At 42.7% G+C, this 57671-nt stretch carries 52 protein-coding genes and 1 tRNA gene (1 of these 53 running past the window's edge); 12 read left to right on the top strand and 41 right to left on the bottom strand.

What is annotated here, in order from left to right; translation table 11 throughout:
- Positions 1-1144: the 5' end (the start) of a phosphoenolpyruvate synthase gene (ppsA, locus tag Q4561_RS17385; protein WP_303462420.1), read on the bottom strand. 1229 nt of this gene lie to the left of the window's left edge; 1144 of the gene's 2373 nt are visible here — the first part of the coding sequence; it begins with the start codon at positions 1142-1144; the stop codon falls past the left edge of the window.
- 271 nt (positions 1145-1415) lie between these two features.
- Here ppsA and Q4561_RS17380 point away from each other — a divergent pair, with 271 nt between their 5' ends.
- Entirely contained in the window at positions 1416-2228 is an 813-nt protein-coding gene (locus Q4561_RS17380; RefSeq protein ID WP_303462418.1) for a pyruvate, water dikinase regulatory protein, read from the top strand.
- Between the two features lie 181 nt (positions 2229-2409).
- Here the strand turns inward: Q4561_RS17380 and Q4561_RS17375 are convergent, their stop codons facing one another.
- The 13 genes from Q4561_RS17375 to Q4561_RS17315 all read right to left on the bottom strand — a co-directional run bounded on the left by Q4561_RS17375 (position 2410) and on the right by Q4561_RS17315 (position 10928).
- The gene (locus tag Q4561_RS17375) at positions 2410-3441 is read right to left on the bottom strand and encodes a DUF2157 domain-containing protein (protein ID WP_303462416.1); all 1032 of its coding nucleotides are present in this window, start codon (positions 3439-3441) and stop codon (positions 2410-2412) included.
- 21 nt (positions 3442-3462) lie between these two features.
- On the bottom strand, positions 3463-4287 hold the full coding sequence (rhlP, locus tag Q4561_RS17370; protein ID WP_303462414.1) for a rhombotarget lipoprotein: 825 nt from the start codon (positions 4285-4287) through the stop codon (positions 3463-3465).
- A 185-nt stretch (positions 4288-4472) separates the two neighbouring features.
- Positions 4473-4859, bottom strand: a complete 387-nt coding sequence (locus Q4561_RS17365; protein ID WP_303462412.1) for a tautomerase family protein — start codon at positions 4857-4859, stop codon at positions 4473-4475.
- 73 nt (positions 4860-4932) lie between these two features.
- Positions 4933-6102 (bottom strand): alpha/beta hydrolase-fold protein, encoded by a 1170-nt coding sequence (locus Q4561_RS17360; RefSeq protein ID WP_303462409.1) that lies wholly within the window; start codon positions 6100-6102, stop codon positions 4933-4935.
- Positions 6103-6174: 72 nt separating this feature from the next.
- Entirely contained in the window at positions 6175-6795 is a 621-nt protein-coding gene (locus Q4561_RS17355; protein WP_303462407.1) for a cold shock and DUF1294 domain-containing protein, read from the bottom strand.
- A gap of 157 nt (positions 6796-6952) precedes the next feature.
- Positions 6953-7306: a DUF805 domain-containing protein gene (locus tag Q4561_RS17350; protein ID WP_303462405.1), complete on the bottom strand. Its 354-nt coding sequence runs from the start codon at positions 7304-7306 to the stop codon at positions 6953-6955.
- Positions 7307-7631: 325 nt separating this feature from the next.
- Complete coding sequence (locus Q4561_RS17345; RefSeq protein WP_303462404.1) at positions 7632-8117, bottom strand: RDD family protein; 486 nt, start codon at positions 8115-8117, stop codon at positions 7632-7634.
- 186 nt (positions 8118-8303) lie between these two features.
- Positions 8304-8819, bottom strand: a complete 516-nt coding sequence (locus Q4561_RS17340; protein WP_303462402.1) for a M23 family metallopeptidase — start codon at positions 8817-8819, stop codon at positions 8304-8306.
- 325 nt (positions 8820-9144) lie between these two features.
- Positions 9145-9333: an SEC-C metal-binding domain-containing protein gene (locus tag Q4561_RS17335; protein ID WP_303462401.1), complete on the bottom strand. Its 189-nt coding sequence runs from the start codon at positions 9331-9333 to the stop codon at positions 9145-9147.
- Positions 9334-9449: 116 nt separating this feature from the next.
- The gene (locus Q4561_RS17330; protein ID WP_303462399.1) at positions 9450-9854 is read right to left on the bottom strand and encodes a hypothetical protein; all 405 of its coding nucleotides are present in this window, start codon (positions 9852-9854) and stop codon (positions 9450-9452) included.
- A gap of 15 nt (positions 9855-9869) precedes the next feature.
- The gene (locus Q4561_RS17325) at positions 9870-10322 is read right to left on the bottom strand and encodes a hypothetical protein (protein WP_303462397.1); all 453 of its coding nucleotides are present in this window, start codon (positions 10320-10322) and stop codon (positions 9870-9872) included.
- Positions 10323-10403: 81 nt separating this feature from the next.
- A complete protein-coding gene (locus tag Q4561_RS17320; protein WP_303462395.1) occupies positions 10404-10733 on the bottom strand; it encodes a hypothetical protein in 330 nt (109 codons plus the stop codon).
- A complete protein-coding gene (locus Q4561_RS17315; RefSeq protein WP_303462393.1) occupies positions 10734-10928 on the bottom strand; it encodes a hypothetical protein in 195 nt (64 codons plus the stop codon). It lies immediately after the preceding gene.
- Between the two features lie 300 nt (positions 10929-11228).
- Here Q4561_RS17315 and Q4561_RS17310 point away from each other — a divergent pair, with 300 nt between their 5' ends.
- From Q4561_RS17310 to Q4561_RS17300, 3 genes are all read left to right on the top strand, one after another.
- Entirely contained in the window at positions 11229-13052 is a 1824-nt protein-coding gene (locus Q4561_RS17310; RefSeq protein ID WP_303462391.1) for a M2 family metallopeptidase, read from the top strand.
- Positions 13053-13212: 160 nt separating this feature from the next.
- Complete coding sequence (locus Q4561_RS17305; RefSeq protein WP_303462389.1) at positions 13213-16176, top strand: diguanylate cyclase; 2964 nt, start codon at positions 13213-13215, stop codon at positions 16174-16176.
- A 102-nt stretch (positions 16177-16278) separates the two neighbouring features.
- Positions 16279-16914, top strand: coding sequence for an SDR family oxidoreductase (locus Q4561_RS17300; RefSeq protein WP_303462387.1), 636 nt, complete (start codon positions 16279-16281; stop codon positions 16912-16914).
- A 144-nt stretch (positions 16915-17058) separates the two neighbouring features.
- On the opposite strand, the gene Q4561_RS17295 is transcribed toward Q4561_RS17300, so the two are convergent.
- From Q4561_RS17295 to yceD, 14 genes are all read right to left on the bottom strand, one after another.
- The gene (locus Q4561_RS17295; RefSeq protein ID WP_303462385.1) at positions 17059-17616 is read right to left on the bottom strand and encodes a pyridoxamine 5'-phosphate oxidase family protein; all 558 of its coding nucleotides are present in this window, start codon (positions 17614-17616) and stop codon (positions 17059-17061) included.
- Positions 17617-17635: 19 nt separating this feature from the next.
- Positions 17636-18415, bottom strand: coding sequence for a TatD family hydrolase (locus tag Q4561_RS17290; protein ID WP_303462383.1), 780 nt, complete (start codon positions 18413-18415; stop codon positions 17636-17638).
- A 43-nt stretch (positions 18416-18458) separates the two neighbouring features.
- Entirely contained in the window at positions 18459-19355 is an 897-nt protein-coding gene (locus Q4561_RS17285) for a DNA polymerase III subunit (protein WP_303462381.1), read from the bottom strand.
- Positions 19355-19972 carry a dTMP kinase gene (gene tmk / locus Q4561_RS17280; RefSeq protein ID WP_303462379.1) on the bottom strand — a complete coding sequence of 206 codons (618 nt, stop codon included), beginning with the start codon at positions 19970-19972 and terminating at the stop codon, positions 19355-19357. Before tmk ends, Q4561_RS17285 begins: the two co-directional genes overlap by 1 nt.
- Positions 19973-19993: 21 nt before the next feature.
- A complete protein-coding gene (gene mltG, locus Q4561_RS17275; protein ID WP_303462377.1) occupies positions 19994-21043 on the bottom strand; it encodes an endolytic transglycosylase MltG in 1050 nt (349 codons plus the stop codon).
- On the bottom strand, positions 21027-21962 hold the full coding sequence (pabC, locus tag Q4561_RS17270; protein WP_303462376.1) for an aminodeoxychorismate lyase: 936 nt from the start codon (positions 21960-21962) through the stop codon (positions 21027-21029). The genes mltG and pabC overlap by 17 nt, the downstream gene beginning before the upstream one ends.
- Before the next feature lie 120 nt (positions 21963-22082).
- Positions 22083-23321 carry a beta-ketoacyl-ACP synthase II gene (fabF, locus tag Q4561_RS17265; protein ID WP_303462374.1) on the bottom strand — a complete coding sequence of 413 codons (1239 nt, stop codon included), beginning with the start codon at positions 23319-23321 and terminating at the stop codon, positions 22083-22085.
- Positions 23322-23408: 87 nt separating this feature from the next.
- Positions 23409-23648, bottom strand: coding sequence for an acyl carrier protein (gene acpP, locus Q4561_RS17260; protein WP_032095800.1), 240 nt, complete (start codon positions 23646-23648; stop codon positions 23409-23411).
- Between the two features lie 199 nt (positions 23649-23847).
- A complete protein-coding gene (gene fabG, locus Q4561_RS17255; protein ID WP_303462369.1) occupies positions 23848-24588 on the bottom strand; it encodes a 3-oxoacyl-ACP reductase FabG in 741 nt (246 codons plus the stop codon).
- A gap of 9 nt (positions 24589-24597) precedes the next feature.
- A complete protein-coding gene (gene fabD, locus Q4561_RS17250) occupies positions 24598-25527 on the bottom strand; it encodes an ACP S-malonyltransferase (protein WP_303462367.1) in 930 nt (309 codons plus the stop codon).
- Positions 25528-25598: 71 nt separating this feature from the next.
- The gene (locus tag Q4561_RS17245) at positions 25599-26564 is read right to left on the bottom strand and encodes a beta-ketoacyl-ACP synthase III (protein WP_303462365.1); all 966 of its coding nucleotides are present in this window, start codon (positions 26562-26564) and stop codon (positions 25599-25601) included.
- Positions 26561-27586 (bottom strand): phosphate acyltransferase PlsX, encoded by a 1026-nt coding sequence (gene plsX, locus Q4561_RS17240; RefSeq protein ID WP_303462364.1) that lies wholly within the window; start codon positions 27584-27586, stop codon positions 26561-26563. Before plsX ends, Q4561_RS17245 begins: the two co-directional genes overlap by 4 nt.
- A 15-nt stretch (positions 27587-27601) precedes the next feature.
- A complete protein-coding gene (rpmF, locus tag Q4561_RS17235; RefSeq protein ID WP_013784462.1) occupies positions 27602-27772 on the bottom strand; it encodes a 50S ribosomal protein L32 in 171 nt (56 codons plus the stop codon).
- A gap of 3 nt (positions 27773-27775) precedes the next feature.
- The gene (gene yceD, locus Q4561_RS17230; protein ID WP_303462362.1) at positions 27776-28309 is read right to left on the bottom strand and encodes a 23S rRNA accumulation protein YceD; all 534 of its coding nucleotides are present in this window, start codon (positions 28307-28309) and stop codon (positions 27776-27778) included.
- Positions 28310-28766: 457 nt separating this feature from the next.
- On the opposite strand from yceD, the gene Q4561_RS17225 reads away from it, so the two are divergent.
- The gene (locus Q4561_RS17225; protein WP_303462361.1) at positions 28767-29447 is read left to right on the top strand and encodes a nucleoside triphosphate pyrophosphatase; all 681 of its coding nucleotides are present in this window, start codon (positions 28767-28769) and stop codon (positions 29445-29447) included.
- 48 nt (positions 29448-29495) lie between these two features.
- On the opposite strand, the gene Q4561_RS17220 is transcribed toward Q4561_RS17225, so the two are convergent.
- Both Q4561_RS17220 and rluC read right to left on the bottom strand, forming a co-directional pair.
- On the bottom strand, positions 29496-30143 hold the full coding sequence (locus tag Q4561_RS17220; RefSeq protein ID WP_303462359.1) for an HAD-IA family hydrolase: 648 nt from the start codon (positions 30141-30143) through the stop codon (positions 29496-29498).
- Positions 30144-30230: 87 nt separating this feature from the next.
- Complete coding sequence (gene rluC / locus Q4561_RS17215) at positions 30231-31175, bottom strand: 23S rRNA pseudouridine(955/2504/2580) synthase RluC (protein ID WP_303462357.1); 945 nt, start codon at positions 31173-31175, stop codon at positions 30231-30233.
- 702 nt (positions 31176-31877) lie between these two features.
- Here rluC and rne point away from each other — a divergent pair.
- The gene (gene rne, locus Q4561_RS17210; protein WP_303462355.1) at positions 31878-35189 is read left to right on the top strand and encodes a ribonuclease E; all 3312 of its coding nucleotides are present in this window, start codon (positions 31878-31880) and stop codon (positions 35187-35189) included.
- A gap of 133 nt (positions 35190-35322) precedes the next feature.
- Entirely contained in the window at positions 35323-36402 is a 1080-nt protein-coding gene (locus Q4561_RS17205) for a phosphotransferase (RefSeq protein WP_303462354.1), read from the top strand.
- On the opposite strand, the gene Q4561_RS17200 is transcribed toward Q4561_RS17205, so the two are convergent.
- Complete coding sequence (locus Q4561_RS17200; RefSeq protein ID WP_303462352.1) at positions 36399-36962, bottom strand: TetR/AcrR family transcriptional regulator; 564 nt, start codon at positions 36960-36962, stop codon at positions 36399-36401. The two genes, Q4561_RS17205 and Q4561_RS17200, sit on opposite strands and share 4 nt — an antisense overlap.
- Before the next feature lie 306 nt (positions 36963-37268).
- On the opposite strand from Q4561_RS17200, the gene Q4561_RS17195 reads away from it, so the two are divergent.
- Positions 37269-37961, top strand: a complete 693-nt coding sequence (locus tag Q4561_RS17195; RefSeq protein ID WP_303462447.1) for a haloacid dehalogenase type II — start codon at positions 37269-37271, stop codon at positions 37959-37961.
- A 74-nt stretch (positions 37962-38035) separates the two neighbouring features.
- Here Q4561_RS17195 and Q4561_RS17190 read toward each other — a convergent pair whose 3' ends face one another.
- Entirely contained in the window at positions 38036-38494 is a 459-nt protein-coding gene (locus tag Q4561_RS17190; RefSeq protein WP_303462350.1) for a GNAT family N-acetyltransferase, read from the bottom strand.
- 494 nt (positions 38495-38988) lie between these two features.
- On the opposite strand from Q4561_RS17190, the gene Q4561_RS17185 reads away from it, so the two are divergent.
- Positions 38989-39450, top strand: a complete 462-nt coding sequence (locus Q4561_RS17185; RefSeq protein WP_303462349.1) for a nuclear transport factor 2 family protein — start codon at positions 38989-38991, stop codon at positions 39448-39450.
- Between the two features lie 93 nt (positions 39451-39543).
- Here the strand turns inward: Q4561_RS17185 and Q4561_RS17180 are convergent, their stop codons facing one another.
- The gene (locus Q4561_RS17180; protein WP_303462348.1) at positions 39544-40755 is read right to left on the bottom strand and encodes a DUF547 domain-containing protein; all 1212 of its coding nucleotides are present in this window, start codon (positions 40753-40755) and stop codon (positions 39544-39546) included.
- A gap of 530 nt (positions 40756-41285) precedes the next feature.
- Between Q4561_RS17180 and add the strand changes: the two genes are divergently transcribed.
- Entirely contained in the window at positions 41286-42293 is a 1008-nt protein-coding gene (add, locus tag Q4561_RS17175) for an adenosine deaminase (RefSeq protein WP_303462346.1), read from the top strand.
- A gap of 187 nt (positions 42294-42480) precedes the next feature.
- Here the strand turns inward: add and Q4561_RS17170 are convergent, their stop codons facing one another.
- The 3 genes from Q4561_RS17170 to topA form a co-directional block, all read right to left on the bottom strand.
- Entirely contained in the window at positions 42481-43596 is a 1116-nt protein-coding gene (locus Q4561_RS17170) for an MFS transporter (protein WP_368411536.1), read from the bottom strand.
- A 590-nt stretch (positions 43597-44186) separates the two neighbouring features.
- Positions 44187-44738 (bottom strand): DUF2058 domain-containing protein, encoded by a 552-nt coding sequence (locus Q4561_RS17165; protein WP_303462343.1) that lies wholly within the window; start codon positions 44736-44738, stop codon positions 44187-44189.
- Between the two features lie 21 nt (positions 44739-44759).
- Entirely contained in the window at positions 44760-47426 is a 2667-nt protein-coding gene (gene topA, locus Q4561_RS17160; protein ID WP_303462341.1) for a type I DNA topoisomerase, read from the bottom strand.
- A gap of 484 nt (positions 47427-47910) precedes the next feature.
- Here topA and astB point away from each other — a divergent pair, with 484 nt between their 5' ends.
- Positions 47911-49251: an N-succinylarginine dihydrolase gene (gene astB / locus Q4561_RS17155; RefSeq protein ID WP_303462339.1), complete on the top strand. Its 1341-nt coding sequence runs from the start codon at positions 47911-47913 to the stop codon at positions 49249-49251.
- 62 nt (positions 49252-49313) lie between these two features.
- Here astB and Q4561_RS17150 read toward each other — a convergent pair whose 3' ends face one another.
- Positions 49314-51923 (bottom strand): Ig-like domain-containing protein, encoded by a 2610-nt coding sequence (locus tag Q4561_RS17150; RefSeq protein WP_303462337.1) that lies wholly within the window; start codon positions 51921-51923, stop codon positions 49314-49316.
- A 109-nt stretch (positions 51924-52032) separates the two neighbouring features.
- Here Q4561_RS17150 and Q4561_RS17145 point away from each other — a divergent pair, with 109 nt between their 5' ends.
- A complete protein-coding gene (locus tag Q4561_RS17145; protein ID WP_303462335.1) occupies positions 52033-53379 on the top strand; it encodes a dicarboxylate/amino acid:cation symporter in 1347 nt (448 codons plus the stop codon).
- Between the two features lie 308 nt (positions 53380-53687).
- Here the strand turns inward: Q4561_RS17145 and lolE are convergent, their stop codons facing one another.
- From lolE to Q4561_RS17125, 4 genes are all read right to left on the bottom strand, one after another.
- Positions 53688-54914, bottom strand: coding sequence for a lipoprotein-releasing ABC transporter permease subunit LolE (gene lolE, locus Q4561_RS17140; protein WP_303462334.1), 1227 nt, complete (start codon positions 54912-54914; stop codon positions 53688-53690).
- Positions 54914-55633 (bottom strand): lipoprotein-releasing ABC transporter ATP-binding protein LolD, encoded by a 720-nt coding sequence (gene lolD / locus Q4561_RS17135; RefSeq protein WP_303462332.1) that lies wholly within the window; start codon positions 55631-55633, stop codon positions 54914-54916. Before lolD ends, lolE begins: the two co-directional genes overlap by 1 nt.
- 76 nt (positions 55634-55709) lie before the next feature.
- A complete protein-coding gene (locus tag Q4561_RS17130; protein ID WP_303462331.1) occupies positions 55710-57263 on the bottom strand; it encodes an EAL domain-containing protein in 1554 nt (517 codons plus the stop codon).
- A 331-nt stretch (positions 57264-57594) separates the two neighbouring features.
- Positions 57595-57671, bottom strand: a tRNA-Asp gene (locus Q4561_RS17125).

The raw sequence follows: 57671 nt of genomic DNA, 5'->3' as shown, positions 1-57671 counted from the left end.
CCATCTCTTCAATAGAGCTAAGTACTTTCGCTACGCCTGCACCAATTTTATGACCAATGGCACGGCCTTCACATACGGTGTTGCTTTGCCCTTTCAGCTGAAAGCGCTCAATGCTTTGCGAGTCTTCACGGCTTCGTACAGTCTCAGGGCGGGCTTGAACAATGTAAAGCTTGCCATCAACGCCATCTTTAGCCCATTCGATATCCATAGGGCGATCGTAGTGCTTTTCGATAATTTGCGCTTGCTTCGCCAGCTCCATCACTTCTTCGTCGTTCAACGAGAACGCTTTGCTTTCTGTGCTGTCGATATCAACGATAGACACTTGCTTGCCGTGTGCTTCATCGTCAGAGTAAATCATTTTAACTAGCTTGCTGCCTAGGTTACGGCGAACAATGGCTGGAAGCCCTTTATCAAGCGTTGGTTTGTGTACGTAAAATTCATCTGGGTTTACCGCACCCTGCACAACCATTTCACCTAAGCCGTATGAACTGGTGATGAATACCACGTCTTCAAAGCCCGACTCAGTGTCGATAGTGAACATAACGCCCGACGAAGAAATATCACTTCGTACCATACGCTGAATACCCGCCGACAATGCTACGCCTTTATGGTCGTAGCCTTGGTGTACACGATAAGAAATAGCACGGTCGTTAAACAACGAGGCGAATACGTGTTTAATAGCCACGAGTACAGACTCATAGCCTTTCACGTTTAGGAAAGTTTCTTGCTGACCGGCAAACGATGCATCGGGCATATCTTCCGCGGTGGCTGATGAACGAACCGCAAAAGATGCTTCATCGCCTGCATCACCCTGTAACTTAACAAACGCTTCTTTAATCGCTTCTTCTAGTTCAGGCTGAAACGGCGTGTCGATGATCCATTGACGAATATCTTTACCTGCTTCGTTAAGCGCAGCAATATCGTCAACATCAAGTGAATCTAATACGTTATGAATTTTTGCTTCTAGGCCGCTTTGCTCTAGAAATTCATTAAAAGCCTCTGCAGTAGTGGCGAAACCTCCCGGTACTTGTACACCGGCGTTAGCTAGGTTAGAAATCATTTCGCCTAAAGATGCATTTTTGCCGCCTACGCGATCTACATCATGCATTCCCAGTTCTTGATACCAAAGTACGAATTCTTTCACTGCCGAAGCCTCCAGCTTATTTTTGAGTAGGGTATAAGCAATGGCGGGCCACATGCCCAACATTGATAAAATACGTGTCGATTGCGTACATCCAAACGCATTTACTGGTTATTAATATTAACTAGCAAAAACCAAAACCTTTTGGCTTTGCGTATAGTCATCATTAATAACCATATAGCTTTTCGACAAAATCATCTTAGAATGGGGGAAATCGGAAAGTAAACTCTTTATTACTTTTGTAATAAAATTACCACAATGTTAAGGAATTGTTGTGCGCACAGCTTTTTATATTTCAGACGGTACCGCCATTACTGCAGAGGTGTTTGGCCACGCCCTGCTGTCTTTGTTCCCTGTTGAATTCAATCACAATACCATTCCTTTTGTTGAAACTGAGGAAGAAGCTAACAAGGTTTTGGATAAAATATCTGAAAGTTTTCAAGACACAGGAGAAAGGCCGCTCGTTTTTTATACAATTGTGAATGTAGATGTTCGCAAGATAATTTCAAAATCAGTTGGTATTAACTACAATTTTCTCGATCAATTCGTGGCTCCCCTCGAAAAAGTGCTTGGGGTACCCTCAAAACCTGAAAAACATCGCACGCATAGTATCCATGAAACCACCTATGATATTCGTATTGAGGCGGTTAACTATGCCTTGGCTAACGATGACGGTTCTAACCTGAAAGATTACGATGAGGCCGACATTATTTTGGTAGGCGTATCTCGCTCTGGTAAAACCCCAACCAGCTTATATCTAGCACTTCAGTTTGGTATTAAAGCGGCAAACTACCCATTCACCGAAGATGATATGGGCGACATGCTAAGATTGCCCACAGCCCTTCGCCGCTATAAAGACAAACTTTTTGGCTTAACGATTCAGCCAGAACGATTACATCAAATTCGCTCTGAGCGTAAAGCCAATAGCCGCTACGCGTCATTACAACAGTGCAGAATGGAATTACGGGAAGTAGAAAATTTGTATCGTAAGGAAAAGATACCGTTTTTAAACAGTACCAAATACTCCATTGAAGAGATCTCTGCGAAAATCTTAGCTGAGACAGGTTTGAAACGTAGAAAGTACTAGTGTGAAAGCAGCACTAACAGTTTGAACCAGTGCTAGCTTTGAAAAACAAAAAAGGGAGAACACGGTTAAGTGTCTCCCTTTTTTATACTCGCGCTCTATTTTTTAGCGTTGAGGCTTTGTGCTTTGTGCTTTGTGCTTTGGCAGAATTTATCAGCCTAAAACCCAGTAAAGCTTGAGCTCGTTATAAATGCTTAGAAGCCAAGAGGTCTTGCAATGGTTTCGGTAGAACTTTACGCGTATTCACGGTGATCGCCGCTTCGTGCTTTTGCCATTGTACGCCAAGGAAAATCACAAAGAATCCTAATGCCGTCAACACAATAGGAAACAACCAACTGTCTGCAAATACATTAAACGCCAAATAGCCAACATACCCAGAACAACCTAAAGCCCCAAACACCACAAATACGCGGCGCACTATCAGCACACCAATAAATATCATTATTAAATTAATTAAAAAGTAGAAAAATTTGTCGAGTTCATTGTCGGAATTTTGCAAAGACAGGCCACACCAAAAGGAAATAACGCCAAAAAGGTATATCCAAAAGGAATAGTCGGCTTTGTTAGTAGCGCGAATATCTACCCAAAACGCCAAGGCTATCATAAGCAGACCGGTATACATGGAAACGAGCTTTCTTAGCTCCCAGCTGTAGTCACCGTCAGACAACATAACCGAGACATCCATGCTTAAATACCAAAGCGTAACCGCAATAGGCATGACTAAGAACGGATATTTATACTTCCAGGCCACCACAACGCCCACCGCTAATGTACCAAGCTCCATGTACAGCCAATGCCACTCTATGTACCTATGGTAGTCCTGATAGGCGCTGTTGTCGGGCCATACTCCTAAAGCATGTTGTAACCCATAAACCGCCAACGGGGTTAATGCAACCACAAAGGTAGCGCACAAACCAGCGGGAACAAATAGGTTTTTAGCCCCAAATACGTTAGTTAATTTGAGGCCAATAGCGGCATACAACAGACAGATAAATACTATGCCTATACCACCGAACGACACCCAGCCTAAATTCATAAACAACGTCATTGCGCCAATGGCAATCAAACCACCTAGGTAATACAGCACATGAGTGAAGTCGAACTTGGCGGTGGTACTGGTTTGTTCATTTAAAAACGCAATCAATTGCTCTTTTTGAGCAGAAGAAAGTATATTAGCGCTTACTGCATCTTCTAGGTTTTGCTTAGTGACGATCAATCTGCACTCCTTGGCATCGATTTACCGTACCGTTATTTTTCTAAATAACACAAGGCATAGTAAAATTAAGCAATAAAAGTTAAGTGAGCCGCCGCTGTAGCCTTCTCTGTGTTCGACTTTTGCAATCTTTTCTTCTTTCACTCTCGTTTTAAATCGAGCTAGTTCAGCATCGAGATTGGTAGACATGTCTTGAACCGCAATACCAAACCCCTCTAATGACTTTTCAGTTAGCGTGTCGTCAATGCCAATAGCCGTTGTACGCTCTTCAAGCTTACTTACCCCAGGTGCCCTAAACAGTAACTTCTTACTCTTGATATCAAAAACGGCGGTATCAACAAAAGTTTGCACTGTATTTTCGTTACCAGGAATGACGTACATTCCCACTATGGTCCAATAAAGTAACGCTGCATTATTTTCAAGTGACTGGGTGACTTGGTCGTAGGAGACTAACGCCATTACATCAACGTCATATAACCGCCCTACTTGTTCTAACGTAGCAAACCCTTCCCCGCCAGTTAGGTACTCACTGGGAATGATTTCAATACGGTCGATATAATCGTATTTAAGGAATGATTGTTTAACATTTTCGAGAAGTTCAACTTGATCCTTACCGTGAAGGCCATCTCGTTGCCAATTGCTTGATGGCACAAACGCTAGCCCCACCTTTACCGGCAATTGCAGGACTGGAATTTCAGGCACGTGCTTTACTCGACTTTCTTCATTGGGGTAAAGAAATGACATCAAGCTACTAGACTGAGCTTGCTTGCCCGTATTGTTACTTACAAAGGAACTACATGATGCTAGAAGCGTTACCCCTAACATGATTATTAATATTCTTATTTTCATCGACAATCCTTTATGTATTACTCATACCATGTTATAAGCTAATCGCTGCCTATCGTGTACTTCATCAACACTACTGCTTCAAATTACCCAGTATTGCAACTAAATACAATACGGACGCGAACTCACCTAGTGTAGATTTAGTTGTAAGCTCAGTTGTAGGTATAAATGTATGTGATACCCCAAACTTACACATCAACGTTGTATTTTAAATCTGACGCCTCATCACCGGTAATACCTCGAAAACCCCATTGGTACTTTTCTTGTTCTTTAATGGTTATTTCAATATCGATAGGGTTAATACCTAAAACAAATTCTATTTCTTTGAAAAGCGCTTTAATCAGTGCTTTTTGGGTTTCAGGTTTGCGACCCTTCATCATGTTAATTTCGATAACGGTATAGCAATCTGTTCTACCGCTAGGATAGAAAAAGTCCTCTTTGGCGAGGGGAATAAAACGGTGGGCCCGTTTATCCTCTGGCATACCTAAAACAGATTGCATACAACCATGTATCACTTCAGACAGCTGGCTTTTTATTGGGTTTAGGTGGGTATTAATCCCATAAATAACGATCACAAGTTCTTCCTTTATAAATTCAGCCCAAAGGATGTAAAAGAGGGCATAAAAAGAAACAAAACTTAAACAGTTGTTAAAGGTTCTTACCTTGAATCTTTTTCACTAAATTTGCATGACGGGTTTTATAAGCCCCGCTCTCCACATTCTCAGCAATACTTTTCTGTATAGCGAGGGCTCGCATTGCTAACGCTTTTTGTAGATTCCCGCTGGCTTCAAACCCATCCGCTAAGCTATCGTACGCATCCGCTTTGTAAGGATAGCTTTCAACATTGCTTTGAAATATCGCAATAGCCGTTGAATAGTCTTTTTCAGATAACGCTTTGTATCCCACACTGTTGATAGCGCGATAACTGGGCTTAACTTCATAGCCGTACATTTCAGACTGCGCTTTATAAAACTGTTTAATTGCTGGTATCCCTCCGCTTATGACTTCTTTGGGTGGCTGCAGCGACTTATATAGATTCTGATAAGCTAACGAATGCCCTGCAAGCGCGGTGGTATTGTGACCTTCTGACGTATCTAAATCTGAGTGGTAGCTAAAACCTTTTCGTTTGTGCGTGTTTAGCAATTCGGTGTAGCGCTGGTAAGAAGTTAGCATGTTGCCGCCTTCGCTACCCATATTGATATACAGGTAATTATTCAATTCAGCAGTATTTGAAAAGAAGGTTTCAGCGCCTTCAAACAACACTTGATCGTGCCACCATAAGCTGGGACTAAAGGCAAAATGCGCCTGAAAAAGATGGGGCCTAGACTGCAATGCATATATTGATAACAAGCCACCTAAAGAATGACCGGAAATGATTTTGTAGTTGTTGGTGCGATAGTTTTCATTAATGTAAGGCACGAGTTCTTTTTCGATAAAATCAAGAAAGTTATCAGCGTCACCTGATAACCCCCACTCGTTATATTTTTCATCGTAAGTTGGAGTGAAGTCTCTTGAACGATGGGTATTGGCTATGGCGACAATAATCATCTCCTGCGCCATATTTGATTGGTTAAGTAAGTCTAACGTGCCTACCGCGTGGCTAAAGTTACGCTGGCCATCAAGCAAATAAAGAACGGGGTAATGTAGGTTACTGGAGGTATTAAAGCTATTGGGTAGATGAATGAACAACTCACGTTCTTCATCAAGAATTTTAGAATATATACTTTTGTGCTCGGCCTCTCCTCTCACTTTTGAATACGAGTAGGACGGGGCCAAAACAACTAAAAAGACAACTATCGTGGTTATACGTTTGAGCACGGCATATTCCTTTATTTTTTCTTTTTGTTTTTTATGTATAACCGTAGCTACGATACTGACCTATACATTTGCTTAATTGAATCTTATAAAAACGGTATTGATAAACTGCTTTCCTTGCTGGGTAAAAAGCCAAATAAATGCTGACAAATTTACCGCTACTGTTACCCAAAACACTTGTTTAAAGGCAATCTTAACAGACTTATGCCTTAATTTTCTTTGGGCAAGATACGCTCCCGGCCAACCACCCAATAAGCTTAAGAAATGTAGTCGGCTTTCGGGTACCCGACGTCTATTGTTTCGAGCCGCCGATTTATCAAAAGCGTAAGTCAAAAAAGTGATGAAGCTAACGGTAGCATAGAGATATGAAATTTCTAACGGCAGTAATTGCAGATAAACCGCAGTTATTAAAATAATGCAGAATGTAATGGTGAAGAAAACGCCAAGTACACTTGGGCTGGTTGAACTTTTCGGTTTTACTTTGCGATCAATAACAAGTTGAATATTGCTCGCTTTAAACTTGTTTTGGCTTTCTTGAACTTGTCTATAAACAATTAAATCACCGTTGCACGGCCTTCTTGAGTACTTCTGAAACGACTTTATATGTACAAATGCACGATCTCCCCCACCATTTGGCTCAACAAAACCGTATCCCTTACTATCGTTCCAATTAATCAATCGTCCTTGATATTTCATTTTTTCATCCTTGTTGAGGGGCTACGAACGCCCTACTTTCAATGAATATGAATCTATATTACTGAAACCTAAACCTTTCCTAGGTACGGGTTATAAATTAGCAGAAGTACCAATTTGGCTACTCCTACTAATTTTAGAACTTCACTAAATTAACGTGTTAGCCAATTAGCTCTTTTGGGTTTGGCCCGTATTCGTTCGACCCTTCATTACCATCTAGTACCATGAATACAAGAAGAATAAGTGCGCCAATAAGAGGAAGGAATACAAGTAATAACCACCAACCGCTGCGTCCAGTGTCGTGAAGTCTTCTTACACTCACTGCGATGCTAGGAATTAACACAGCCAAACTGTAAAGCATTCCTATAACACCTGGCCCGCCCAATAAACCTTCAACAAAACCTAGCACGAAAGAAATAATCATATTGAATAGAAAAAACATCCAATACTCTTGTCGTCTTGCACGGCCACTAAAAACCGCATATTTCCTAAATACTTCCAAATACCAATTCATTTATATTCCTTTTTAGCCCCCTCTGATTTAATGCTAAGCGGTAATTGGGGAAATACCGCTTAATAGCTCCCACTTAATCACCCAAGATTGTTAAATATCGCGTTTTTATTTTAATGTGCAAATACAAACTTGACCGGTCCGTTGCAACGCAAAAAAGAGCGCTTGAACAACAAGATACATAAATCTAAATTAAAACAACCGTGTACAAAATACCAGTCTTTTAAGTTTAAAAGACTGGTATTTCACAGGTTAACGCTTTGGGGCTTTGCTAATATGCGAAGCTAAGGAGGTGTGTAAGGGTAGAAAGGCGAAAGCGTGGAATAAGTTAGTTTTCAGAAAAATTTACCGGCTCTACGCCTTTGTTTATTGGTTTTATCACGACTGTACCCGCCATTTTGTCGTGCCACCCTTGCTTTTTGGCATCCCACATCACCCAAAAGAAGCCTAAACCTAGCGGCAATATAGAAACGTAATAGCCAAGGTAGCGGATTATTGACTGCTGCGGTGTTGGTGTACTACCTGATTTTGCATCAACGACCTTTACCTTCAGTGCCATTTTACCTGGTGTGGCCGACTTATAGATCCAGAATAATATTGTAGCCACTAACGGAAAAATATAACTGATAATGAAATCAGGAATTCCTGCAATATATGCCTCACTTTCCCAATAAGTTCTACCGTAAATTAAATACAAGATTGGCGATGTGATAGCCACTAAAAGTATTGAATCAATTATCGACGCGCCAAATCTGACCCAAAAGCCCGCATATTCTTGTTGAGTAGTTGAATCGAGGGTATCAGTGCTATTCATTTACGTTTTCCATATAAAAATCCCCATTTACTGCATGTTGATGAGTTTATCGATAGCTGTAAGTACACAGTAACTAAAGATAAAACCTAAACAAGCCATTATTTAAACTATAGGTATAATTAAAGACTAAGAATATGTATTTCGGTTCCGTTAAATACCTTGAAAAATAGCCTAACCATCTGCTTTCTAGGGGGTATCCGAAGTTAAATAGATAATTGGGTTTAGATAATAGGCTTTTTTAGATCCCTGCGTTGACTCATCTGCCAACCAAAAATATGGAATAATGGAAACAATACTATAGTGAAGGTGTGGCGCTTTACCTTTGGCATTTCCCGTTGAACCTACGGTTCCAATTTTCGAACCACTAGAAAGCAGCGACAGACCATTTATATCTATCGACTCGAGATGCGCGTAATAATGCAGTCGCCACTTAGGGCCTAAAGCAAGCACTATGTTGCCACCTTTAGGTTTTTGCCCTTGGTAAAGAATGACTTGATTGGTTGACGCTATAACCGAAGTGCCCTTTTGGGCAAATATATCGATACCTTTATGAACACCTGATGTGCCCCAAGGCTCATACCAAAAGGTTTCTTTATTCCAATCGGCTGAACTGGCGTTCTCAACGGGAATAAGCCGAGGCTCAGGGATAATAAAGCCAAGGAGTAAAATTGTGAATAAAGCCAATGAAATCCATTTAATCATCTTTATCTTATCCCTTCTAATGCCTTCAATTCACTATTTAAGCACTAACGTCATCATTTTGATTACGGCAATTAAAGCAAAAAGCACTGCTAGCCTTTTGGGCAACACTGGACTCTTACTTTTTAGCCAAATAATACCAGGAGAACATTTCGATGCTTTGAAATAGCCATTAATATACAGAGTCCCAAATATGCATATCACTACAACTATAACGGTATTTAAAGGTTCTGGAAGCATGGGTTCCCCTTAAAGTTCAACCTAGACTTGAGCTTCCATTTACTCATCGCTGCAATTTAGGTTCTGCTAACAGTCCAAAAATGATGAGTTAGTTTTTACCGCAGCACTTTTTGAATTTAACTTCACTACCGCAGTGACACGGATCGTTACGGCCAATCTTGGGCGCTGAGCGAGTTATTGGGCTTTTAGGAGGGCAGCAACTCGTATTGGTACAACCTGTGCTAGATTCTTTACCGGTACTTGCCGCCTGATTATGTGTATGAGTATTGTCAGTCATCACTATTCTTATCTTGAATGCTAGAAAGTTCGAATATTATCAAATTTCCAAAAAATATGCGTGAAGTTTGAATTTGTACTACCTAGCTTGTTAGCAGCATACTTGAATCCATTCACTTACAGGGCAGTAACACTTAACACTTGAGCCACTACGTGAGGCATGCTTTCGTTAAAACCTTGGTTTTCGACACTTTTTATAACAAAAGTTACTTTGCAGGAGACATCGTACTTATCTTTAATTGAATCTAGGATGTGCGATTCAAACTGCCATTTTGCTATTTGGTACTTAGTCTCTTCATCTAGCCTTATATAAGCATCGCGAAAAATTAAATGTTTCTCACTGGCGTGTTTAAGTACTAGTTCAACGCTATATTCTTCGCCTATTAGCGTAGCGTTACTGTCCTGAGCAATCAGCGCATTATAAATAGGTAGCAATTCCTTATTCATTTTATAATCAGGGTTTATCGCTAACGCCACATTGCTTAGTAAGGTAAGCACCATAATGGCTATAAATTTTGTCAAAGTGACCTCGTGTTTTTAATTTTCAAATCGTAGAACTTGCACAGATAAAAATGGCTTTGATACCTCACTACCGTATTGATAAGTGACTAATAGTTCCAAATTATTGCTTAAACCGTTCACTTCCAATGCGGTATAGCTTGCACTTTTTTTGAGATATGAAAAACGATTGTTCTGTAAAGTATCATTGGTTAGGCACGCTTCTAAGTGATCTACATTTATATGCATAAATTCTTTTGAGCTGTTTTTTACTAACCACGAGCAAAGTTGCTTTTCAGATGCCTGCTGATGATGATTACAGGTAATACGCATATCGCTCCAATCGCTTTCTAGCCTAAAACTAACCGGATTATGAATCGTCGCTGATTCAGCGAAAAACATAAATTTATCGCAAAATGTTTCGCCAGCATGACTTTTGCCGACAATAAATGAAAAAACGACAATAAGTGAAAGGTGTAATTTCGTATTCATAAAATATAGCCCATCGATAACGCACCTTGGTATAAGCATTGGAAGACGAGGCTTACAAACGAAGTGTTTATCCGTGAAGTCTTACACGTCATTACCCACTGCCGTGTAAGAGAACACTAATTTACAGTTGATATGCTTGAGCATCTTGTTGACCGAGGAAGGTACGTCAATAATGTCAGAATCTTTACCACTAAACACCGATATAAAAATATCACAATCTGCAATAAGTATTTGCTGGCGCTCGAAGAAAATCATTAAAGGGTCGAAGATATCTTCGGTAAGGGGGATCGTTCCAACGTAACAGCCTTTGCTTTCAACATACTTGAAAGATGAATTTGGAACTTCTCTTTCTAATGTGTGAGCTTGCAATTTATTGAGCTTTAGCAACCTAAAGCTAACATCAAAATTCATTTAAATTCCTGAGGTTGCCATTTTATACAGAAAATAAAAGAAGCCAGTGAAAAGTAAAATACTCACCACAACAATCGCTGTGAGCGCCTTTGACTTTAACATTGAATCAATTAAACCAATCTCTGTTTGCATTCTAACGAGATCTAAGCCATTCACAGACTCTTCAAGTCTTGGCTTATTTTTGTATTTATCCATAAAATTCTCTTTTACACAAATATGTGCACACGAAGCAAGGTATTCTGTGAATTCAATATATATTTAATACTTACCTTATAATATCTAAAGAGTTCTTTCATTAAATGCTCTTTCATTTACTGTTTGTTCATAAAATACCTATTTATTGAAATAAACATTGTCTGAACCGGCTTCTCATAAACCACATATTATTTTAAGTATTAATTTTGTTTTACAAAACCAGCTAGCCACTACAAAATATAGACGTGTTATTTGAGTACTTTCCCACTATATAAAAACAACAACGACAAGAGCAAAATTATGTTTTCAACTAAACGCACTATTGTCGCGGCGTTGGTTAGCTTTACGCTAATCGGCTGCGGTGAAGCTACCACTAAAACTGAAACAGCGCCTGCGGCACCGACTGCAAAAGAAGCGCAAGAATTCCTCAAAAATGCGCAAAACGACATCAGTAAAATGCAGGTGCCAGCTGCACATGCCGAGTGGAGTTACGCCACAAACATCAATTTCGATACCGCCGCGGTAAGCGCGTATTTTAATGAAGTACTGTCCACTAAGGTGGCGGTATTGGCCAAAGAAGCCGCTAAATTTAACGATGTTGAAGTAAGCGCAGATACCCGTCGCCAACTGGATTTACTTAAAAATAGTCTCACCATGCCTCCGCCGTCAGATCCTGCGAAAGCTGAGCAGCTTGCTAAAATAGGCTCTGAGCTAAGTGCTATGTATGGCTCTGGTCAATACTGCATGGAAGATGGTACTTGTAAAAGCTTGGTAGAAATGAGCAGTGAAATGGCGACGGTTCGCGATGCTGATACATTATTAGAGTACTGGAAAGGCTGGCGCGAAGTGTCTGTGCCAATGAAGCCGCTTTACGAACAACAAGTTAGTTTAGCTAACGAAGGAGCTGCTGAATTAGGCTTTGAAAACGTTAGTGAGCTATGGCGTGGTAAATACGACATGCCAGCCGATGACTTTCCTAAAGAGCTTGATAGATTGTGGGGTCAAGTTGCTCCTTTCTACGAATCTCTTCATTGTCACGTTCGTGCTAAGTTAGGTGAATATTACGGTGAAGAATTGGTTCCTCAAGACCAACCTATCCCTGCTCATTTACTCGGTAACATGTGGGCGCAAACATGGGGTAATGTTTACGATATTGTAAAACCTGAACAAGAAATGACGGTACCTGATGTAACATCTTCGCTTATTGCCCAAGGTTACGATGAGATTAAAATGGTGAAGCAGGCAGAGTCATTCTTTTCATCTTTAGGCTTTGCACCACTTCCTGATACATTTTGGGAGCGCTCTATGTTTCAAAAACCTGAAGGCAGAGACGCACAGTGCCATGCTTCAGCTTGGGATCTAGACGATAAAGACGATTTGCGTATAAAAATGTGCATACAAAAAACAGGGGAAGAGTTTAACGTTATTCACCATGAACTGGGTCATAACTATTATCAGCGAGCCTATAAAGACCAACCTTTATTATACCGAGGTTCAGCGAACGACGGCTTCCACGAAGCCATTGGCGACACTATTGCCTTGTCTATCACCCCTAAGTACCTTAAAGAAATTGGTTTAATTGACGACATTCCTGACGCGTCTAACGACATTGGTATGTTGATGCAAGTAGCACTGGATAAAATTGCCTTTATTCCGTTTGGTCTTATGGTCGATCAGTGGCGTTGGAAAGTGATGGCCGGTGAAGTTTCTCCAGAACAGTACAACACCCTTTGGTGGGAACTAAGAGAAAAATATCAAGGTGTAAAAGCACCAATAGACAGACCTGCCGATGCTTTCGATCCTGGTGCTAAATATCATGTACCCGCGAACGTACCTTACACCCGTTATTTCTTAGCGCATATTTTGCAGTTCCAGTTCCATAAAGCACTGTGTGATATAGCCGGTGATGAAGGCCCGCTTAATCGCTGCACTATTTATAACAGTGAAGAAGCCGGTAAAGCATTAAATGCCATGCTTGAAATGGGCGTCAGCCAACCATGGCAAAATGCCTTAGAAACGTTAACAGGCTCGCCTGAAATGGATGCCAGTACCATTGCAGACTATTTTGCGCCGCTAAAGGAATGGTTAGACCAGCAAAATGCTACACGTCAGTGTGGTTGGTAATTAAAGCCAACTAAATGATTTAATAGTAGAACCTCGTTAAACGAGGTTCTCTTTTTTCTACACCAACATTTTAGCTCAGTTAAATTACTACTTATGTCCCATTTTTACTTGGCTGCCCCTAGTATATCTTAGCGCTTGTTCCCACGTTCCGAGCGTAATTATGAAGTCTGTAGTGGTAAAATTTTTGGTTACCGCCACTGTCCTGTTCTCTACTCTTTTATCTTTTTCGACCGCAGTCAGTGCGTCTGAATTTCCCCTGCCTGTGTTTAAAAGCTTCTCGATAGAAGATGGCTTATCGCAAGTCTCTATTTTAGACATCGCTGAAGATAAAGATGGATATATTTGGCTGGCAACCCAATCAGGGATTGAAAGATTCGACGGAAGTGAATTTAAGCATTTTGGCAAATGGCAGAAAGATGAGTCTGATGGACTCTTTGGTGTTACCACTTTTCAAATCGAATCATCTTTAGATAAAGAATACTTATGGGTTGGTACCATTGCAGGTGTCAGTAAATATCATGTAGATAGTGCTACGTTTGAACACTTTCCCATTTCGGTTTCTAGCAAAATTAAAGCCGGCTTAATTAAGCGTATTTATATCGATAAAAGTAGTAACGTTTGGGTGATCAGTGGCCGCGCACTTTATCGTTTTTCTACATTATTGAACAAGCTTGTTCAAGTAGCCGTTCTCGACGATGTTACCAGTACATTAACGGATATTATCGTTGATAAAAGTAACCATGTTTGGCTTACCTCAACATCGGGTCTTTATAAGCTTAACACCGCTTACAACACGCTTGAAATTCAGCAGTTCGCTGGCGCTAACTTAACCTTGCTGGCAATAGCGGCAGACGAAAGCTTGTGGATTGGAACGTCTTCTACCGGCGCTTGCCGTTACCCTTTTTATGATAAAAACGATTTTTCTGCGGCAACCTGCTTTAATCAAAGCAATGGCCTTTCTTCTAACGATGTTCGCAGTTTGTTGTTTCAGCGCGGTGGCAATATATGGATTGCCACTGGAAGCGGCTTAAATATCGTTCCCGCTGGAGATTCTGCCCAAGCTATATCCATATCGGTTACCCAATCAAAACTCGCTAATAATTATGTTGTGTCACTATATCAAACAACCGATGGCGCAATAGTGGTTGGGTCCCGCGATAATGGGTTTTCTATCCACAACCCGGTACTGGCTAACTTTACGACTAGCCTAGCAGCAGGGCTTAATATCTCAGGTATTGCGGATCACGAGCCATCATCACTGTGGTTAACCAGTGAAGAGAACCTTTGGCATTACAATTATGAATCTGGAGATCTTAAAGGCCCGTACCATTCTAAAGTAGAATCTAACGGCACGTTAGTGTCTAACAAGCTGTTATCGGTGTTCTTTGATGAAAAATCTGATTCGGTGTGGTTGTCTACCCGAGCTGGGCTTGGCAAATTAAACACCGCCACGTCACAAGTAGATTTAGTGGCGCTAAAAGATAAGGCTGGTTATTCACTAAACGTAGATGCCGATGGCGATGTTTGGTACGGCGGCTATAGTGATGGGGTCTTTGTTTACCGCCCTTCAGAAGACAGGGTAATCCGCCAGTGGCCAATATCGCTTACTACCCGTATTATTTTTCAAGATAATGAAAGTGCATGGCTAGCCAGCATCTCCGGGCTGTATTTTGCTAATAAATTTACCGGTGAAATACGTAATATCACTGAAATCAGTGAGCAGTTCCCTAAAGATGCCTTAGTGACATGGATCTCTCGTTCCATTCGTGGTGGCTATTGGGTTGCGACACAAGCGAACGGTATTTATTTTATGGTAATCGATGAAAGCGAAAATTTCTCGATATCCCTTACCCAGATAGTGGCAGCCAGTCATCTCAGCGAGACGTCCATTGGCGCTATTATAGAAGATAAAGATAACGAATTATGGGTTTCTACCACTGAAGGAATTGCTCATATCGACGCCAATTTATCTTCAGTTTCTTATTTCGGTCCGCAAAATGGCGTTAGTGAGGCTGGCTATTATATTGGCGCAGCAATAAAAACCGCAAATGACACTATTTTTATGGGCAGTCCACAAGGGCTTACCCTATTCAATCCCCAGGAAATCAAGCAGCAACCTTGGGCGCCCAACGTTAATATTACTCGTATAGAAGTGATTAATCAGGAAGATAGTGGCGCCGAAAATGTGTATCCCAATAGCAATATTGATACCTTAGCACTTAGCCCAGACAACGTTTCTTTTTCTGTTGAATTTGCCGCACTGGATTTTACCCGAGCCAATGAAGTTTCTTATTCCTATCGACTGGCGGGGTTTGATAATAAATGGCGTTTTACCGATCATCGTAGACGCGCTGTTACTTATACTAATTTAGATCCCGGCACTTACACCTTAACTATTCGGGCTACGAACAACGAAAAAGTGTGGAGCCCTCACGAAGCGAAGCTAACCGTTGTGATAGTGCCACCTTGGTGGGATAAACCGGTATGGCGAACTGCGCTTATTATTGCAGTGTTACTGTTACTCACCTTGATTGTCTGGTGGCGTACTCGAACCCTTAAAAACCGCTCTGTATTATTAGCTCAAATGGTGGAAGAGAAAACTCAAGATCTTGAGCTTGTGGTAGAAAAGCTTACCCGCCTATCGAGTCAAGACTCGTTGACGGGGCTGAAGAATCGCCGCTACTTTACTAGCCGAGCCCAAGAGTCCTGGGATAGCTACGAGCGTTATGCTCAGCCCTTTTCACTACTGATAGTAGACATTGATTGGTTCAAGCAAATAAACGATACGTACGGCCATCACGTGGGTGATCTTGTACTTGTTAAAATTGCTGACTTGTTACGCATTAACCTTAGAAATTCTGATGTTATCTCTAGATGGGGCGGTGAAGAGTTCCTAATCTTACTGCCTGAGCTAAATGCTCACGAGTGCTACTGGGTAGGAGAAAAAATCAGAAAGGCTGTGGCGAATACGTCTTTCCACTGTGAAGGTCACGACGTGAATGTCACCATCACTGCTGGTATCGCGGATATTCGCGAGAGCGATAGCGTAGAAAAATGCATCCATGCGGCAGATAAAAAGCTCTACAAGGGCAAAGCAGAAGGCCGTAACGCCGTGGTAAGATAAGCCGTGTTGACCAGCGCAGCATAATGAAATTCATCGAACTTTGTGATCGAAATCCCCTCTCCTGTCTATGAATAACCATATTCATTCATGGAGGTAACATTTATGGCTAAGGTACTTGTCATTGGCGCATCAGGCCAAATTGGTAAACAGGCTACTGGAAAATTACTTGAAGCAGGTCACCACGTGGTGGCCCCTGTTCGAAGCCCTGAAAAGCTAAACGACTTTGTAAACGACAACCTCGTCGTGAAAGAGCAAGACCTTGAGAAAGACTTCTCAGAGCATTTCGAAGGTGCAGATTGCGTTGTATTCGTTGCGGGCAGCGGCGGTAATTCGGGCGATGATAAAACGCTTCTTATCGACCTATGGGCAGCGCGAAACGCAGCTAATTACGCCAAGGCAGCTAAAACACCTAAATTTGTGATGGTAAGTTCTATAGGTGCTGGCGATCCAGACGCAGTAAGTTCTAGCATTAAACCCTATTTAGTGGCTAAGCACATGGCGGACGAACACTTAATGAATAGCGGCGTGCCTTATATTATTTTACGCCCAGGCACATTGTTAAATGAACCTGGTACGCATTTGGTGTCTACTGATATGCCAGACAATCAAGACGATGCTGTTATTCCTAGAGAAGATGTGGCTACGGCTATTGTGGAGGCAGTTAATCGCAGCGACACAAGTAATGTGACGACTTACCTGTTTAAAGGCGATACGCCAATCTCGAAAATCTTCGAGTAAGTAAATATAAGTCAGCTACCAAAAGCTATCGTTAACATTAAAAACGCCAGCAATTTTGCTGGCGTTTTTTTATTATTTTGATTTAATTTTGTTTGTTCAATGCGCTGCTTCAGAACTCAGTGCACTAGCATTTAATGTAATGCGTTAGGGGACAATAGACTGGCTAATCCAGTTACCCATTTCGTCACGACGATGCAACTCGCGATACTGCGGATTGCCACGCAAATTCAAATAGTCCACGTTGAAAATATCTAACAAAATTACGCAAAAATGTTCAGGGGCTACAGAATAGTCGCCTGCAATTTGGAGCGGTAAGCCATTGTTTCGTGGCGTGCCTGGCTCGCCCCATAAAAACTGCTTTTTACCCGCATCAGATAATTTCGCCCAATGCGCCTCTATTAGCGCCCTATCTTCGTTTTCGGTCACAATAGTCGCATTTACACTGAATCGATACTGCTCACGAGTTTTCGAAAAATACCAACAGCCTTGCGCTTTCGCTTGCTGAGACAATTGGTTGTATTTTTCGGTACGGGTATCTGAAATAACAATTAATTTGTTGTCGTCACTTAAGCCACGGTACACCACGGTTCTGCAGTATGGCACACCGTCTTTGTCGGCGGTTGCCAACTGAAAATAACGGCTCTCAGGCATGCTTCTGCTAGCGTGTAAGCTTTTTGTTAACCCTGTACGCCACTGCGGCATGTTTAAACTCTCCGGTCGCTTAAGCGGCTTTACGTTGGGCCAGTGAAAACAAGGTGTAGAAGTTTTCGGTGGTAATACGCGCTAGTTCCTTTACCGATATACCTTTTAGTTCAGCAATAAACTCAGCAACTTCTACCACATAACCCGGCTGGTTTTGTTTACCTCTATGAGGGACAGGTGCAAGCCAAGGGGAGTCAGTTTCAATCAATAATCGCTCAAGAGGAACGGCTTTTACCACTTCTTGTAATTCACTGGCAGATTTAAACGTGACTATGCCAGAAATAGAGATGTAGAAATCTATTTCGATAGCGGCCTGCGCCATTTCTAGGGATTCGGTAAAGCAATGCAACACGCCTTTGGTATGGCTAGCTTTATGCTCGCGCAGCAAATTAATGGTGTCGTCACGGGCATCGCGGGTGTGAATGATAAGCGGCTTTTTCGTTTCGTTAGCGACTTTAATATGATCGACAAACGACGTTAGTTGAACCTCTTTGCTTTCAGGGCTATAAAAATAGTCTAAGCCTGTTTCACCAATGGCGATTACCGCATCGTCTTGCGCTTTTTCGAGTAACTCATGGTAAGTACATGCATCTTCTTGGTGAAGAGGGTGTACGCCACAAGAGACAGAGACATCATCGAACCCTTTTACCGTTTCTAACATGCTGTCGTAATCGGTCACCGATACGCACACACATAAAAAGTGCTCTACACCACGAGTGCGCGCAAAGTTAAGAGTTTCTGCCAATTCTTCTGGCGATTGCTTTAATCTGTCTAAATGACAATGTGAATCTACGAACAAAATATACCTATCTTTTTTACGGCTAACCCACTAACAACGTGGCCTAGCGCTGAAATTGTTTTAAAATACTGACCAACACCATGGATTTATTCACCCCGGGGTGCTGTAAGGTTTTAACTGCCTCTACACAGGCGCGATAACGCGCGTAATCTTGCGTTTGTTGGCGTTCTACATAAGATTTATGGGCCATATGTTGGCACCACGTTGCTACCTGAACAGCATCACTTTGCCATTTATTAGCAAGTGCTAAAAGCTGCTGACTTCCTGAACTAGCAAGTAATGCGCCCATACCGTCAGTGAAAGTGCGATAATTAAAATCACTTTCGCTATTCAGTGCAGCTTCTAAACGAAGTGGCGCGTAACCATAGGCTTCTAATAACGCTTCACTGGCATCTTGTACGCCTTGTTGCTGTAAATAGGCCAAACTACTTTGCACATCAGGCAAACCCAGCGAATGTTTTTCACATCGGCTCAAAATGGTAGGCATTATTCTGTTAAGGCTGTCAGTGATTAGCAGCAAGTATGTATTATTGGTGGGCTCTTCTAAGGTTTTCAAGAGTGCGTTAGCCGCCGCCTCTGTCATGCTATCGGCCACAGGGATCACCAGCACCTTATTGCCCCCCATTTGCGCCGTACCACTTAACTTGGCAATACCTTCTCGAATTTTATCCACGCCCAACTGCTTTTCGCTTTCTAACACGTAAAAATCGGGGTGATTGCCAGCAAGACGCAAATGACAGCTTTGGCATGCATTACACGCACCTTGCGGAGTTGGTTGTTTACACAAGAGGGTATCCGACAGCCCTGCCACCAGCTTCGCTTTACCAATACCTTTAGCGCCAATGAACAACAGCGCATGATGCAGCTTGTTATTAAAATAGCGTACAAGCAATTCGTTATAGGTATCAGTAAACCAAGGTAGCATTTGCCCAGATTGCATTAAGAAAGATACTCCTGCACGGCTGATATCACGTGGTTATGCACATCTTCCATAGCTTGCATGGCATTAATTACTACAATACTGTCATCTTGTGCTGCTAGGCTTAAATACCGTTCACGGGTACGCTCAAAAAAAGCCAAGCCTGCTTGTTCAATACGATCAAGCTCTCCCCTGCCCCGAGCCCGTTCTAGCCCAATAGCTGGCTCAACGTCTAGGTACAAGGTTAAATTAGGTTTAAAACCGTTAAGCGCTATCTTGCTAATGGCACTCATGGTATCAGCACTCACGCCGCGACCACCGCCTTGATAGGCTTGTGAAGACAAATCGTGCCTGTCACCGACTACCCACTTCCCTGCATTTAACGCCGGAAGTATACGGTTCGTTAATAACTGCACCCGCGCGGCATACATCAACAGTAATTCTGTTTCTTCGGCTACGGTTTCGTCCCAGTCGTGTTTAACGCACTCGCGAATAGCCTCAGCCATAGGCGTACCGCCTGGCTCACGTGTTTGCTCAACCGCAATACCTGCTTCTTGTAATTGTTTTACTATAAGCCCAATTACTGAACTTTTTCCGGCCCCTTCAAGGCCCTCTACTACAATAAACTTTCCGTTCATAATTATTCGTTGTTGGACTTTTTATTTTCGGTTTAACTGATATTTTCGCACAGCCGCATTATGGGCTGCCAGCGAAGATGAAAATTCGTGGCTACCATCACCTCTAGCAACAAAATACAAAGCATCGGTTTCCATCGGGTTTAATGCGGCCCAAATGGCTTCTTTACCAGCCATCGCGATTGGCGTGGGCGGCAAACCTTTAATAGTATACGTGTTGTAAGGTGTGGGCGTACGAAGGTGCTTACGGGTAATATTACCATCATACGCATCACCAATGCCGTAAATTACGGTGGGATCCGTTTGTAAACGCATATTTTTACGTAGGCGATTCACAAACACACCCGCAATTTTGGTTCGCTCTGCGCTCACCGCGGTTTCTTTTTCAATAATACTTGCCAATATTAGGGCGTCGTACTGCGAGTTCAATGGTAAATCTGCTTGCCGTTGCTGCCACTGGGTATCGACATAATCTAACATAGCCCTGTGGGCACGTTTTAAAATGCTACTGGCGGCAGTATTAGCGGTAAAAAAATAGGTATCGGCCAAAAATAGGCCTTCAGCGCTGGTAGCTTCGCTAAGCCAAGGTGTTGTGGTTGTGGCTGAATCTGCATCGCCTATTGCGCTTTCGGCTTTAATCGTTTCTTCCACAAGCTCAAGAGACACATCGTGTTTAAGTTCAGTTTGCGCGTTTAGAGTAACCAGCCACTCTTTCAGCGTTAACCCTTCTACCAAGCTCACCGCAAAATAATGCTCTTCACCACGGCTTAATGTGCCGAATACTTCTTGTAATGATTGCCCTGGCACTAAACGGTAGGTACCGGATTTAACATGGGTATTGGCGGCGAAGAATTTAAGCCAAAGCTTAGTGGCTAATTCAGGGCTATCAAGTAACTCACGGGCCCGCAATTCTCTTACGACTTTGTATCCGTTACTGCCCTTCTCTACCGTATATAATTGCGGTTCTGACACTAATAATGGCGAAGACGCCTGCCCTACTACATATAAAACGCCAAAGGTAACTGCACCTACAACAAGCGCCAGCATTATCCCAATGCTAATAATTATTCGCATGATCTTCCTGAATTTTATCTATTACTAATTTAGCGAGGGTCTTCGCCCCTTCGTAAGACGCATTAAATGCTAACTCAGCGCTCGTTTTTCCGTCATTTAGTATAACTTTATTAACGGGCATCACGCCCATTAAGGCATTGGTGATAACTAATGCTTTTGCTTTAGTTAAATCTTCCAGTGTGTATTCGCCTTCATGAACGCTTGACGGGTTGCCAATTATGCCACTATCTTTTGAAGAGCTTGCTTTTAACATACTTAGTAAGCACTGGCGTACTACGCCATTAACGCCACAATTATTTACCTTTGGTGTATGCCACCCACTCTCGGTTTGGAAAAATACATTTCCAGCACTGGCTTCAATAAGACGGCCTTGTGTGTCGAACACTAAGGCATCATCAACACCAGCGGTAATAACTTCACGCTTAATCAGTACCTGCTCTAACCGATTTAAATGTTTAATGCCGCCTAAAAGCGGTTGGATAGCGAGTGGTGTTTTCGCGCATATTACCGATAACCCGGATGTTTGTAATTCAGCATAATGTGTAGGGTAAGTATGAGTAGAAAATCGAACGATGGCAGGCGCTTGGGCGTCTCGTGCGTAACCTCGCCCCCCCTCGCCAGAAGACACATGAATCTTCATCACGAATTTAGTATTTGGATTGTCGAGTGTAGCGGTAAGAGCACTGACATAGTCATCAATGGCACAGCGCAGTAACGGCATATTAGGTGTTATAGATAGCGCTTTTGCATCATGTTCGAGCCTAGCAAGATGAAAAGACAGTAGATCTACTTTTCCATGACTAACGCACATGGTAGTAAATACGCCATCACCATAGTTCAGTGCCCTGTCGTTAAGGGCAATTACATCAATGGATGAAGGGATTAAAGATGTGGTGTCGGTGTTTGCGACTATTTTCACAACTAGCTCTAATAATTAACGTCTGCCGTGCAGTATACCAAGTTGTTGTGCGCAAACAAGAAAGGCAGCTTGCGCTGCCTTTAATCAATAACTTAAGTAATACCGACCGGTTATTTTAGCTTACATTCGTTTGAAAATAAGCGAACCGTTAGTACCACCAAAACCAAATGAGTTACACAGCGCATAGTCTGAAGTAAACATTTTTGCCTTATTAGCAACAAAGTCTAAATCACACCCTTCGCTTGGCTCATCTAAGTTAATGGTTGGCGGAGCCATCTTGTCACGCAGTGCTAAAATGGTGAATATAGCTTCTACAGAGCCTGCAGCACCAAGTAAATGACCTGTCATCGACTTAGTAGAGCTTACCAGCATGTTGTACGCGTGATCGTTGAATACACGCTTAACCGCAGCCACTTCTGCTATATCGCCCGCAGGCGTTGACGTACCGTGAGCATTCACGTAACCAATTTCACTGCTTTCAATTTTTGCATCGCGAATAGCGTTGCTCATCGACGTAGCCGCACCTTCACCGTCTGCTGGTGGAGATGTCATGTGATAAGCATCGCCACTCATACCAAAGCCAACAAGCTCAGCATAAATAGTTGCACCACGGGCTTTCGCCGATTCGTACTCTTCTAGCATAACTACGCCAGCACCTTCGCCCATAACGAAACCATCACGATCTTTATCCCAAGGACGACTTGCGCCTTGAGGATCGTCGTTTCGAGACGACAACGCACGTGCTGCAGCAAAACCAGCAATACCTAACGGCGTAATAGTCGCTTCTGAACCGCCAGCAAGCATGGCATCAGCATCGTCATACGCAATAGTACGCGCAGCAATACCAATGTTATGCACACCAGTAGTACATGCAGTCACTACGTTTAGGTTTGGCCCTTTCAACCCTTCCATGATAGACAAAAAGCCAGAAATCATGTTTGTGATCGTGGAGGGTACAAAAAATGGAGAAACGCGCTTAGGGCCGCTATTCACTAATTTTGTGTGATTTTGTTCAATTTGCTCTAGCCCACCGATACCTGAACCAATGGCGACACCAACACGATGCGCATTTTCTTCAGTTATCGTTAAGCCTGAATCTGCCATGGCTTGTTTACCCGCTGCAATACCCAGCTGAATAAACCTGTCCATTTTCTTCGTTTCTTTCTTTTCGATATATTCCTGCGGGTCAAAGTTATCAACTTGACCAGCGAAACGGGTGGAATAATTACTGCAATCAAAATGGGTGATTTCACCAATACCGCTCTCGCCTGCTAACAGACGACGCCAAGTCTCATCTACAGTAAGACCCAATGGTGAAAGCATGCCAAGACCAGTAACCACTACGCGACGTTTTGTCACAAAAAGCCCTCGCATTGGAACTAATAAGGTGGAAATACAAAAACGGCTCTAAAGAGAGCCGTTTTTTTATTTTACTATAACGAAGACTTAAGCGTCTTTGTTAGCATTGATGTAATCAACAGCTGACTGAACAGTAGTAATTTTTTCTGCTTCTTCGTCAGGAATTTCAGTATCAAATTCTTCTTCTAACGCCATTACTAGCTCAACAGTGTCAAGTGAGTCTGCGCCCAAATCATCAACGAATGAAGCTTCAGCTTTTACTTCTTCTTCTTTTACGCCAAGTTGTTCAATGATAATTTTTTTAACGCGTTCTTCAATGTTACTCATAATTCTAGGTTTCCCTTAAACGTCACTAGATAGTCAAAGTGCCGCTAGTTTATTTTGCAAGGTACAAGCTTGCAAGCACCAGATTAAACAATTTCTCTGGTCGAACCAGCGACATCCCAAATTCTTAAAGTTCTATTTTTACATCCAAGTTCGGGGAAAATCCACCCCAAACCCTGTTAAATTCGCAATTTTAGCGAAATTAACCCATATATATACCACCATTTACATGGATGGTTTCGCCTGTAATATAGGCAGCACCACTGCTCACTAAGAAAGCAACAGTGGCGGCAATTTCATCAGGAGCACCTAATCGGTTAGCCGGAATATCTTTAAAAATTGCATTTTTTTGATCATCGGTAAGCGATTTTGTCATGTCGGTATCGATAAATCCAGGCGCAACAACATTAATAGTTATACCACGAGAAGCCACTTCACGTGCCATAGATTTCGAAAAACCGATAACACCTGCTTTCGCTGCTGCGTAGTTTGCTTGGCCAGCATTACCTGAACTACCCACTACTGAACCTATATTCACAATACGGCCAAAGCGTTTCTTCATCATACCGCGAAGTACCGCTTTTGACAGCGTAAATATAGCCGTAAGGTTAGTATTAATAATATCTTGCCATTCGTCATCTTTCATACGCATTAGCAAGTTATCACGGGTAATACCCGCATTATTAACCAATATATCAATGCCACCAAAGGTATCATTAATGTCTTTGATTATACCATCTATACTGCCTTTGTCGGTAACATTTAGCGCAATGCCTTTACCACCAAATTCAGACAAATATTCAGTAATTGCACTAGCGCCATTGTCGCTTGTAGCAGTACCAACAACCGTTGCACCTTGTGCGGCAAGCTGACTAGCTATGGCTTTGCCTATGCCACGGCTTGCGCCGGTTACTAATGCTACTTTGCCTTCTAACTGACTCATAGCGTTTCCTTATTGTTTTAATGCTTCCACACTTTCTGGCGTGTTTACAGCAATAGATTCTAAACTTTTATTAATGCGTTTATTTAAGCCCGAAAGAACCTTACCAGGGCCTACTTCAATAATGCGTTCAACACCAGCGGCTGCTAAGTATTCAACAGAACGGGTCCATTGAACTGGGCAATAAAGCTGGCGAACTAATGCACTTTTTATAGATGCACCATCAGTTTCAATGGTCACATCTACATTATTAATGATATTAATTGCAGGGGTGTGAACCGCTAAAGATGCTAGCGCATCTTCTAATTTGTCTGCCGCTGGGCGCATAAGTTCACAGTGTGAAGGTACACTCACAGGTAACGGCAGCGCACGCTTAGCACCGGCTTCTTTACATGCCGCAGCAGCTTGCTCTGCAGCCACTTTTTCACCAGCAATAACCACCTGACCAGGCGAGTTAAAGTTAACAGGCGATACCACATCACCTGTGGCGATAGCCGTTTGGTGGCACACATTGGCAATAGTATTGTCATCTAAACCAATGATAGCATACATAGCCCCCGCACCGGCTGGCACGGCTTCTTGCATATATTGCCCGCGGGCCTCAACAAGTTTTACCGCATCGGTAAAAGACATCGCGCCGCCACATACCAAAGCTGAATACTCGCCTAGGCTGTGCCCTGCTAAGTAGCTTATTTCGATGCCTTGTGCTTCTAATACACGCCAAATGGCAACACTGGCGGTAAGTAAAGCTGGCTGGGTAATATGGGTTTCGTTTAACTTTCCGTCGGTATCATTTTGTACCAGATCCCAAAGATCGTAACCTAATACGTCTGAAGCTTCTTTGAAGGTATCTAAAACCGAAGGGTGGCTATCTGCCAATTCTTTTAGCATGCCCACAGATTGTGAGCCCTGCCCCGGAAATACGCAGGCTGTTTTTGTCATTGTTGTTCCTTGTTATTTTTGTATACAACACACTTTTGAATACAACGAATTCAGTATTACTAATATAGAAACTAGTATCGTACCAGTGCAGATGCCCACGCAAAACCACCGCCGAATGCTTCTAATAATAAATGTTGACCACGCTGAATACGACCATCACGAATAGCGGTATCTAAAGCTGTGGGTACGGTAGCAGCCGAGGTGTTACCGTATTTTTCAAGCGTAACAACCACTTGATCTAATGACATGTCTAATTTTTTCGCGGTAGCTTTAATAATTCTGAAATTTGCCTGATGGGGCACAAGCCAATCAAGATCAGATTTTTGCATGTCATTTGCTGCAAGGGTTTGCTCAACCACTTCTGATAATTTTTTCACCGCGACTTTGAATACTTCATTACCGCGCATAACACCCCAATTTTCGTGAACTGATGCTTCATCACCACGGGTTGGGTTGCCCACGTAAAGTAAGTCGCCGTAATTGCCGTCAGCGTTGATATGGGTAGATAAAATGCCCGGCTCATCACTAGCTTCTATAATAGTGGCACCAGCAGCATCACCAAATAAAATCACCATAGAGCGATCTTCTGGTGAAATTAAGCGACTAAGACAATCTGTACCAATAACAAGTATACGCTTAGCCATACCCGACTTAATGTATTGATCGGCAACGCTTAATGCGTAGCAGTAACCTGCACACGCAGCGGCAATATCAAAGGCTGGAATACCGTTGATGCCAAGAATACGCTGTATTTCACACGCAGTACTAGGAAGTGCATAGCGTCCGCTAGTAGTAGCGCACACTATCATATCGATGGATTGAGGGTCGATGCCTGCCATTTCAATGGCTTTTTTACTTGCCTCTGCACCCATGGTCGCAGCGGTTTCTTCAGCACCTATAATGCGGCGTTCTTTAATACCGGTTCTATCAGTGATCCATTCATCACTGGTATCAACCATAACTTCCAAATCGGCATTGGTACGTATATCACTAGGGTAATAACTGCCGGTGCCGATAAATCGAGAATATTTGCTCAAAGTTGCTCCAATAAAACCGTTTCTATCTTCGTTTTTATCTTGTCTGGAACCCGCATCTTTGCTTCTTTCATTGCTTGCACGATGGCGTAATAAAAGGCGTCTTTAGATGCATTTCCATGACTCTTGATAACAATGCCGCGCAATCCTATCAGACTCGCACCATTATACTGGTCGGGGTTCACGCTGTTATAGATAGATTTAAGGAGTGGAAAGGCAATTTTGGCCATAAGCCGAGTATAGAAATTCTTTTGTGACTGGCGTTTCACTTCATTAATAACAAGCTTCGCCAGCCCTTCGCTTGATTTTAGCGCTACGTTGCCGGTAAAACCATCAGTAACCACCACATCGGCTTTATCGGTAAAAATGTCATCACCTTCAACATAGCCAATGTAGTTAATACCTGGCGCATCTTTAAAAAGCTGATCGGCTAATTTTACGTTGGCGTTGCCTTTTATGTCTTCCTCTCCTACGTTCAATAACGCAACACGTGGAGAAGGAATACCCGCCGCTTCTTGCGCTAATACTGAACCCATTACACCGTACTGGAACAAGATCTCAGACGTGCAATTCACATTCGCGCCTAAATCGAGCAAGAATACATTATGATGACTGGCCGTGGGCATCATGCTGATAAGCGCAGGCCTATCAATACCAGATAAGGTTTTTAATAAATAGAACGACAAGGTTAATAGCGCACCAGTATTGCCTGCACTTACGCACGCATCGGCTTCATTGCTTTGCACGTATTCAATCACACGGCGCATTGAAGAGCGTTTTTTATTGCGTAACGCAGAGGTAGGCGCTTCTCCCATTTCAACCACTTGGTCGCAATGAGATACAGTGACGCGACTTCGTTGAGAAGGCGTGAGATTGTTAATAGCGGGAGAGATAACGGCTTGGTCGCCGCATAGCAAAAAATGAACGTCAGAATGAAGTTCAATGGCTTTTACAGCCGCAGAAAGGATAACAGGGGGACCATGATCGCCCCCCATGATATCTAACGCGATGGTTAGCTTAGACAAAATGTAGACGCCGTATTACGCGCCGACTACTTTATTGCCTTTATAGTAACCGTCAGCTGTCACGTGGTGACGACGGTGTGTTTCACCCGACGTTGGGTCGACAGACAAAGTCGACGCTGTCAATGCATCGTGTGAACGACGCATACCACGCTTAGAGCGCGTTTTACGATTTTTTTGTACAGCCATAACTTACTCCTGGTCTCGCTTAAGTTCTTTCAAAACCGCGAAAGGGTTTTCTCGCTCTTGTTCCGGTTCAATCTTTCCAAATGACATATCATCTTTAGACACTGAGCACTCCTCCTCTGCATGAAGGGGTACGATGGGCAAAGATAAAAGCAATTCGTCTTCAAATATCTGAAGCAGATTAACTTCTCCGTGGTCGTTGACCTCTACCGGTTCGTAAGCCTCGGGTATTGGATCTTCTTCATTTCGCTCTTCTCCCTGCACTGGAGTAAAACAAAAATCCACATCAAGAGTGGTATCAAATTCACCATTACACCGCTGACAGAGAAGTGTTACCTGTGTGTCTAAATGACCGTGAAATACAGTAAGACCCTGCTCGTCTTTTTTGAACTGCACATCGACGTCCACATATTCACTACATCGGACAACAGCCCCACTCAATCGTTCCATATCTTCAGACACAAGAACACCCCGATAATCGGAACGTTTCATAGCGCTGCTGGTCGGTTCGACCGTATGAGGGAGTTTCACTTTCTGCATAGGGCGCGCATTCTATAGATTTCATATCCCACTGTCAAAGATTTAATGGGCGTTTTTGTATAATTAATTAGCAATTTTGTACTTCTTTTCATAATCCGAATTTTAAGGGATTTAACCGAGATAACAAGTAAAATTAGCGGGATGGGAGAAATGGCGTAATAAGCAACTTCCGATAAACTCAATATCACTTATACAGTAATCTTAATATCACTTTTCAATCTCATTACGTGCCTTTCTAAAAACAGGCTATATTTATAGTGTGGATATAATATAGCCAACGGTTGTAAGAAATAATCCCCTCGTCATAGTCATGAGGAGTTTGCAATAAAACAGTTATTTATAGATTGCCAAGTAGAAGGCACCTAGATATAAAGCGTATTGATTTTATTGAGATTACGGGACCGCGGAAATCGTAATACGGTTAATTAACACTTAATTAAACATTGAGGTTTGTAGTATGACCACACTTGTTCTAGCTTCATCATCAAAGTACCGGCAACAATTACTAGCAAATATAGGCGTGCAAGCAGACACTAGCACACCCGATATAGATGAAACTCCCCTACCTAATGAAACCCCTCTTGCTCTGTGTAAACGCTTAGCCTACGAAAAAGCAAAAAAAATTGCCCAGCAGCATCCTGGAAAAATCGTTATTGGCAGCGACCAAGTGGCTTCCGTTGAAGGTGATGACGGCCGAATTATATTGGGTAAACCGGGCACGGTAGAAAACGCCGTAGCACAATTAAGCCTGTGCCAAGGTAAACCGGTGTACTTCTTTACCGCACTGAGCCTATGCCAAGCACCTTTACCTGGTACTAGCACAGACACTGATACTGAAAATAAAACGGACTCGACCAATACAACGACCGAGCAAATGCTTTGCGTCACTCGAGCTGAAGAAACCTGTGTGTACTTTCGTAGCCACAATGAAGTCCAATTGCGCGCTTATGTCGAAGCTGAAATGCCACTTGATTGCGCAGGAAGTTTTAAATGCGAAGGTATGGGCGCTTTGCTGTTTGAACGTATTACCAGTCGAGACCCCAATACATTGATAGGCCTGCCCATTATGTTGCTACATGACATGCTAGACAGGCACTTTAATATTGATTTACTAGACTTAGCCACTGGCAAGGCCTAGCAGCCTAAACGGATTATCTTAACTGATTACTTAATTTACCAGCCAAAACTAGCGAAGCAAAAACGCCTGAAGTTCACTTATTGAATGCACAATAGCTTGTGGCGCTAACGCTTCAAGGTGAACTTGCGCATGCACCCCGTACGATACCCCTACTCTATGCATGCCAATAGATTTCGCCATTTGCATGTCGTAAGTGGTATCGCCAATCATAACAGCATCTTGGGCACTGATATTTAGCTCGTCTAAAATTTGCAGTAGCATGTCAGGAGACGGTTTAGACTGAGCGTCATCGGCGCAACGTGACGCACTGAAAAAATGGCCAGTACCAGTTTGTGACCAGGCTCTATCAAGTCCTCTTCGTGCTTTTCCTGTTGCTACCGCAAGAATTGTCCCTTCGGATTTTAATGCACTTAACAAACCTTCAACGCCGTTGAACAACGGGCACGGTGTTACATCGTGGCTGACAAACGCTTCTTTGTAAGCCAATACTAAACGCTCAGCAAGGGCATCATCATCAATATCAAACAGCTGCTTAATAGCCGGTTTAAGGCTTATACCTATTATATGGCTTACAGCATCAGCAGAAGGAATTGAAAGATCACAATGTTTTGCCGCTATTTGCATACAGTTGATAATTTTATCGGCTGAGTCCATTAAGGTGCCGTCCCAATCAAAAATAACCAACTTATAGCGCATAGGTACTACGTTCCTTCTGTATAAAAGAATCTATATAAATAAATAGAACTTAATTAATGAGTAAACTTACCGAATACCCTGTAAGCCCTATGACAAGGCTTTTAGGGTATTGGTTAATGTGGCATCTAATGGTGCGGTGAATTTAATCCGCTCTTCGGTGCCAGGGTGAATTAGCGAAATGCTATGTGCGTGCAAAAATAAGCGGTTTAACCCTTTTTGACGCATAGACTCATCAAACTCGGTATCACCGTATTTAGGGTCGCAAGCAATAGGATGCTCAGCGTGCAAACAGTGAACTCGGATTTGGTGAGTTCTACCTGTAATAGGTGAAGCTTCTACCAAAGTGGCGGTGTCGAATTTTTGCAATATGCGGTAACGGGTTTCGGATGGCTTGCCATCTTCACTCACGCTCACCATGCGTTCACCAGACTGCAACACATTCTTGCGAAGCGGCGCTTTTACTTTAAAGCGGTTATCAGGCCACTGCCCTGCCACTAACGCTTGGTAACGCTTATCCATCTTGCCAGTACGCAGTTGTTCATGCATATGACGAAGTGCAGAGCGTTTCTTAGCAATAAGAATACAGCCAGACGTGTCTCGGTCTAAACGATGTACCAATTCCATGAAGTTAGCATCGGGGCGTAAGGCGCGTAAACCTTCAATAAGGCCAAAGCTCAAACCACTACCACCATGAACAGCAATGCCTGAAGGTTTATTAATGACAATAATGCGTTCATCTTCAAACAATATTTGAGATTCTAGCGCTGCAATTTTATCGAGTTTTGGCGATGGCCCAGGCGTTCCTTCTGATACACGTACAGGTGGAATACGCACTACATCATCGGCAACGAGTTTATATTCGGGTTTTACTCTACCCTTATTTACGCGCACTTCACCTTTACGCAAAATGCGATAAATCATACTTTTGGGCACGCCTTTTAATTGGGTGCGCAAAAAATTGTCTACACGTTGCCCTGCTACATCGGGTTCAACGGTAACGAAACGGACTGATTGTTGGGTTTGTTCTTTCATAAACTCTATTATAACGCAATGCAAAAGCAGACCGATACAGAAACTTTAATGTGCCTTAAAAATAAAACCCTTTGACTACTTTTGATACTAAACGAGCATTTAGCACAGAAAAACTGCATTATCTAGGCTTATTTACCCCTCACACCTTGCTTAAATTGAACCTTTGATGCCATAATGAAAACTGTATTTTACGCGGCCAAATCATGCCGGTGAAACACTACATTTAACTTAGGTGAGCATTTAGAGCAGGTAAAATTGTTACCCTCTTATTTCGCCACTTTTGTTAACCATAAGAACAGCGTCACGTTCCAATTGCATTATTCGATGAACACGCAATTTTATATCTGGAACGGGAATTATAGAGGCAACGACTACACTGCCGTTAGATAATTCAGACGCTGTTTGCGAACATAAAATAAGTTCGCCGTTTAGCTAACAGAATTGAATTGACAAACAAGCGCCAGCTTAAGAGCGGTGTTTGTTAAAAAGATAGATAGAGATAAGGGTATGTCGCTCCCGACATCCTTAAGAACAACAAAATACGCGGAACGAGTAGCGAAAACGTTACATGCCGCGTAAGTTCAAGGATAATGCGGCGTTACAACAAGGTCCCCGTCCAATCGTGAGATTGCGCGGTGAGGGTTTGTACATGTCACTTTAATTTTGTATCTGGACGGCTGTATTAAAACAGAGTTAGATACAATGAAAAGAATGTTAATTAATGCAACTCAATTAGAAGAGTTGCGTGTTGCCCTTGTTGATGGGCAGCGGTTATACGATTTGGACATCGAAAGTCCTGGGCACGAACAGAAAAAAGCAAATATTTACAAAGGTAAAATAACCCGCGTTGAGCCAAGCCTCGAAGCGGCATTCGTAGACTACGGCGCAGATCGCCACGGTTTCCTACCTCTTAAAGAAATCGCTCGCACTTACTTCCCTAAAGGCTACCGTTTCGAAGGTCGCCCAAACATCAAAGATGTTATTAAGGAAGGCCAAGAAGTTATCATCCAGATTGATAAAGAAGAACGTGGTCAAAAAGGCGCAGCCCTTACTACTTTCTTGTCATTGGCAGGTAGCTACCTAGTATTAATGCCAAACAATCCTCGTGCTGGCGGTATTTCTCGTCGTATCGAAGGCGATGAGCGTACAGAACTTAAAGAATCTTTGAACAAACTAGACCTGCCTGATGGCATGGGTTTAATTGTTCGTACCGCTGGTGTAGGTAAATCTTACGAAGAATTAGAGTGGGATTTAAAAGTACTACTTACCCATTGGGAAGCTATTTCTAAAGTGGCTGAAGAGCGTGAAGCGCCCTTCTTAATTCACCAAGAAAGTAACGTAATTGTTCGCGCTATTCGTGACTATCTACGACGTGATATTGGTGAAATCTTAATTGATAAAACCAGCATCTACGAGCAAGCATTGCAGCACATCCAACTTGTGCGCCCTGACTTTGCCAGCCGCGTTAAGCTTTATCGTGGTGAAGTACCTTTGTTCAGTCATTATCAGATTGAAAGTCAAATTGAATCGGCCTTTCAGCGTGAGGTTCGTCTGCCTTCTGGTGGTTCAATTGTTATCGATCCTACTGAAGCGCTTACCTCTATTGATATCAACTCTGCCCGTGCAACAAAAGGCGGTGATATTGAAGAGACAGCATTAAATACCAACCTAGAAGCAGCTGATGAAATTGCTCGTCAATTACGTTTACGCGACTTAGGTGGCTTGGTAGTTATCGACTTTATCGATATGACCCCAGTACGTCACCAACGTGAAGTTGAAAACCGTATGAAAGACGCGGTTCGCAGCGACCGTGCACGGGTTCAGTTAGGCCGTATTTCTCGCTTTGGTTTGCTTGAAATGTCGCGTCAGCGCTTGCGTCCATCATTAGGTGATTCAGCCTACCATGTGTGCCCTCGCTGTTCGGGTCACGGTACTATTCGTGGCACAGAGTCATTGGCACTTTCTATTTTGCGTATTCTTGAAGAAGAGAGCATTAAAGAAAACACAGGTCAAATTGAAGCGCAGCTTCCTGTTTCTGTAGCAACCTATTTGCTTAACGAAAAGCGTAAATCTATTCAAAGCTTAGAGAAACGTCACGGCGTTAACTTATTGCTTATTCCTAACGCTAACCTTGAAACACCGCACTATCAAGTAACTCGCCGCCGTCCAGATGATATTTTAGATGACGCAAGTTATGAAGTAGAGTTAATGCCAACGGTTGAAACGGAAACTGAAACTACAACTTCAGCGCCTGTTAAGCGTGAAGAACCAGCATTAAAAGGCTTAGTAGCCCCTACCGCTGCGCCTGTAGTCGCACCTAAAGCTGAAGTTCCTGCTGCTAAAGCTGAAACTTCACCATCTCTATTTGCCCGTTTTGGTAAATGGTTAGGTGATGTACTTGGCGGTGAAGACGAGAAAGCGAAAGCAGAAGCTGAAGCCCAAGAAAAAGAAAAGCAGAAGCAATCTGAAAGCCGCAATAATCGTGGTGGTAATCAGTCTCGCAATCGCAATAGTGATGATCGTCGTCGTAAACCAAGAAAGAACACACGTCGTAATCAGCCTCAGAACAAAGATGGCGAACAAGACCAGCGTACCCCGCGTTCTGAGCAGGACGACAAGCCTCGCGCGAGTAACAACAAAGGCCGCAAGCCTCGTAAGCCTCGTGACGAGAATCAAAAACCTAAGCAAGAGCAGAACAGACATAGTAATCAAGACGAAAGTCAGGATACTAATAAGTCACAAAATGCAAAAGCACAAGACGCTAATTCTCAAACTTCTGAGCCTCAAGAAGCGCAGAAGAAACAAGAAGTGGCTGAACGTCGTAAGCGTAGAGATACTCGCCGCAGCGTACGTGTGAAAAAAGATGACAATACAGAGTCAAAAGAAACATCGACTAGCAAGCCGGTTAAGTCTCTTGCTGTTGAGAAGCCTAAAGCTGCACCTGCTGAAGTAGAAGAAGCCAAATCTGCGCCAGTACCATCAACTGACGCTTCTGAAGCCACTACACCGGTAGCACAAGCACCACAACCAGCAGAGCAAGATGTTCAAGCTGCATCAGAGCAAACTAGCAACGATACAGATGAAAATGGTCAAAAACGCGAAAGCCGTGGTCGTTCACGTCGTTCTCCTCGTCATGTACGTGCTGCAGGTCAGCGTCGTAAGAAGGAAGCGCAGCAGTCTAGCGATGACAACAGTGCTCAAGCAAACAATGCACCAGTAGGTGAACAGGCAGCTGCAAAGGTTGAAACTACGCCTTCACACGAAGCGCCAGTTTCACCAACCGCTGCGACTATTGACGCAAGTGAATCAGCACCTCGTGCAGAAGAAACACAAGCGGCAATGCCGGGTAAGCTTGAAGCAGATACTGCACATACTCAAAACGAGAATGCTCAACCAGCTACTGTTGATACAGCGGCCGAAAACGCTGAAGCGCCTTCTGTTACTAAGACAGAAGACACCCAAGCTACTAAGCCTGGTGTTTTAGCCCCATCAGAAGAAAAGGCGGCCCCTGCAACGACAGAAACTGCAACAGCCAAGCCAGAAGCCCCAGCAGCTGAGCCGGCATCTGAAGTGGTTCAAGACGAAATGCAGTTCGAGCTTGCTTCGCCTAAAAGTGAAGAGGAAGCGCCTAAGCCAACTAAAGCTGAAGCAACTCCAGCCCCTGCCGCAGAAGCTGCACCGAAACAGGTTGAAATTAACCTAGGTGACGATTCCGCTAAAGCAGCAAGTGAAAGTGTTGCTAAGCCTGCTCCGAAGGCTAGGCCTAAGAAAGCAAAAGCAGCAGTTACTAAGCCAATTACAACAGGCGCACCTGCTAGCAGTCGTGGCCGCATAAATGCATCTGCGCCTATGGCTGCACCTGCATCGGTTGATGATGCTTTCAACGACGTAGCACTTACCGCTAAGTCTGACGATAGCCGTCCAGCCATTGTGGTATCAGGTAAAAGTGCAGCCATTTCTAAAGCAAGTGCTGTAGCCTCTGCACCGGCAACATTGCCAACTAGTGCAGATTAGTACCTTAGGTAGCAGTCATAGTTAATTCAACTATGTTGCTTACTCGCTAAGGGTGCTAACACAATATAAGAAGCCGCTTAATTGCGGCTTTTTTATGGGTGAAGTACGTCAATGAACAAAGGGTTTCAATTCTATGGATGACATTAAGCCTAACTTGATTGAATGGTTGGCAAACACAACAAACAAAGAAGTGCACAACCCTGCCCTCATTCAGTCTTTATGGAGTGGTTATGGCGCATGCTTTCGCGCAACATTGTTAGATAAAACTCATAGCACAGCTATTCCTGTGGTGGCTAAATGCGTTCAACCTTCCCCAGAAATTAGTCACCCTAAAGGATGGCAGAGTAATACCAGTCACCTAAGAAAATGCCGCTCTTTTGAAGTAGAGCATTATTTTTATACTCAGCTGCAACCTAGCACTAACGTTGATTGCTTAACGCCTACCTGCCTAGCATCCGCTAGCAGCCAAAGCGCCAGTTTAAATTTTGACGAAAGCGCTAGCATAAACACTAAAATTAGCCCTGAAACAGTTTCAGCACTCGACAGCGATAACTATAGCAATGCACACATCTTAGTCATGAGCGACTTGGACGCTGAGGGGTACACACAACGGGCAATTTCACTGTCTGTAAAACAAGCCGAGTCAGTATTGCGCTGGCTTGCAGCATTCCATGCTAGCTTCATGGGAATATCAGACACCCACGTTTGGTCAGAAGGTACATATTGGCATTTAGCGACTCGCCAAGACGAATGGCACACCATGGAAGCTGGCCCATTAAAACGTGCTGCTAATACATTAGCTAACAAGCTTTCATCTGCACGTTTCCAAACCTTATTACATGGCGATGCTAAAGTAGCGAACTTTTGTTTTACCCCTGACTTTAGTCAATGCGGTGGTGTTGATTTTCAATACACGGGCTTGGGGGTAGGCATGAAAGACGTTGCTTATTTTATTGGCAGCGCGTTAAGTGAAAGCGATCAACAAGCCAACACTGCTTGCTGTTTACATTATTATTTTGATTGCCTTCGCACCCAGCTAATAGGCACACAATATGAATCTCAATATCATGAAATAGAACAGGAATGGCGAGGGCTATACCCCATTGCTTGCGCCGATTTCAACCGGTTTTTAGCGGGCTGGAGCCCTGACCACTGGAAGATAAATGGTGAATTGACTAAGCAAACCAATATCGCCTTGGCATCGCTAATTTAGTGTTTTTTCCATGGCAACCAGTGTAAAGACAGCCTTAAGCTTTCAAGCATATCAGCTTCCTTAGCCTGCTGATAGCCGTAAACACGAATACCAAATATAGCCATCATGACCGAGGTGGCATACACCTCACTAAGTGCTTCACCATATTCGCTAGCAATCGCTAGTTTGTATTGGGCTTTGGTACGGCTTAAGTAGCTAGCAGCAAGCTGTGCCAATTTAGGTTCGGTGCTCGCGAGTTCCAATTGGGTTTTAATAATAAAGCAGCTTGCGTAGTCTTTCTGTCCTTTTGCGGCCACCATATCGGTCAACAGCATAATAATGCCCTCGCCTGCACCATGCACCATTGCACGCTTCATTTTGTCAGCGCTACGCTGTGAGTAACGGTTTAGGCTCGCAATAAACAACTGCTCTTTATTACCAAAGCTATTATATAAACTACCAGGCTTTAATCCTGTGGTGGTTGTGACGTCTTGCATAGACGTGCCATGGTAGCCTTGTTGCCAAAACAACATGATGGTTTTGTCCAGTATGTTGTCTTTATCAAATTGTGCTTTAGCCATCACAAAAGCCTTTCGTTCGTCTAATCTCTACTTAATCAGTTTATATCATAGCAATTTTGAACAAACACTCAAAAAGATATTGAACCCTATGCCAAAGTACTTTATCGTTTTGAGCAATCATTCAAAATGTGAGTGTCTATTTTTAGGTCTCTATTTTTAGACCAACCGTAAAACTCACGCTTATTATTCATTCGCTCACTTAGCTTACTCATTAAAAGAGGACACCTTATGAAACGATTTATTACTGCGGCACTACTTATACTGCCGTTATTTTCAAGCTTTGCTCAACAGCCTACAGACACCACGATGGAAAATGCTAAGCCTGTACCTCCTAAAGTTATTTTCTTTGATGTAAATGAAACCTTGCTCGACCTTACAGCCATGCGAAGCTCCGTAGGCGAAGCGCTAGGAGGCCGCAATGAGTTACTACCTTTGTGGTTTTCAACTATGCTTCATCACTCATTGGTAGACTCTACCACCCAGCGTTTTCACACTTTCGGTGAAATTGGTGTTGCTTCGTTACTGATGGTGGCTGAAATAGAAGGTATTCCGCTTACCCAAGAACAAGCGAAAACCGCCATTGTTACCCCACTTCGTAGCTTGCCACCACACGCAGATGTGCGCCGTGGCTTACAAGCTTTGAAAGATAAAGGTTATACATTGGTAAGCTTGACCAACTCTTCTAACCAAGGTGTTTATACCCAGTTCAAAAACGCTGATTTACTTGAATTTTTTGAACATCGGTTAAGCGTAGAAGACATCAATCTATACAAACCTGATCTGCGTACTTATGCATGGGCGGCAGAAAAGATGGGGGTTAAACCTGAAGAAGCCATGCTAGTGGCAGCACATGGTTGGGATATTGCAGGCGCTAAACAAGCTGGTTGGCAGGCAGCCTTTATTGCACGCCCAGGAAAGGTATTGTATCCACTGGCTATTGCGCCAGATTACAACGTGAAAGATTTAAACGAATTGGTTGAAATGCTTCCTAAGCAATAACGGTTACCGCTATTTTTTGGGCTGGTGTTGACCAGCCCTTATTCTTTCAGCAGTACTTGAATCAAGCTCTTAAATCAAACTATTGCCTTACGCTTCATATCAACATGAGGAATATCATCTTCTAAATACATTTGAGATGTTTGTACAAATCCAAATTTTCGATAGAAGGCTAACAAGTATTCTTGCGCACCAATTTCAATATCATCTTTCGGCCACAAGTTTTCACACTGTTTGATAGCCTCAGCTAACAAACTTTTCCCTGCACCATGGCCTCTGAAATCTGCATGAGTAGCCACTCTGCCAACACTGACGCCAGGATAACTCACTCCCGCAGGTATCAAACGGGCATAAGCGACCAACATGTCGCCGTTAAAACCTAATAAATGTCGCGTATCGCTATGCCTGTCTTTTTCATCAAGTTCAGGGTATGGGCATGTTTGCTCTACCACAAACACATCTACGCGAAGTTTCATTAGTTCAAATAACTGATGGGTATTGAGTTGGCTAAATGTTAATACTTTCCAAGAAATCATAGTGTTAATTATTTTCTGATTAATGCGCTAGTTTTACCAAACCTGGATACAGATAACACTAAAAAATGTTAGTGGGTTTCGTGTTATTGAAGCTGTCTGTTGCTTGCCGCTTGCCTACCACTTGCCTACCTTTTGCCTACCGAGGGGCGTATTACCCTGCTATTAGCGTAAACTGCCATTTTCTCGTTATTAGCTTGTGAGTATAAAACTGAGCAAAAATGTTCAGTAAAATCACAATAATCGACATTACTAGAAAAATTAATGGCCTCACTAAGTTTAAACTTGAGCATAGAGTAGAAGTACCATTACTAAATTATTTTTAAAGTTTACTTAGCAATGAGCGTCTTACGCCATAAGCTGCTAGGTTCGTTACAAATGATAATTCGTAAGCGTAGAAAAACAAGTTTTGGCCTGTTATAAATTTCTTAATCCAATACTATGACTTCAGGTGAACATCTTTCGCCAATGCGTTTTTACATACCCAGGATAAATTAATGAGACCGCCACTACCTCCTTTTACAAAAGAAACTGCAATTGAAAAAATTCGTTTAGCTGAAGATGGATGGAATAGCCGTAAACCTGAGCGTGTTGCCGCTGCCTATACGCCCGACTGCCAGTGGCGAAATCGTGCTGAATTTATTACAGGAACTACACAAATAGAAGCCTTTTTAACACGTAAATGGAATCGTGAACTTAACTATAGGCTGGTTAAAGAACTATGGGCATATAATGAAAACCGTATTGCAGTGCGCTTTGCTTATGAATATCACGATGATTCAGGGCAATGGTTTCGCGCTTATGGAAATGAAAACTGGGAATTTGATAGTGAGGGATTAATGCAGCGACGAATTGCCAGCATTAACGAACACCCGATCAGTAGCGAAGAACGCAAACTTATATGGGAAGGTGAAAGTCGCCCATTTGATTTCCCTAGCCTGTCTGCACTTAATTTATAAGGGCTGTAGATATAAACAAATGAATAAAAAAGAAAGCCAACCCATCAATAGGGTTGGCTTCTATGTTAAGAATGACTGCTATGTAGTACTAGGCTAATTTAACGGCTCTTTTTTAAGACGTTTTTCGTCTTCTAGCGCCTTCACTTCTTCTTCCGATAACTCTTTAAGCTCTATTACACCATTACGGACTTCATGACGCTTGCCCATGGCTTGTAAAAGTTCTAACTCTTCAGCACTGAATCTGATGTTTAAACGGGATTTACTTACTAACCCTTCGGCTACAAAATTTTGTACCGACATACTACCGCCACTGCCTTCGTTACCACTACGCTGACTCACTGAAGCAGAATCTAAAAAGGCTGCGTTATTATATGAGATACCCGCACCATATGCGCGTTTTTCACCAAGGGAAGCATCATTCCAATCGCTAATCCCCATATCTAATTGGTCTGCTGGCATATTTGCAATTTCAGAATAAACTTCGTCTTGTAAATAATCCAAAACATGGTCTTTAACTACGGAAGGATCGTTATCGAAAAATGCTAAATGATTCTTATAGAACACCGAAATTCTGCCGCCGTAATAAGTACCTCGATTCGAATTCACAAAATCAAACGCGATTTCTTTCAACTGCTTAAATACCGTTTTTCCCGTAAAAGCTTCGCTTTGTATACTCGGCGCACCAATTACGCCTGATATAAAGCCATATGCCGTCAGTGGGTCGCTTTTATACTTTGGTAAAACAATATTGTACTTAATATCATTTAGGCTCAGACTCGTATCAGACACAACTAACACTTTCTTATTTAGAAAATCAGCGTCTTGTTCATCCTTCATTATTTTGTTTAGTTTATAATCAGGGTGATTAACAGCTAATTCATGTAAAAAGGTAAAGTTATACAGATTCAGCCAGTAAGCCAATTGCTCTTTTGAGTTAAACTCAGACAAAGCCACTTCTGAAGGCAAAGCTTCTAAGCTTTCCTTTAAACCACGTAAAATTTCTACATATTCATCATTATCGAAGTTGTCGAAATAGAATCGGTTGCCTTCTAAGCCGGTTAAACGATTCGTGCGACCTTTAAGTCGAGTCCCAGTTTTCGCACTAACACGCGGCGCTTTTTCTCGATTAGAAGGCCCTAACACCAATACACTCAACTCTAAAAATTGATCTAGATCGTTATATTGAATTTCCAAATCTGAACTGTTGTTCGAACTCATGAATTTTTCGAAGTTACTATCTGTCGAAGCAAATACATTTAGGGTTACTGTGCATAGAAGTAACCCTAAAATACCGAATAATTTCATTGTAATTCCTTTTTCTTTGTTTGGTTTGCAAGCAATAAAATTTTGTTATGTAACAGCTGCTACATTCAATAATGAAATATGAAACCCTATCATTATAGTGGTGATATTTACTGAATAAAAAACTGAAACTAGCTGCCTGTTTCTTTATTCTACTGGTATTTCATTTTTTAAACGAATAAAATTTAGACTAAAGTGTAACCTTACATGTCTGCACTAGGGTGATGCACGGTTAGAAAATTTTCTTGGCGAAAATAGACGCTTTCAGCTTATCTCACCCAAAACACCAAAACCCTTCATTTTCATTAATATCAATACCTTACAAAAATACGTTCATACTACTTTAGAATTTAATTCAATATTTTTTCATTAGCTGCCCCCATACAAACTAAGGCGTATAAATTGCATCGCTTTGCGTTAAATTGAATTTAACTCTCATGGTTTATTAATTTTCATATCTAGCGTTAGCGATTGGTCTTACCCACTAAAAGTGGACATCCGTATCCGCTAAACAATTATAATACCGAGGCCACATGCAAGAATTCATACAAAAAATGCCAAAAGCCGAACTACATGTTCATATTGAAGGCACATTAGAGCCAGAGCTAAGCTTTGCCTTAGCACAGAAAAATGGCGTAAGCCTGAGTGCTGAAACCCCAGAACAAATGATTGCTGCTTATAACTTTCATGACCTGCCCTCTTTTTTAGACATTTACTACGCGGGCATGAGTGTATTAATTGAAGAAGACGACTTTTATGCGCTTACCATGGCCTACTTTGAAAAAGCCGCCGCTCAAAATATTGTGTATGTGGAACTTTTTTTCGATCCTCAGGCCCACACAACCCGTGGGGTCGCTTTCAATACTGTGATTGAGGGAATATACCGCGCTCAACAAGATGCCAACACCAATCTTGGTGTACAGAGTAACCTTATACTGTGTTTCCTTCGTGATATGTCCGCCGATTCAGCCATGGAACATTTACTAATGGCTGAACCTCATTTAAGTAAACTTATTGGCGTAGGGTTAGACTCAGATGAACACAAAAATCCACCGTCTAAGTTTGCTTCCGTATTTGCTAAAGCCCGTGAATGGGGTTTGAAACTGACCATGCACTGCGATGTGAATCAGCAAAATACCTTAGAGCACATTCGCCAAGTACTAGAAGATATTGATGTAGACAGAATCGATCATGGCGTAAATATTCTAGCATCGGACGAGTTATGTGAATTAGTGAAGCAAAAAAATATTGGGCTAACCGTATGCCCAGTATCAAATCAATTTGTGGTGCAATCACTTACCTCAACTGAAATTAAAGAGATGCTTGAACGGGGGTTATTGCCCACTATTAACTCAGACGACCCTTCCTACTTTCGAGCCTACTTGAATGAAAACCTAATTGCGTTACAACACGAAGGTGGATTTAGTGAAGATGAACTGAGCACCTTGGTGGCGAACAGCTTTAAGGCTAGCTGGCTGACAACGACTGAAAAAGAAAAATACTTAACTGCGCTTAGTGAATATTTAGATAAGTGTGCCTAACACATAATATTTATAGCAGTATAAATGCTGAGTTTTAAGTAAATTGGCTTAGCGTGTTTTTTTATACTGAGTAGCTTTTAAGTGAGTGGCTTTTGAGCGAATAGAATTTAATAAGTAGATTTTGAATTAGCTGGTTGTTAATAAGTAGGCAGTGCTAGCACTGCCTACTTATTCTTAAATACCTGAGCTACTCTTTCGCTTTAATTATGTAAACCGAGCACGCTAAAGCTATTACCCCGCACACAGTGAAAACGCCGCTATCTGCTACTGGCAAGAACTCAAGCGCTGACGTTAAAAACTGGCCAGAGAATACTGCCATCGCAAACCACGCAAGATTGCGTCCCATATTGGTATCGGAACTACGCTCGACTGTGGCATGGTTGAGTAACGGTATAGAAAACCCAAAGCCCGTACCTGCGAATATTGCAGCAATAACGAGTAAGCTTGTGGTTTCAGCGATAGCAAAGATACCGTGAGCGGCCGCAAAACTTAAAAAGGCTAAAAACAAGGTCACTTTTTCAGATTTCATGTGCACTATTTTTGGCATAATTAACGCAGATAATACGGCCATTAGTGAAATAAAAGAAAGTAAATAGCCTGTTTGCGCTTCGCTGTAACTTAAGTCGCCAAGATGGCTTGGCAGCGTTATGAACATGCTGAAGAACAGCGACATGGCTAATACGGCATTAATGAGTACAGCACGTAAACTGTCGCTATTTTGCGTGTTTTCATTTTTCAGTACTGGCTCAATCTCAGGAACATATTTTGGAACACTAATAGCTGTTAGTACTAAGCAAACCAGAGCCAACCCGTAAAGTAAGAATGGCGCTCTCCAATCTATTTCACTTAGCAGGCCACCCAAAAACAGTATTATTACGCCACCTAACTCAATCGCCATGCCTTGCTTAGCAATAACAGACAACCTAGCCTTGCCATGATACCAATGCGAAATAATAGCCGTGCCCGACGCCATAACTCCGGCAGCAAAGCCACCAAGTAATATGCGATCGATACTTACCCATAAAGGCCCATGAACCCAAATACCACCTATACCCAATAGCAGGTAGCCCCACAAACCTAAAACTAAGGTTTTACGAGCTCCAATACTATCTATTAGCTTTCCAAAAAATGAGGCAAATAAGATGGCACCCAATGCAGGTAAAGTAATAAGCAATGCCGCGAACTCGCTAACCCCTAGAGCAGGAGCAATAGAGTTTAACCCTGGAGCCAATACTGCCCCGACCATAATCGTCAACATCGAAACCACCAATAACGTGATTTCTCCCAAACGCGAAAGCTGCATAGTGACCTCAAGAAGAATTAGTAAATGAATATTTCAGGCTGCTACTGTACCGCTTATCAGCTAATGCGTTAAATGATGAATTCATATCTGTTTAATCTTATTTTGGCATCAATAAAATACCACTCACGCAAACCGTTTATACAAACGTGACAAATAAGCCCCAATACAAAAGCTCGAAATACAAATGCCTGAAATACAAGACGACTGTAAAAGCAGGTAATACCAGTCCGCATAGATAATTACCCTCTCAGCGAGACTTAAAATGTTCGTAATCGCGGCGTGTCACCACAGGTATAGTGGTTCTACATCAAGGTAACACAACAAAGAGTACGGACATTTTAAACTCGTCCTTCGGGAAGGTCTGGCAAGCTTCCTAGCTTCATTCTGGGAGTTTGAAAGGGAACAGCCATTGCTGCATTCCCACGCTTTGCTAGGAAACTTGCCAGCGCCTTCTGAGTGGGCGATTATCTATGCGGATTGCTATAAATACGCTAGCAGCAAACTCGGCGCACAAAAAAGCGCGAAGCCTTTAAAAGGTTTTCGCGCTTTTATATAACAGCTCGCCAACTTACAATGTAGTCAGTGGCTAATTACCACGTTAAATCATCCGGAATGTCATAATCGGCATACCAATCATCTTGCGCTTCCTCTTTACCATCGCTGTCGCTGGTGTCTAAGTCGGCACGGTAAATAATAAAGCTATCGTCACGCTGCGCAATTTTATCGGCTACAGGTGTAGGCACAAGCTCATACGCATCACCTAAAATCACCACGGTTAAACGGCCTTTAGTAACCTGCCTATGCATTTCGGCGCTAACATACATGCGCTTCACGACATTATCGTGAGTGAAATTAAGTACGGTATCGCCTTTGCGTGATTGTTTATTCACATCAATGAGCTGGCGCACTTGCGCGGCAATAGAGCGCTTTTCACGCTCTTGTTGTTGCAACTGGTTCAGCTCACGTGAACGGGCTTTCTTTTCTTCAGCGGCTTTCTGTGCAGCAATCGTCGCTTCGTCCACCACACCTTGGTTGTTCTTTGTCTTTTGCTTATTTTTTTTGCGCTTTTCAGCACGCGCCTGCTTAGCAGAGCCTTTGTCTGCTATGCCGGCTTTTAATAATTGATCCTGTAACGAGGCCATACACTAAATCTCTTTGTTACTTTATTTCTTTTTGGCTTTCGCTTTGGTTTTAGCTGCAGGTTTACTGGCGGCTTGTGTTTCCCACTTACCGTCGTTATACCATGCCGACCAACCTGTGGCTTTACCCGCTTCATTTTCTGACATCACATATTGCTGCTTGGTCTTACGACTGTAGCGAACAATGGCAAGGTTACCTTCCGGATCCTTTTGCGGTGCATCGGCTAGGTAATAGAATTTTTCAGATATTCTATCTCTAAAGCGCGCCAGCTCTTCCACTTTCGGTGCACGAGTTTCCCGAGATTTAGGGAAGTTATGTGCGGCCATGAAAATACCTGAAGCGCCGTCTCGTAATACAAAATGCGCATCGGACTTTTCACAAGGAAGCTCTGGTAAATCTACCGGATCTTCTTTAGGTGGCGCAGCCTCTCCGTTACGTAATAACTTACGCGTGTTTTTACATTCTTCGTTAGTACAGCCGAAATATTTACCAAAGCGACCGTTTTTCAGTTCCATGTCACTACCACACTTATCACATTCGATAATGGGGCCGTCGTAACCTTTAATCTTGAACGTACCGGTTTCGACTAAGGTACCTTCACAGGTCGGTGTATTACCACACACATGCAGCTTACGGGTTTCGTCCACTAAGTAGCTGTCCATCGCAGTACTGCATATTGGACAACGCTTCTTAGCACGTAACGCCTCGGTTTCTAATTCTTCTTCGTCATCTACCTTCACCACTTCATCACCTGGCGTCAGGTTCATGGTGTTAGTGCAGCGTTCTTTTGGCGGTAAGTTGTAGCCAGAACACCCAAGGAATACGCCAGTAGACGCCGTACGCACGTTCATTTCACGTCCGCACTTGTCACATGTAATACCCGACGGAATAGCTTGATTAAGACGCATTCCGCCCTCTTCAGGGGCTTTCTCGGCATTCAGTAACTTGCCGTAAAATTCGCTGTAGAACAGATTAAGTACGTCTTTCCAATCTTTGTTACCTTCCGCTATATCATCAAGCTGTTGCTCCATGTTGGCGGTAAAGTCGAAACTCATTAGGTCGTCGAAATTTTCCATCAAACGGTCGTTAACGATTTCACCCATTTTTTCAGCATAAAACCGCTTATTTTCAAGGCGAACGTAACCACGATCTTGAATGGTCGAAATGATACTTGCGTAAGTAGAAGGTCGGCCAATGCCTCGTTTTTCTAGCTCTTTTACCAAAGACGCTTCGTTAAAACGTGCCACTGGTTTGGTGAAGTGCTGCTTAGGATCAAGCGCATTTAAGTGTAATACATCGCCTTTTTGAACATCAGGCAACATCAACTCTTCATCACCTTTTTTGCGAAGCTGTGGTTGAACTCGTGTCCAGCCATCAAACTTCAACACACGGCCTTTCGCCGTTAATTCGTAATTGTTTGCACCTACTCTAATGGTGGTAGCATCATATTTAGCCGGTGTCATTTGACACGCAACAAACTGGCGCCAAATAAGCTCATATAAACGCTGAGCATCCCGTTCCATATCACCTAAATGTGCAGCATTTACCTTAACACTTGAAGGGCGAATAGCTTCGTGCGCCTCTTGCGCTCCCTCTTTGCTACCATAACGGTTAGGCGACTCTGGTAGGTATTTATTACCAAAGTTGTCTTCGATATACGCGCGGCAATTATCTAGCGCTTCTTGGCTCAAGTTCGTTGAATCAGTACGCATATAAGTGATGTAACCCGCTTCATACAAGCGCTGTGCCATCATCATGGTTTTCTTTACACCAAAACCTAAACGCGTACTCGCAGCTTGCTGCAGCGTTGAAGTAATAAACGGTGCTGAAGGTCGGCTAGACGTAGGCTTAGATTCACGGCTTTCAACTAAGTACTTAGCGCCATTCAAATCTTCTAGTGCTTTGTCTGCTTGCGCTTTATTAACCGGTTTAAACGCTTTGCCTTCATGTTTGGCTACCAACATACGCAGCGCCGCTTTTTGCTCGCTGGTTAAGTCGGCGTGAATATCCCAAAACTCTTCTGGAACAAACGCTTTAATTTCGCGCTCACGATCTACCACTAGGCGTACAGCAACCGATTGAACACGGCCCGCAGATAAGCCACGTGCTATCTTTTTCCATAGCAATGGCGACACCATAAAGCCAACAACGCGGTCGAGGAAACGTCGGGCTTGCTGTGCATTTACACGAGCAACGTTAACTTCGCCTGGGTCTGAGAAGGCTTCTTGAATGGCGTTTTTGGTAATTTCGTTAAACACCACGCGCTGATAGGTTTTGCCTTTACTGCCCAGCAACTCTTGCAAGTGCCACGCAATAGCTTCCCCTTCTCTATCCAAATCCGTTGCGAGATAGATGGTGTCGGCGTCTTTGGCTAAGCGCTTAAGCTCATTAACCACTTTTTCTTTACCCTGCAAGACCTGATAGTGGGCTTTCCAGTTTTGTTCTGGATCGACACCCATGCGGTCTACAAGTTTTAAATATTCATGTCTGCGAAGATATTCTTGTTTGTCTTCTTCGCTATAAGTTTTGAGTTCTTTCGCTGGCTTTTTGGGCTCAACTTTGCCCAATGCCTTCGTAGGCAGATCGCGAACATGGCCGACAGAACTTTTTACGATAAAATCTTTACCAAGATATTTATTTATCGTTTTCGCTTTGGCTGGCGACTCGACTATGACTAGAGATTTTGCCATATAATTGAATTAAACCTATTGATTCTAAAGGACTATTTTAGTCATTCTCAAAGATAAAGGGCCCGTAGACTGTGCTATTAGGGTGCCCGTGCTTTTTTAACATATATCGACAAAGTGAATGGAAAACAAGATCTTCTTAATAGTTATTCTTGCGATTGCTTCAATCCCGCCCAATTCCTGTTCACTTTTCAACCACCTCGATTGGCAAGGCGTATAAAAACCGTATAATGCCAGCCATTATGCCTTTGCGCCTAGTAATTAACAGGCATTTATTATGCTTATTAATTCACAGCGAACAAAAATTCAGCAGTGCGCTGCGCTATTTTTATTTTCGCACTGCGCAATTTACCTTGGCGCTGCGCAATTTATTTTGACACTGCACTACATTTGTTTCGATTTGCTGCTCAGTAAATACCGCCGAAACTTTGGCTTATGCATTTATAGGGTAGCGGTCAAACGCTCAAACACCAAATAGAGGGAAAGTATGAAGCAATTTGAAGTTAACTTTGATGGGCTCGTTGGCCCAACCCATAACTATGCCGGATTGTCGTTTGGCAATGTTGCTTCCCTAAACAATGCCAATGCAGTAAGTAGCCCCAAACAAGCCGCAAAACAAGGCTTACTAAAAATGAAAGCCTTGTCTGACATGGGCATGATGCAAGGCGTACTTGCGCCTCAAGAACGCCCAGACATAGCAGCATTACGTCGACTCGGCTTTTCTGGTTCAGATGCCAGAGTGCTAGAAAGCGCTGCAAAGCAATCTAGAGAGATATTCCTAGCATGTTGCTCTGCATCAAGCATGTGGACAGCAAACGCCGCCACAGTCTCTCCAAGCGCTGATACGGCCGATGGCCGCGTGCATTTTACACCTGCAAACTTAACAAACAAGTTTCATCGTTCGTTAGAGCCGCAAGTAACCGGTAATATTTTAAAAGCCACCTTCGCAAATGAAAAACACTTTGCTCACCACTTACACTTGCCAGATAACGAACATTTTGGTGACGAAGGCGCAGCCAACCACACCCGCTTGTGTTCAGATTACAGCCATGCGGGTGTTGAGTTATTTGTTTACGGTCGTCACGCTTTCGACCCCAGTAAGCCTGCACCAACCAAATTTCCTGCCCGCCAAACACTAGAAGCATGCCAAGCGGTAGCACGCTTGCATGGATTAAGTGAAGAAGGTGTGGTGTACATGCAACAAAACCCTGATGTTATCGACCAAGGGGTTTTCCATAACGACGTGATAGCCGTGGGCAACCAAAACGTGTTGTTCTATCACGACCAAGCTTTTTATAAAAAAGACGCTGGGCTAAAAGAATTACAAACTAAGTTTGGTGATTCACCGCTGCATCTTATTGAAGTACCTACTGATGAAGTATCGGTACAAGATGCCATTAAAACCTATCTTTTCAATACGCAAATTATCACCTTACCCAACGGTGACATGACAATTATTGCCCCTACAAATTGTGAAGAAAACGATGCAGTTAAGCGTTATTTAGACAAGCTAGTTACCTTGGGCACGCCGATAAAATCGGTGAACTATTTTGATGTTAAGCAAAGTATGCGTAATGGTGGCGGCCCCGCTTGCTTGCGCTTACGGGTAGCCATGAACGATCAAGAACTTGATGCAGTTAACCCATCAACCTTAATTAACGACTTCCAGTTTGCACGCCTTAACAAGTGGGTAGATAAACACTACCGTGATGCACTCACCGAAGACGATTTACGCGACCCGCATTTACTTATTGAATCACGTACTGCCTTGGATGAACTTACCCAGCTATTAAAGCTTGGATCTGTATATCCATTCCAGCAAGATTAGTTATTGTTTTAACTATAAAAAAGCCGGCTTACGCCGGCTTTTTTGTATTAATTAACTTAAGGCTAATTGATAGTACTACAATCCGCTTCAGACCCGAATGGGTTCGCAGGAAGACCTGCTCCTTCATTTGTTAAGTCGTCAGAAGAAATCCCTAAGCTGTAATAGTGATTTTGACTTGCTTCACTACCGGTAGACTGACCGAAAATAGTAATCACAATATTATACCAGCCACCATAACTTGCTGGATAACGATATTCTAATTCTGCCTGACCATTTTCATCGGTTACGCTTGTATCAGCAAAAGTTAAAGTACCTACAATACCGGGAGTTAAAAATCCGTCATTATTATTGTCTTCACCTAAATCCAATAACCCGTCACCATTGTCGTCTTCTCCCGGATCAAGATCGCCATTATCGTTATCATCCTCTCCTAAATAGAGAATTCCATCTCCGTCAATGTCTTCATTTTGGCATGTAGCAGTAACATAGAGAACATGGATGGATTCGTCTTCATCCCACTCCGAGTAGCCTTTATAGTATGTACCACCATCGCTGTACTTAACTGGTGTACCAGAGGCTGTTAACTCAACGCCACTAACAGGTTGGCCAGCTGAATCAGAAACAAACACAGCAAAACGTTTTAGGTAAGTGGTTGAATCAGGCTCTTCAATTTCATTGCCTGTTCCAATTGAAATATCAAAAGCTCTGTCACCTACTGTCATATACACTTCATCAGTAATGGTTTCATCGCTTGCTACAGAAGCACGAACAATAACCGCATCTTCACTTGAAGGTGCGCCTGAAGTAAATACCGTAGAGGCGATACCACTGCTGTCAGTAGTAGATTGTGACGGTGAAATAGAGCCTGTAGATACGTCATCAACGTTAAAGTTAACCACGGTATTTTTAACTAAGTTACCTGAAGGGTCTCTTACCACTGCAGTAATAGTGCTTGTTTGGCCATCAGGCCCGATAAGGTCAGGTGTAGCATCTGCTATCAAGGTAAATGGTTCAACAGCAATAAATTCAACTTGCGTAACCGCATTTACAGATAATTCATCCCCTGGTTCAGTACCTGTTGCAGTAATAGAAGCAAAACCCGCATTGTCAGACTCTATTGAAACTGAAGCAATACCATCAGCGCCAGTAGTGACTGACGCCGCACCCACAATCTCGCCTCGTGAAGTGCTAAATGTCACATCGTAGCCAACTGCTGGGTTACCATCTTGTAACCATTGAACACTTATTGTGGCTTCTTCATTTAATGAAACTTCTTCAGCAGGCACTACCACAAAACTAAATTCGTCTTGTTGAACATCTAATTCAAACTCTACTGTGGCATTAAGCGATGAAGCAGTAATGATGTCTTCACCCGAAGTAGTCGCTGTGTAGGTAATGGTAGCTTGTCCATCTGCGCCAGTATTAACTGAGGTTTCGCTAAGCGAACCATTGTTAGCTTCTAACTCAATAGTTCGGTTAGGTATCGCTACCCCATCAGAGTCTTGAACACGCAGCGTATATTCTGCTGTGTCATTCAAAATTACTGAATTTGAGCCATTAATTGTTACTTCCGTGCCCGTAATTAGAATATCAACAGTTTCAACTAGCGAACCAGTTTGAGCCGTAAGGGTTACCGTGCGGTTTGAGGCATCGTTCTGAGTAGAAACTAAAGCTCTGGCAGTACCATCGGCGGTGGTGGTAGATTGCGTTAGTTGCAATTCAACACCGGCTTCATTGCTGGCAGAAAAGTTAACTTCAACACCTTCCATCAGCACGCTTTGCTCGTTTTTAATTAATGCGATTAGCTCAATGTCATCTGAACCACTTGAGGCCAACTGAACCGCACTTGCGTATAATTGCAGTGATGCAGGGTCTTCGCTAACAGTAACGCTTCCAGTAGAACTGAAGGTAACCGTGTCGCTTTCAAGGGTTGAAAGGGTAGCTATTAATTCCCCATCGCCCGATACCGTACCAACAGCAACGCTGATACTTGCCATACCGTTCTCGTTTGTACGGGCAGTACCCGTATCATTTCCAAAAACAGCTAATTCGTCATTGCTTAGTGTGAAGGTAACGATTAAGTCTTCTTGTGGCTCACCTTCACTGTTCAATACGGTAGCTACGGCAGTTAGGCTATTTTCCGTAGATAAATCACTATCTGCTTCACCTGCGGCATTTTGCAATTCCAACGATACCGTTGTTGCAGGGTCTACAGTTGCACTGCCTACCGCCGAAAAGGTCGTGGAGCCGGTTTCACCACTACTTAAGGTACCCGTAATTTCGCCATCACCGGATGCGGTGCTGGCATTAATGGTAATCCTTGCCACGCCGCTGTCGTCAGTGCGTGCTGTAGCGGTATCGTTACCAAATACAGCAAGTTCTGAATTACTTAAAGAAAAAGTAACAAGTTGGTCGGCTTGAGTTTCACCATCAGAGTTGGTAACCGTAGCCAAAACAGTAAGGATGTTATCCGAAGTTAAGTTGCGATCAGTTTCGCCACTAGCATTTTGAACAGTTAATACAACGTTAATAGTAGTGCTAGTATCATCACCATCATCCGTGCCACTAGTATCATCCCTGGAGACTGAATCGCCTCCTCCACATGCTGTTAGTATAAAAAGTGCACTAAATAGCCAGAGTGTCTTAAATAAGACTTGCGTAATTTGTCGCATAATTCGTTCCTGAACCTCTAATAAATGACAAATGGGTCGTTTTTTATGTTTTAAAATCAATAGAATCTGTCACACTAAATAAAAATATAAAAATGTACAGGAAATTTTAATGTCTCAGTCTGCACATAAGTTTAGTTTAACCACCAGAATCTTTATCGGCATGATTGCCGGTATCGTGATAGGTGTGCTTCTTCAATTATTATTCGATGATAGCGGAGATTTTACTTTTTCGATATTTGGTTTCCAATTCTCTACGTATAGCATTTTTGTAGATGGTATATTTTCTACCCTTGGGCAGATTTTTATCGCTAGTTTAAAAATGTTAGTGGTGCCTTTAGTATTCGTTTCGCTTATTTGCGGCACCAGTACACTTTCTGACCCTAGTAAGTTAGGCCGCTTAGGGGCAAAATCGGTTGGCCTTTATGTTCTCACGACAGCAATAGCCATCACACTGGCAATGAGTATGGCTTTACTTATTTCGCCAGGGGAAGGGTTAAATTTAACCACAGAAGCTTCTTTCGAAGCGAAGACTGCACCTAGTCTTTCAGATGTAATTGTTAACATGTTCCCTAGCAACCCCATTAATTCAATGGCGCAAGGCAATATGCTTCAAATCATCGTATTTGCCGTGTTATTCGGTATTTCGATGGCGATGACTGGCGAAGCCGGTAAACGGGTTAGTGCATTTTTTGAAGATATCAACACGGTGATCATGCGCCTTGTTACTATCATCATGAACCTTGCACCTTACGGCGTGTTTGTACTGATGGCTAAGCTGTTCTCTACCATTGGTGGCGATACTATCTTTAGCTTGGCAAAATACTTCTTCTTAGTATTTGGTGTGCTTATCATTCATGGATTAGTGACCTACTCAATATTGCTTAAACTATTGAGCGGTTTGAGCCCAGTCGTGCTGCTGAAAAAAATGCGCGATGCAGCCTTGTTTGCATTTAGTACTTCTAGCAGCAGCGCTACCCTTCCAGTCACCATGGAAACCGCACGAAATAAACTAGGTATAAAGAACTCTGTCGCGTCTTTCACCTTGCCGCTCGGCGCCACTATTAATATGGATGGCACCGCTATTATGCAGGGTGTGGCAACGGTATTTATTGCGCAGGTTTATGGCGTTGATTTGAGTCTAGGCGATTATATGATGGTGGTGCTAACGGCAACGCTGGCATCTATCGGCACAGCCGGTGTGCCGGGTGTAGGCTTGATCATGCTTGCCATGGTACTACAGCAAGTCAACTTACCTGTTGAAGGGATTGCGCTAATTATAGGTGTCGACCGTTTACTTGATATGACCCGAACTGCGGTGAACATTACCGGTGATTGTATGGTGTCATGTGTCGTCGCCAAAAGTGAAAACTCACTTAATGAGGATGTCTATTACGATGAACATGCAGGTGAGAAAGAAGAAGATGTTAATTTTAGCGAGTTTGATAAGAACGCTTAACTTCACCTTTTCTTTTTAACACAAAAAAGGGTTAGCCATTTGAAGTGCTAACCCTTTTTTGATATCTAGTGCCTCCGATCTAATTTTCTGTACCAGAATTTTCATACCCTGTTTCTTATCGCTTATCTCTCATCGCTAACATCTTATAGCTAATGTTTGGGTAAGTGCCTTATTAAAGTGCTCGTTATCTGGGCTAAGCCTCGTACCCTTGCAGTAATGCAATTTCCTCAACTACGCCCCGCCAAGTTTCATAATTGCCCTGCTTCATCATTGCCCTGCTTCATCATTTCGCACTTGTTGTGAGCTAATTAATGAAGAGATTGTGACGGTGAAACTTTAGTGGCTTTGTGAGCAGGATACCAGGTGGCTAATACCGACATTATGATAGCTACCACGCAGGTTACACCTACATCTTGCCACAACAATTCTGAAGGTAAGAAATCGATAAAATAAATATCACCTGATAATACTTCAACACCGAAAACATTTTCCAAGAACTTAACGATGGTTGAAAGGTTCGGGGCCACTACAATAGCCAAGGAGACCCCGACGACTATGCCTATCAAGCCATTCAACGCACCTTGAAACATAAAAGTGCGACGAATAAGTGTGTCTGTAGCGCCCATTGTTTTTAAAATGGCGATGGCTGGTTGCTTTTCCCTTACGGCCATCACTAAAGACGAGACGATATTAAAACATGCCACGGCAATCACCAGCACCAAAGCAATATAAACCACCGTTCTTACTAGCTGAATATCGTTATATAAATGCCCTTGAGTACGGGTCCAATCAGACATATACACCGCTTGTGGGTAGCTATAGCCAATATCTCGCATAGTAGAATACGCTGAAAAAGGGTCGTGCAATGTGAAACGAAGACCCAATGCTTTGCTTTCTATGCCTGCAGCAGCCGAAGCTTTAGCCAAATGCATTAACCCGAGCTGGTTATCAAGCTCGCCGCCTACACTCATGAACCCTGCAACGGTTAATGTAATTGCGGTAGGCGCACTAAAACGTAAATCTTTGGTGGTGACCGGAATGAGTGCTTGTACGGTGTCGCCTACTTCGATATTCAGCTTATTAGCAATGCCTTTGCCTATCAGCACACTATCGCTATTTGATAGGAAGTTTTGCCAATGATCGTCATTCACTTGCTTATCAAATGTATTTTGAGTTTGGGCTGCTATACCTGTGAGTGCAATTGCTTTTAGCTCACCTTTAAATTGCAACATGCCCGTTAACTCAGTGTAGGGTTCAACTTTGGCTATTCTGGGGTCTTGGTTCAGGCGATAAAGCTGTGCATCTACATTCTCTATACCTGAGTTATCTGTGCTGTACAGCTCGCCGTGAGGAATAACGGTTAAAATACGCTGGGTTAACTCTCGTTCGAAGCCATTCATGACACTTAACAATAAGATAAGTACAAAGCAGCCTAGACCTATGCCCACGGTAGACGACATTGATATAAAAGAAATGAAACGGTTTTGCACTTTTGCTCGGCGAAACCGATTTGCCAATTGCCATGCTAGCGCCATTAGCCTTGGGCCCCGGTTAGTGCCTCAGTTTGTACCCCAGATTGGTCATCGAGCAGTTCACCATCTTTTATTCGAAGTACTCTATCCATGCGGTTAGCAAGGGTAATATCATGAGTCACTACCACAAAGGCAGTGTGCTTTTGTTCGCTTAGCCGCTTGAGCAACTGATAAATTTGCTCACCCGTAGTGGCATCTAAATTTCCTGTTGGCTCATCGGCCAATACTACTGAAGGCGCTGTTACTAATGCCCGTGCAATGGCGACACGTTGGCGTTCACCGCCAGACAATGCACTTGGCAAATGTTCGGCACGATGCGACAGCCCAACGTCATCCAACAAGGCTTTGGCTTTAGCGTTGGCTGCTGAAGCACTTTCGCCGCCAATGCGAAGGGGCATGGCTACATTTTCAAGCGCGCTGAATTCACCTAACAAGTGATGAAATTGATAGATAAAACCCATTTCCTTATTGCGTAAAGCAGCGAGTTGTTTAGCATTTAAACCTAAAAGCGACTCGCCTTTAAACCATACTTCGCCGCTAGTAGGGGTATCTAACCCGCCAAGTAAATGGAGCAAAGTACTTTTGCCAGAGCCCGAGCTACCTAAAATAGCAACGTGCTCACCAGCATTAATAGAAAGGGAAATGTTGTTCAATACAGGCGTGCTGTTCTCGCCTTCTTGATAAGTTTTACAGATTTTGCGGCAATGTAATACGTCCTGCATGCAGCCGTTCTTCGTCTTTTAACAATACATGCATGTTATCGCGGATACGACGGGCACGCCAACCGAATAATGGCTTTTACGATAAGAGCTTAATGGTTTGCGCTAAGCTCTCAACCGATTGAGGCTTGCCGAATAACCACCCTTGCCCATACTCGACATTCATTTCCACGAGTTCTCTGCATTGATCGGCATTCTCCACCCCTTCAGCAATCAAGGTGACCTTGAGCTCATCAGCGATGCTGACAATGTGGGGAATTAAAGAGGAACGAATACTGTGATCTTCCATATCCATTACAAAGCTTCGATCAATTTTCAAAAATTCGCATTTTAACGATTTGAGTTGGCTTAAGTTGGAATAGCCTACCCCAAAATCGTCAATTGCCATCCAAAAGCCTCTGCTTTTAAGCGCTTTTATATGTTTAACCGCACTGCCTGTGGCCAATTGTTCATCTTCAGTAATTTCTAGTACTAGCTTAAAATTTTTGGTGTTCATCTTGAGCGCCCAATCTAAGTCGAGTAACTCATCTTGCATAAAATCAGACGGAAAAAGATTAAAGGACACTTTAAATCCCTCGGGAATATCCTCGTTTTCGTTTAGACTTTTCATTGCCGACTCAATCATGACAGAGGTGAATTCCCACGTTTTATTTAGCTCTTTCACTTGAGGGATGAATTCATCGGGATAAATTGGCCCAAATTCATCTTCAAAACGACTTAATACCTCACATCCAACAACATTGCCTGATTTAAGGATGACAAAAGGTTGGTACAAACAATAGAACTTACCCGACTTCAACCCGCGACTTATACGAGATTCAAGTGAGCGACGCTTTCTAAGGTAGTTAAACGTTAGCATGTGAGAAAGTGCAGCAGTCATTAACATGACACAAATGAACAGTACCAACTTACCTTTGTGAATATTAAAAATACGGCCTTTATCAGAAACCACACTTAAACATGTGGAAGCGTAGTACTTATCGCATTCAATTAAATTCAAAGATAAATAGTTTGTAGTGAGGCTGCCATCATCTAATTGAGCCACGTGAGGCATAAGAGAAGCATTGCCTGCTATTTGAAACAACTTATCGCCTTTGTAAAAAAGCGCCCAATCTTGATTAAAATTAAGACCAATAACCCCTTCCATATCAAGCACTGCATTATAGCGTCCGCGCTTGGCTATAGTGCCTTTCGATTGATTATCAAAAAGCTCTAAGGGTGTATTTATCCAAAATGCATCGCCTACCCCAGTAATAAAGTCAGGCGTTGCTTCGTCTATAGGGTGCTTCAATAAACCAAGATAGGTGCTACACAGTAATTTACCATCGCCAAAAAAACCGATTTCCTTTACGAAGCGGGAACGAAACAAAGTACGCCTCATTTCGTTTAAATTGTCTTCACTGCATGAGTAATAAGGATGGGCATTCAAATAATCTAATGCAGATTCAGCATCTTTAAACACCATACGCACGTTGGCTAGAATATCGTCTGCACGGGCCTCCTCATGCTCTTTAATAACCGAGAACATTAACAACCCAAGTAAAGTGCTAACCGTTACAACAGAGAAAATCGATACTGCTATTGCTTTAAGGCTATCAGCTAGGAAAAATTGCTTTTGATCACTATTGGCCATCGGTACCCATTACTACCCATTCAAGCGCTATATCAAAATCTATGCTTTGCGTATGAACGTCTCTATGCATTGCGTACAAGCATAGTGTGCTTACGCTTATGAAGTTAGTCGATAATTTGAAGGTTAAAGTAAAACTTCAGATGAATTTTAAGCATTGCAGAAGATTGGTATATGTCAATTTAGAGAAGAACAATAGCTGGAGAAATTTTTGTACTAGGAAATGATAGTTTAATGTCTTGATCGGAAAGGATAGAGATTAATATAGAAAAGTAGAAGATGATGAGACTGACTAGATATGTCAAAAGTAGGTGTCTAAATGCTTTCCCGAAAATGGCGGAGCGGACGGGACTCGAACCCGCGACCCCCGGCGTGACAGGCCGGTATTCTAACCAACTGAACTACCGCTCC

Source organism: Alteromonas sp. 1_MG-2023, assembly GCF_030547075.1.
GTDB lineage: Bacteria > Pseudomonadota > Gammaproteobacteria > Enterobacterales > Alteromonadaceae > Alteromonas.
This window is presented reverse-complemented; position numbering and strand designations above follow the sequence as displayed.

What these genes read in the sequence shown, in the direction of transcription:
- rhlP (WP_303462414.1), bottom strand. Translation starts at nt 4,287, where the DNA reads ATGAAAATAAGAATATTAATAATCATGTTAGGGGTAACGCTTCTAGCA.
- Q4561_RS17355 (WP_303462407.1), bottom strand. Translation starts at nt 6,795, where the DNA reads ATGAAATATCAAGGACGATTGATTAATTGGAACGATAGTAAGGGATAC.
- Q4561_RS17350 (WP_303462405.1), bottom strand. Translation starts at nt 7,306, where the DNA reads ATGAATTGGTATTTGGAAGTATTTAGGAAATATGCGGTTTTTAGTGGC.
- Q4561_RS17345 (WP_303462404.1), bottom strand. Translation starts at nt 8,117, where the DNA reads ATGAATAGCACTGATACCCTCGATTCAACTACTCAACAAGAATATGCG.
- Q4561_RS17340 (WP_303462402.1), bottom strand. Translation starts at nt 8,819, where the DNA reads ATGATTAAATGGATTTCATTGGCTTTATTCACAATTTTACTCCTTGGC.
- Q4561_RS17335 (WP_303462401.1), bottom strand. Translation starts at nt 9,333, where the DNA reads ATGACTGACAATACTCATACACATAATCAGGCGGCAAGTACCGGTAAA.
- Q4561_RS17325 (WP_303462397.1), bottom strand. Translation starts at nt 10,322, where the DNA reads ATGAATACGAAATTACACCTTTCACTTATTGTCGTTTTTTCATTTATT.
- Q4561_RS17320 (WP_303462395.1), bottom strand. Translation starts at nt 10,733, where the DNA reads ATGAATTTTGATGTTAGCTTTAGGTTGCTAAAGCTCAATAAATTGCAA.
- Q4561_RS17315 (WP_303462393.1), bottom strand. Translation starts at nt 10,928, where the DNA reads ATGGATAAATACAAAAATAAGCCAAGACTTGAAGAGTCTGTGAATGGC.
- Q4561_RS17310 (WP_303462391.1), top strand. Translation starts at nt 11,229, where the DNA reads ATGTTTTCAACTAAACGCACTATTGTCGCGGCGTTGGTTAGCTTTACG.
- Q4561_RS17305 (WP_303462389.1), top strand. Translation starts at nt 13,213, where the DNA reads ATGAAGTCTGTAGTGGTAAAATTTTTGGTTACCGCCACTGTCCTGTTC.
- Q4561_RS17300 (WP_303462387.1), top strand. Translation starts at nt 16,279, where the DNA reads ATGGCTAAGGTACTTGTCATTGGCGCATCAGGCCAAATTGGTAAACAG.
- Q4561_RS17295 (WP_303462385.1), bottom strand. Translation starts at nt 17,616, where the DNA reads ATGCCGCAGTGGCGTACAGGGTTAACAAAAAGCTTACACGCTAGCAGA.
- Q4561_RS17285 (WP_303462381.1), bottom strand. Translation starts at nt 19,355, where the DNA reads ATGCAATCTGGGCAAATGCTACCTTGGTTTACTGATACCTATAACGAA.
- tmk (WP_303462379.1), bottom strand. Translation starts at nt 19,972, where the DNA reads ATGAACGGAAAGTTTATTGTAGTAGAGGGCCTTGAAGGGGCCGGAAAA.
- mltG (WP_303462377.1), bottom strand. Translation starts at nt 21,043, where the DNA reads ATGCGAATAATTATTAGCATTGGGATAATGCTGGCGCTTGTTGTAGGT.
- acpP (WP_032095800.1), bottom strand. Translation starts at nt 23,648, where the DNA reads ATGAGTAACATTGAAGAACGCGTTAAAAAAATTATCATTGAACAACTT.
- fabG (WP_303462369.1), bottom strand. Translation starts at nt 24,588, where the DNA reads ATGAGTCAGTTAGAAGGCAAAGTAGCATTAGTAACCGGCGCAAGCCGT.
- fabD (WP_303462367.1), bottom strand. Translation starts at nt 25,527, where the DNA reads ATGACAAAAACAGCCTGCGTATTTCCGGGGCAGGGCTCACAATCTGTG.
- rpmF (WP_013784462.1), bottom strand. Translation starts at nt 27,772, where the DNA reads ATGGCTGTACAAAAAAATCGTAAAACGCGCTCTAAGCGTGGTATGCGT.
- yceD (WP_303462362.1), bottom strand. Translation starts at nt 28,309, where the DNA reads ATGCAGAAAGTGAAACTCCCTCATACGGTCGAACCGACCAGCAGCGCT.
- Q4561_RS17225 (WP_303462361.1), top strand. Translation starts at nt 28,767, where the DNA reads ATGACCACACTTGTTCTAGCTTCATCATCAAAGTACCGGCAACAATTA.
- Q4561_RS17220 (WP_303462359.1), bottom strand. Translation starts at nt 30,143, where the DNA reads ATGCGCTATAAGTTGGTTATTTTTGATTGGGACGGCACCTTAATGGAC.
- rluC (WP_303462357.1), bottom strand. Translation starts at nt 31,175, where the DNA reads ATGAAAGAACAAACCCAACAATCAGTCCGTTTCGTTACCGTTGAACCC.
- rne (WP_303462355.1), top strand. Translation starts at nt 31,878, where the DNA reads ATGAAAAGAATGTTAATTAATGCAACTCAATTAGAAGAGTTGCGTGTT.
- Q4561_RS17205 (WP_303462354.1), top strand. Translation starts at nt 35,323, where the DNA reads ATGGATGACATTAAGCCTAACTTGATTGAATGGTTGGCAAACACAACA.
- Q4561_RS17200 (WP_303462352.1), bottom strand. Translation starts at nt 36,962, where the DNA reads ATGGCTAAAGCACAATTTGATAAAGACAACATACTGGACAAAACCATC.
- Q4561_RS17195 (WP_303462447.1), top strand. Translation starts at nt 37,269, where the DNA reads ATGGAAAATGCTAAGCCTGTACCTCCTAAAGTTATTTTCTTTGATGTA.
- Q4561_RS17190 (WP_303462350.1), bottom strand. Translation starts at nt 38,494, where the DNA reads ATGATTTCTTGGAAAGTATTAACATTTAGCCAACTCAATACCCATCAG.
- Q4561_RS17185 (WP_303462349.1), top strand. Translation starts at nt 38,989, where the DNA reads ATGAGACCGCCACTACCTCCTTTTACAAAAGAAACTGCAATTGAAAAA.
- Q4561_RS17180 (WP_303462348.1), bottom strand. Translation starts at nt 40,755, where the DNA reads ATGAAATTATTCGGTATTTTAGGGTTACTTCTATGCACAGTAACCCTA.
- add (WP_303462346.1), top strand. Translation starts at nt 41,286, where the DNA reads ATGCAAGAATTCATACAAAAAATGCCAAAAGCCGAACTACATGTTCAT.
- Q4561_RS17170 (WP_368411536.1), bottom strand. Translation starts at nt 43,596, where the DNA reads ATGCAGCTTTCGCGTTTGGGAGAAATCACGTTATTGGTGGTTTCGATG.
- Q4561_RS17165 (WP_303462343.1), bottom strand. Translation starts at nt 44,738, where the DNA reads ATGGCCTCGTTACAGGATCAATTATTAAAAGCCGGCATAGCAGACAAA.
- topA (WP_303462341.1), bottom strand. Translation starts at nt 47,426, where the DNA reads ATGGCAAAATCTCTAGTCATAGTCGAGTCGCCAGCCAAAGCGAAAACG.
- astB (WP_303462339.1), top strand. Translation starts at nt 47,911, where the DNA reads ATGAAGCAATTTGAAGTTAACTTTGATGGGCTCGTTGGCCCAACCCAT.
- Q4561_RS17150 (WP_303462337.1), bottom strand. Translation starts at nt 51,923, where the DNA reads ATGCGACAAATTACGCAAGTCTTATTTAAGACACTCTGGCTATTTAGT.
- Q4561_RS17145 (WP_303462335.1), top strand. Translation starts at nt 52,033, where the DNA reads ATGTCTCAGTCTGCACATAAGTTTAGTTTAACCACCAGAATCTTTATC.
- lolE (WP_303462334.1), bottom strand. Translation starts at nt 54,914, where the DNA reads ATGGCGCTAGCATGGCAATTGGCAAATCGGTTTCGCCGAGCAAAAGTG.
- lolD (WP_303462332.1), bottom strand. Translation starts at nt 55,633, where the DNA reads ATGCAGGACGTATTACATTGCCGCAAAATCTGTAAAACTTATCAAGAA.
- Q4561_RS17130 (WP_303462331.1), bottom strand. Translation starts at nt 57,263, where the DNA reads ATGGCCAATAGTGATCAAAAGCAATTTTTCCTAGCTGATAGCCTTAAA.